This window comes from Mesorhizobium sp. WSM2561, from assembly GCF_000513915.1.
In the GTDB taxonomy this organism is placed as follows: domain Bacteria; phylum Pseudomonadota; class Alphaproteobacteria; order Rhizobiales; family Rhizobiaceae; genus Mesorhizobium; species Mesorhizobium muleiense.
In genome coordinates, this window is record NZ_AZUX01000023.1 from 56636 (window position 1) to 110638 (window position 54003).

56 protein-coding genes (1 of these 56 running past the window's edge) are annotated in these 54003 nt (G+C 62.7%); 27 read left to right on the forward strand and 29 right to left on the reverse strand.

Features of this window, described 5'->3' with window-relative positions:
• The 5 genes from M727_RS0120140 to M727_RS0120160 form a co-directional block, all read left to right on the forward strand.
• A protein-coding gene (locus M727_RS0120140) for an ABC transporter permease (protein ID WP_027154178.1) crosses the window boundary here: on the forward strand, positions 1 to 846 show its 3' portion. The gene continues 90 nt to the left of window position 1, outside the view; only the last 846 of its 936 coding nucleotides appear in the window; the start codon falls outside the window, past its left edge; it ends in the stop codon at positions 844 to 846.
• Between the two features lie 46 nt (positions 847 to 892).
• A complete protein-coding gene (locus M727_RS0120145) occupies positions 893 to 1699 on the forward strand; it encodes a 4-pyridoxolactonase (protein ID WP_027154179.1) in 807 nt (268 codons plus the stop codon).
• Between the two features lie 25 nt (positions 1700 to 1724).
• Positions 1725 to 2903: an alanine--glyoxylate aminotransferase family protein gene (locus M727_RS0120150; RefSeq protein ID WP_027154180.1), complete on the forward strand. Its 1179-nt coding sequence runs from the start codon at positions 1725 to 1727 to the stop codon at positions 2901 to 2903.
• Positions 2904 to 2934: 31 nt separating this feature from the next.
• Positions 2935 to 3681 (forward strand): SDR family NAD(P)-dependent oxidoreductase, encoded by a 747-nt coding sequence (locus tag M727_RS0120155; RefSeq protein WP_027154181.1) that lies wholly within the window; start codon positions 2935 to 2937, stop codon positions 3679 to 3681.
• 102 nt (positions 3682 to 3783) lie between these two features.
• Complete coding sequence (locus M727_RS0120160; protein WP_023798255.1) at positions 3784 to 4185, forward strand: hypothetical protein; 402 nt, start codon at positions 3784 to 3786, stop codon at positions 4183 to 4185.
• A 13-nt stretch (positions 4186 to 4198) separates the two neighbouring features.
• On the opposite strand, the gene M727_RS0120165 is transcribed toward M727_RS0120160, so the two are convergent.
• The 5 genes from M727_RS0120165 to M727_RS0120185 all read right to left on the reverse strand — a co-directional run bounded on the left by M727_RS0120165 (position 4199) and on the right by M727_RS0120185 (position 10173).
• Entirely contained in the window at positions 4199 to 5443 is a 1245-nt protein-coding gene (locus tag M727_RS0120165) for a multidrug effflux MFS transporter (protein ID WP_084646805.1), read from the reverse strand.
• Positions 5444 to 5553: 110 nt separating this feature from the next.
• Positions 5554 to 5889, reverse strand: coding sequence for a Grx4 family monothiol glutaredoxin (grxD, locus tag M727_RS0120170; RefSeq protein WP_023798253.1), 336 nt, complete (start codon positions 5887 to 5889; stop codon positions 5554 to 5556).
• A 175-nt stretch (positions 5890 to 6064) separates the two neighbouring features.
• A complete protein-coding gene (locus M727_RS0120175; protein ID WP_023798252.1) occupies positions 6065 to 6298 on the reverse strand; it encodes a BolA family transcriptional regulator in 234 nt (77 codons plus the stop codon).
• A gap of 80 nt (positions 6299 to 6378) precedes the next feature.
• Positions 6379 to 8619: a phosphoribosylformylglycinamidine synthase subunit PurL gene (gene purL / locus M727_RS0120180; protein WP_027154183.1), complete on the reverse strand. Its 2241-nt coding sequence runs from the start codon at positions 8617 to 8619 to the stop codon at positions 6379 to 6381.
• Positions 8620 to 8760: 141 nt separating this feature from the next.
• On the reverse strand, positions 8761 to 10173 hold the full coding sequence (locus M727_RS0120185) for a PLP-dependent aminotransferase family protein (RefSeq protein WP_027154184.1): 1413 nt from the start codon (positions 10171 to 10173) through the stop codon (positions 8761 to 8763).
• Positions 10174 to 10265: 92 nt separating this feature from the next.
• Between M727_RS0120185 and M727_RS0120190 the strand changes: the two genes are divergently transcribed.
• Positions 10266 to 10511 (forward strand): DUF1127 domain-containing protein, encoded by a 246-nt coding sequence (locus M727_RS0120190; protein ID WP_027154185.1) that lies wholly within the window; start codon positions 10266 to 10268, stop codon positions 10509 to 10511.
• A gap of 39 nt (positions 10512 to 10550) precedes the next feature.
• Here M727_RS0120190 and M727_RS0120195 read toward each other — a convergent pair whose 3' ends face one another.
• The 5 genes from M727_RS0120195 to purC are packed head-to-tail and all read right to left on the reverse strand — an operon-like array spanning position 10551 to position 13029.
• Positions 10551 to 10967 carry a hypothetical protein gene (locus M727_RS0120195; RefSeq protein ID WP_027154186.1) on the reverse strand — a complete coding sequence of 139 codons (417 nt, stop codon included), beginning with the start codon at positions 10965 to 10967 and terminating at the stop codon, positions 10551 to 10553.
• A 44-nt stretch (positions 10968 to 11011) separates the two neighbouring features.
• Positions 11012 to 11680, reverse strand: a complete 669-nt coding sequence (gene purQ / locus M727_RS0120200; protein ID WP_027154187.1) for a phosphoribosylformylglycinamidine synthase subunit PurQ — start codon at positions 11678 to 11680, stop codon at positions 11012 to 11014.
• Positions 11677 to 11931 (reverse strand): hypothetical protein, encoded by a 255-nt coding sequence (locus M727_RS0120205; protein ID WP_027154188.1) that lies wholly within the window; start codon positions 11929 to 11931, stop codon positions 11677 to 11679. Before M727_RS0120205 ends, purQ begins: the two co-directional genes overlap by 4 nt.
• Positions 11932 to 11949: 18 nt before the next feature.
• The gene (purS, locus tag M727_RS0120210; protein ID WP_023798246.1) at positions 11950 to 12192 is read right to left on the reverse strand and encodes a phosphoribosylformylglycinamidine synthase subunit PurS; all 243 of its coding nucleotides are present in this window, start codon (positions 12190 to 12192) and stop codon (positions 11950 to 11952) included.
• Between the two features lie 42 nt (positions 12193 to 12234).
• Positions 12235 to 13029 carry a phosphoribosylaminoimidazolesuccinocarboxamide synthase gene (purC, locus tag M727_RS0120215; protein ID WP_023798245.1) on the reverse strand — a complete coding sequence of 265 codons (795 nt, stop codon included), beginning with the start codon at positions 13027 to 13029 and terminating at the stop codon, positions 12235 to 12237.
• Between the two features lie 277 nt (positions 13030 to 13306).
• Here purC and M727_RS0120220 point away from each other — a divergent pair, with 277 nt between their 5' ends.
• Both M727_RS0120220 and M727_RS0120225 read left to right on the forward strand, forming a co-directional pair.
• Complete coding sequence (locus tag M727_RS0120220; protein WP_027154189.1) at positions 13307 to 13627, forward strand: DUF1476 domain-containing protein; 321 nt, start codon at positions 13307 to 13309, stop codon at positions 13625 to 13627.
• A gap of 207 nt (positions 13628 to 13834) precedes the next feature.
• Complete coding sequence (locus tag M727_RS0120225; RefSeq protein ID WP_027154190.1) at positions 13835 to 14608, forward strand: HpcH/HpaI aldolase/citrate lyase family protein; 774 nt, start codon at positions 13835 to 13837, stop codon at positions 14606 to 14608.
• Here M727_RS0120225 and M727_RS0120230 read toward each other — a convergent pair.
• Positions 14605 to 15153: an alpha/beta hydrolase gene (locus M727_RS0120230; RefSeq protein ID WP_023798242.1), complete on the reverse strand. Its 549-nt coding sequence runs from the start codon at positions 15151 to 15153 to the stop codon at positions 14605 to 14607. The two genes, M727_RS0120225 and M727_RS0120230, sit on opposite strands and share 4 nt — an antisense overlap.
• 306 nt (positions 15154 to 15459) lie before the next feature.
• Between M727_RS0120230 and M727_RS0120235 the strand changes: the two genes are divergently transcribed.
• On the forward strand, positions 15460 to 16272 hold the full coding sequence (locus tag M727_RS0120235) for a VOC family protein (protein ID WP_027154191.1): 813 nt from the start codon (positions 15460 to 15462) through the stop codon (positions 16270 to 16272).
• A gap of 177 nt (positions 16273 to 16449) precedes the next feature.
• On the opposite strand, the gene purB is transcribed toward M727_RS0120235, so the two are convergent.
• Genes purB through M727_RS0120250 form a run of 3 tightly spaced genes read right to left on the reverse strand, consistent with a single transcriptional unit; the run spans position 16450 to position 19054 of the window.
• Positions 16450 to 17757 carry an adenylosuccinate lyase gene (gene purB, locus M727_RS0120240; RefSeq protein ID WP_027154192.1) on the reverse strand — a complete coding sequence of 436 codons (1308 nt, stop codon included), beginning with the start codon at positions 17755 to 17757 and terminating at the stop codon, positions 16450 to 16452.
• Between the two features lie 59 nt (positions 17758 to 17816).
• A complete protein-coding gene (locus M727_RS0120245; protein ID WP_027154193.1) occupies positions 17817 to 18335 on the reverse strand; it encodes a hypothetical protein in 519 nt (172 codons plus the stop codon).
• Complete coding sequence (locus tag M727_RS0120250; RefSeq protein ID WP_027154194.1) at positions 18332 to 19054, reverse strand: DUF2259 domain-containing protein; 723 nt, start codon at positions 19052 to 19054, stop codon at positions 18332 to 18334. Before M727_RS0120250 ends, M727_RS0120245 begins: the two co-directional genes overlap by 4 nt.
• 142 nt (positions 19055 to 19196) lie before the next feature.
• Between M727_RS0120250 and M727_RS0120255 the strand changes: the two genes are divergently transcribed.
• A complete protein-coding gene (locus tag M727_RS0120255; protein WP_027154195.1) occupies positions 19197 to 19451 on the forward strand; it encodes a DUF2171 domain-containing protein in 255 nt (84 codons plus the stop codon).
• 23 nt (positions 19452 to 19474) lie between these two features.
• Here M727_RS0120255 and M727_RS0120260 read toward each other — a convergent pair whose 3' ends face one another.
• Both M727_RS0120260 and M727_RS0120265 read right to left on the reverse strand, forming a co-directional pair.
• Positions 19475 to 20476 (reverse strand): P1 family peptidase, encoded by a 1002-nt coding sequence (locus M727_RS0120260; RefSeq protein ID WP_027154196.1) that lies wholly within the window; start codon positions 20474 to 20476, stop codon positions 19475 to 19477.
• Positions 20476 to 21561: a branched-chain amino acid ABC transporter substrate-binding protein gene (locus M727_RS0120265; RefSeq protein WP_027154197.1), complete on the reverse strand. Its 1086-nt coding sequence runs from the start codon at positions 21559 to 21561 to the stop codon at positions 20476 to 20478. The genes M727_RS0120260 and M727_RS0120265 overlap by 1 nt, the downstream gene beginning before the upstream one ends.
• A gap of 191 nt (positions 21562 to 21752) precedes the next feature.
• On the opposite strand from M727_RS0120265, the gene M727_RS0120270 reads away from it, so the two are divergent.
• From M727_RS0120270 to M727_RS0120300, 7 genes are all read left to right on the forward strand, one after another.
• Positions 21753 to 22247: a flavin reductase gene (locus tag M727_RS0120270; protein ID WP_027154198.1), complete on the forward strand. Its 495-nt coding sequence runs from the start codon at positions 21753 to 21755 to the stop codon at positions 22245 to 22247.
• 33 nt (positions 22248 to 22280) lie between these two features.
• Positions 22281 to 23210 carry a MoxR family ATPase gene (locus M727_RS0120275; protein WP_027154199.1) on the forward strand — a complete coding sequence of 310 codons (930 nt, stop codon included), beginning with the start codon at positions 22281 to 22283 and terminating at the stop codon, positions 23208 to 23210.
• Positions 23211 to 23214: 4 nt separating this feature from the next.
• Positions 23215 to 24465 (forward strand): VWA domain-containing protein, encoded by a 1251-nt coding sequence (locus M727_RS0120280; protein WP_027154200.1) that lies wholly within the window; start codon positions 23215 to 23217, stop codon positions 24463 to 24465.
• A 28-nt stretch (positions 24466 to 24493) separates the two neighbouring features.
• A complete protein-coding gene (locus M727_RS0120285) occupies positions 24494 to 24832 on the forward strand; it encodes an XdhC family protein (RefSeq protein ID WP_027154201.1) in 339 nt (112 codons plus the stop codon).
• Positions 24833 to 25012: 180 nt separating this feature from the next.
• Positions 25013 to 25717 (forward strand): XdhC family protein, encoded by a 705-nt coding sequence (locus tag M727_RS0120290; protein WP_027154202.1) that lies wholly within the window; start codon positions 25013 to 25015, stop codon positions 25715 to 25717.
• Complete coding sequence (locus M727_RS0120295; protein WP_027154203.1) at positions 25714 to 27336, forward strand: molybdopterin-binding/glycosyltransferase family 2 protein; 1623 nt, start codon at positions 25714 to 25716, stop codon at positions 27334 to 27336. Before M727_RS0120290 ends, M727_RS0120295 begins: the two co-directional genes overlap by 4 nt.
• Positions 27337 to 27412: 76 nt before the next feature.
• Positions 27413 to 28258, forward strand: coding sequence for a phospholipase (locus tag M727_RS0120300; RefSeq protein WP_036262815.1), 846 nt, complete (start codon positions 27413 to 27415; stop codon positions 28256 to 28258).
• On the opposite strand, the gene M727_RS0120305 is transcribed toward M727_RS0120300, so the two are convergent.
• A complete protein-coding gene (locus M727_RS0120305; RefSeq protein WP_027154205.1) occupies positions 28255 to 29301 on the reverse strand; it encodes a DUF1176 domain-containing protein in 1047 nt (348 codons plus the stop codon). The two genes, M727_RS0120300 and M727_RS0120305, sit on opposite strands and share 4 nt — an antisense overlap.
• Positions 29302 to 29424: 123 nt before the next feature.
• On the opposite strand from M727_RS0120305, the gene M727_RS0120310 reads away from it, so the two are divergent.
• Positions 29425 to 29931, forward strand: coding sequence for a DUF1993 family protein (locus M727_RS0120310; protein WP_027154206.1), 507 nt, complete (start codon positions 29425 to 29427; stop codon positions 29929 to 29931).
• A 44-nt stretch (positions 29932 to 29975) separates the two neighbouring features.
• Here M727_RS0120310 and M727_RS40190 read toward each other — a convergent pair whose 3' ends face one another.
• On the reverse strand, positions 29976 to 30224 hold the full coding sequence (locus M727_RS40190; RefSeq protein ID WP_198032662.1) for a hypothetical protein: 249 nt from the start codon (positions 30222 to 30224) through the stop codon (positions 29976 to 29978).
• 160 nt (positions 30225 to 30384) lie between these two features.
• Between M727_RS40190 and M727_RS0120320 the strand changes: the two genes are divergently transcribed.
• Together M727_RS0120320 and M727_RS0120325 are read left to right on the forward strand one after the other, a co-directional pair.
• On the forward strand, positions 30385 to 31452 hold the full coding sequence (locus M727_RS0120320) for an aldo/keto reductase (protein ID WP_027154207.1): 1068 nt from the start codon (positions 30385 to 30387) through the stop codon (positions 31450 to 31452).
• 63 nt (positions 31453 to 31515) lie between these two features.
• On the forward strand, positions 31516 to 32781 hold the full coding sequence (locus M727_RS0120325; RefSeq protein WP_027154208.1) for a cysteine desulfurase-like protein: 1266 nt from the start codon (positions 31516 to 31518) through the stop codon (positions 32779 to 32781).
• 11 nt (positions 32782 to 32792) lie between these two features.
• On the opposite strand, the gene M727_RS0120330 is transcribed toward M727_RS0120325, so the two are convergent.
• From M727_RS0120330 to M727_RS0120350, 5 genes are all read right to left on the reverse strand, one after another.
• Positions 32793 to 33824 (reverse strand): histone deacetylase family protein, encoded by a 1032-nt coding sequence (locus tag M727_RS0120330; protein WP_027154209.1) that lies wholly within the window; start codon positions 33822 to 33824, stop codon positions 32793 to 32795.
• 9 nt (positions 33825 to 33833) lie between these two features.
• Positions 33834 to 34337 (reverse strand): GNAT family N-acetyltransferase, encoded by a 504-nt coding sequence (locus M727_RS0120335; RefSeq protein ID WP_027154210.1) that lies wholly within the window; start codon positions 34335 to 34337, stop codon positions 33834 to 33836.
• Positions 34338 to 34551: 214 nt separating this feature from the next.
• Entirely contained in the window at positions 34552 to 35481 is a 930-nt protein-coding gene (locus M727_RS0120340; RefSeq protein WP_027154211.1) for a 3-keto-5-aminohexanoate cleavage protein, read from the reverse strand.
• Positions 35482 to 35490: 9 nt separating this feature from the next.
• Positions 35491 to 36870, reverse strand: a complete 1380-nt coding sequence (locus tag M727_RS0120345; RefSeq protein ID WP_027154212.1) for an aspartate aminotransferase family protein — start codon at positions 36868 to 36870, stop codon at positions 35491 to 35493.
• Position 36871: 1 nt separating this feature from the next.
• A complete protein-coding gene (locus tag M727_RS0120350) occupies positions 36872 to 38512 on the reverse strand; it encodes a N,N-dimethylformamidase beta subunit family domain-containing protein (RefSeq protein WP_027154213.1) in 1641 nt (546 codons plus the stop codon).
• Positions 38513 to 38668: 156 nt separating this feature from the next.
• On the opposite strand from M727_RS0120350, the gene M727_RS0120360 reads away from it, so the two are divergent.
• The 7 genes from M727_RS0120360 (at position 38669) to M727_RS0120390 (ending at position 45052) form a co-directional block, all read left to right on the forward strand.
• A complete protein-coding gene (locus tag M727_RS0120360; RefSeq protein WP_027154214.1) occupies positions 38669 to 38917 on the forward strand; it encodes a ParB N-terminal domain-containing protein in 249 nt (82 codons plus the stop codon).
• Positions 38918 to 39055: 138 nt separating this feature from the next.
• Entirely contained in the window at positions 39056 to 39541 is a 486-nt protein-coding gene (locus tag M727_RS0120365) for an SRPBCC family protein (RefSeq protein ID WP_027154215.1), read from the forward strand.
• Positions 39542 to 39567: 26 nt separating this feature from the next.
• Positions 39568 to 40524 (forward strand): alpha/beta hydrolase, encoded by a 957-nt coding sequence (locus M727_RS0120370; protein WP_027154216.1) that lies wholly within the window; start codon positions 39568 to 39570, stop codon positions 40522 to 40524.
• Positions 40525 to 40707: 183 nt separating this feature from the next.
• Positions 40708 to 41106: a GFA family protein gene (locus M727_RS0120375; RefSeq protein WP_027154217.1), complete on the forward strand. Its 399-nt coding sequence runs from the start codon at positions 40708 to 40710 to the stop codon at positions 41104 to 41106.
• A gap of 121 nt (positions 41107 to 41227) precedes the next feature.
• Positions 41228 to 41476, forward strand: coding sequence for a hypothetical protein (locus M727_RS0120380; protein ID WP_027154218.1), 249 nt, complete (start codon positions 41228 to 41230; stop codon positions 41474 to 41476).
• A gap of 213 nt (positions 41477 to 41689) precedes the next feature.
• A complete protein-coding gene (locus M727_RS0120385; RefSeq protein ID WP_027154219.1) occupies positions 41690 to 42706 on the forward strand; it encodes a GH25 family lysozyme in 1017 nt (338 codons plus the stop codon).
• Between the two features lie 150 nt (positions 42707 to 42856).
• On the forward strand, positions 42857 to 45052 hold the full coding sequence (locus tag M727_RS0120390; protein ID WP_027154220.1) for an esterase-like activity of phytase family protein: 2196 nt from the start codon (positions 42857 to 42859) through the stop codon (positions 45050 to 45052).
• Positions 45053 to 45454: 402 nt separating this feature from the next.
• Here the strand turns inward: M727_RS0120390 and M727_RS41610 are convergent, their stop codons facing one another.
• The 6 genes from M727_RS41610 to M727_RS0120420 all read right to left on the reverse strand — a co-directional run bounded on the left by M727_RS41610 (position 45455) and on the right by M727_RS0120420 (position 53912).
• On the reverse strand, positions 45455 to 46225 hold the full coding sequence (locus tag M727_RS41610) for a hypothetical protein (protein ID WP_156941567.1): 771 nt from the start codon (positions 46223 to 46225) through the stop codon (positions 45455 to 45457).
• A gap of 110 nt (positions 46226 to 46335) precedes the next feature.
• Entirely contained in the window at positions 46336 to 50103 is a 3768-nt protein-coding gene (locus M727_RS0120400) for a vitamin B12-dependent ribonucleotide reductase (RefSeq protein WP_027154222.1), read from the reverse strand.
• Between the two features lie 696 nt (positions 50104 to 50799).
• Positions 50800 to 51288: an NUDIX hydrolase gene (locus M727_RS0120405; protein WP_027154223.1), complete on the reverse strand. Its 489-nt coding sequence runs from the start codon at positions 51286 to 51288 to the stop codon at positions 50800 to 50802.
• A gap of 216 nt (positions 51289 to 51504) precedes the next feature.
• Complete coding sequence (gene gpt, locus M727_RS0120410) at positions 51505 to 52005, reverse strand: xanthine phosphoribosyltransferase (protein WP_023798205.1); 501 nt, start codon at positions 52003 to 52005, stop codon at positions 51505 to 51507.
• Between the two features lie 159 nt (positions 52006 to 52164).
• A complete protein-coding gene (locus M727_RS0120415; protein ID WP_027154224.1) occupies positions 52165 to 52998 on the reverse strand; it encodes a universal stress protein in 834 nt (277 codons plus the stop codon).
• 170 nt (positions 52999 to 53168) lie between these two features.
• The gene (locus M727_RS0120420; RefSeq protein ID WP_027154225.1) at positions 53169 to 53912 is read right to left on the reverse strand and encodes a competence/damage-inducible protein A; all 744 of its coding nucleotides are present in this window, start codon (positions 53910 to 53912) and stop codon (positions 53169 to 53171) included.
• Positions 53913 to 54003 lie beyond the last annotated feature (91 nt).

Below are 54003 nucleotides of genomic sequence, written 5' to 3' on the forward strand. Positions count from 1 at the left end.
GAACAGATGTCCGAAAAGGCCGGCGTGCTCAACATCGGCATCGAAGGCATGATGCTGGCCGGCGCCTATCTCGGCTTCGTCGGCGCCTTCTATTCCGGATCGCTGTGGCTGGGCTTTCTCACAGGCGCTGGCGGCGGTATCGCGGTGGCGCTGGTCATGGCGCTGCTTTGCGTGCGCATCGGGTTGAACCAGATCGTCATCGGCATAGCGCTGACCCTGGGACTTGAAGGCCTGACGGCGCTGCTCCACCATTTCCAGTTTTCGCGCAGCTATCCCCGCCTGCCAGCGGTGGATGTGACCGTCATCCCGTTGCTGTCGGACATTCCGGTGATCGGGCCGGCGCTGTTCAGGCAGCATCTGATCGTCTACCTGGCGGTCGCGCTGGTTTTTGCCATGGGCTACATCTATCGGCGCACGCAACTCGGCCTGAACCTGCAGGCGGCGGGCGACAAGCCGGCCGCCCTTGACGTCGCCGGCATCGACGTCGCACGAACCCGCGCCATCGCCGTGCTGACGACTGGAGCGCTGGCAGGGCTTGGCGGCGGCTTTCTCGCCAATGTCGGCGCCGGTCTGTTCATTCCTTTCATCACCAATGGCGCGGGCTTTCTCGGCATCGTGCTGGCCATGCTGGCGCGTGGTCGCCCGGTCTGGGTGCTGTTCGGTGCCTTGTTGTTCGGCGTGTGCCTGTCGCTGACGACAGCCATGCAGGTGGCCGGCATCAACATACCAACCGACGTCATCCAGATGCTGCCGTTCCTGGCGGTGATGATCATGCTGGTTCTGTTCGGCCGGCGGGCCAGCCTGCCGGCCGCGCTCGGCATTCCATACGAGCGCGGCGTGCGCTGATCAGGTTCAAGCGCGGACGGGACCCGCGCCAACAGAGGAGAACAAAATGTCGGATACCAAGGTCTACCTGCTCGATGGTGGCTCGCTCGTTCTCGACGGCTATCACGTGTTCTGGAATCGCGGCCCCGGCGGCGAAGTGCGCTTTCCCGTCTATTCGATCCTGATCGAGCATGCCGAGGGCCGCTTTCTCATCGACACCGGCTACGACTACGATCACGTCATGAAGGTGCTGCCTTTCGAAAAGCCGATCCAGGAAAAGCACCAGACCATTCCCGGCGCCCTGGCGCTGCTCGGCCTCGAGCCGAAGGATATCGACGTCGTCGTCAATTCGCATTTCCACTTCGACCATTGCGGCGGCAACAAGTATTTTCCGCATGCCAAGAAGATCTGTCATCGCACCGAGGTGCCGCAGGCCTGCAATCCTCAGCCTTTCGAGCACCTCGGCTATTCGGATCTGAGCTTTTCGGCGGAGGCTGCCGAAGCGCGTGACGCGACCGCGCAATTGCTGGAGGGCACGACGCGGGCCAACTCGACCTTCGAGGGCATCGACGGCGATGTCGAGCTTGCAAGGGGGGTCAAATTGATCTCGACGCCCGGTCATTCGATCGGCCATTACAGCTTGCTGGTCGAATTTCCCAAGCGCAAGCCGATCATGTTCACCATAGATGCGGCCTACACGCAGAAGAGCCTTGAAACGCTGTGCCAGGCGGCCTTCCACATCGACCCGGTGGCGGGTGTCAACTCGATGCGCAAGGTGAAGAAGCTCGCCGAGGATTATGGGGCCGAGCTGATGTATTCGCACGACATGGAAAACTTCAAGACCTATCGGACCGGCACGCAATTCTACGGCTGACCGCCGCCAACGCGGAGAAAAGACCATGCGCTATCTCGAACACGCCGAACCGGTCATCACACTTACTGCCGGGCCGGTGAACGCCTATCCCGACGTGCTGCGCGGCCTCGGCCGCACCGTGCTCTACGATTACGACCCGGCGTTCCAGCTTTTATACGAGCGTGTGGTTGACAAGGCGCAGAAGGCGATGCGGCTGTCCAACAAGCCGATCATTCTGCATGGCGAGCCGGTTCTTGGCCTGGAGGCCGCGGCAGCCTCCCTGATCACGCCCGACGACGTCGTGCTCAACCTTGCCTCGGGAGTCTACGGCAAGGGGTTTGGTTATTGGGCGAAGCGCTATTCGCCGCATCTGCTCGAAATCGAGGTGCCCTATAACGAGGCGATCGACCCACAGGCGGTTGCGGCAATGCTGGAAGCGCATCCGGAAATCAGCATCGTTTCCGTCTGCCACCACGACACGCCGTCGGGCACCATCAACCCGATCGACGCCATCGGCGCGCTGGTTTCGGCGCATGGTGCCTATCTGATCGTCGACGCCGTTTCGTCCTTCGGCGGCATGAAAACGCATCCGGAGGACTGCAGAGCCGACATTTATGTCACCGGCCCGAACAAATGCCTCGGCGCGCCTCCCGGGCTGACGATGATGGGCGTCAGCGAGCGGGCCTGGGCGAAAATGAAGGCCAATCCACTGGCGCCGCGCGCGTCGATGCTCAGCATCGTCGATTGGGAGCATGCGTGGTCGAAGGACAAGCCGTTTCCGTTCACGCCGTCTGTCGCGGAAGTGAACGGGCTCGACGTCGCGCTCGACCTCTACCTCAATGAGGGACCGGCGGCGGTGTGGGCGCGCCACGCGCTCACCGCCAAGGCCATGCGCGCCGGCGTCGCCGCGATGGGTCTGTCGATCTGGGCGGCCAGCGACATCATCGCATCGCCGACCGCGACTGCCGTCCGGACGCCCGAAGGCATCGACGAGGAGGCGCTTCGCCAGGCTGCGCGCGCCCGTTACGGCGTGGTGTTTTCGTCGGGCCGGGGCGAGACATTGGGCAAGTTGACGCGCATCGGCCATATGGGCCCGACCGCCCAGCCGATCTATGCGATCGCGGCGCTGACGGCACTTGGCGGCGCGATGAATGCTTTGGGCGAAAAGCTCGCGGTCGGCAAAGGCATCGACGCGGCGCTCGCCGTTATCGACGCCGACGCCTGAGATGAAGTCACAGATCACATGGAGCACGGAAATGACTGAACGGCTTGCGGGAAAGACCGCCCTGGTTACCGGGGCCGCACAAGGCATCGGCAAGGCGATCGCCGCGCGCTTGGCCGTCGATGGCGCGACCGTCATCGTCAGCGACATCAATGCGGAAGGCGCCGAAGCGGCGGCGGCGGCGATCGGCGCAAAAGCGAAGGCGATCGCCGCCGACATTTCCGATCCGGCATCCGTCAAGGCGCTGTTCGCCGAGATCCAGGCACTGACCGGTGGCATCGATATCCTGATCAACAACGCCAGCATCGTGCCCTTCGTCGCCTGGGACGATGTCGACCTCGACCATTGGCGCAAGATCATCGACGTCAATCTGACCGGAACCTTCATCGTCAGCCGCGCGGCAACGGACCAGATGCGTGCCGCCGGCAAGGCCGGCCGGGTGATCAGCATCGCCTCCAACAGCTTCTTTGCCGGCACGCCGAACATGGCGGCCTATGTCGCGGCCAAGGGCGGCGTCATCGGCTTCACCAGGGCGCTCGCCACAGAACTCGGCAAATACAACATCACCGCCAACGCGGTGACGCCGGGCCTGATCGAGAGCGATGGGGTCAAGGCGAGCCCGCACAACGAGGCGTTCGGCTTTGTCGAGATGCTGCAGGCTATGAAAGGCAAAGGGCAGCCGGAACATATCGCCGATGTGGTGTCGTTCCTGGCCTCGGATGACGCACGCTGGATCACCGGCCAGACGCTGAATGTCGACGCCGGCATGGTGCGCCACTAAAGCGCCGACGTCTGAAAGGATCCATCCGCAGCGCTGATAGTCGATGGAAGCTTTAGTCGAAAAATTCGATTACATTTATCCGCGCGAAACCGGAGACCCGAGATGAAACCTCGGTCCGCAATTGTCGCCCTTACCCTTGCCCTGGTTGCCGGGCCTAACGCGGCAACATCGCAGGAGCGCGGCTGTCGCAGTCCCGAACCCGTCGACACCATAAACGAGATGTTCTCCGCGATCGTCGCCTGTTGGGAGCCGCCGCCCGGAACCGCGGGCATGACCCTGACGCTGCAGTTCTCAATTCGCCGAAACGGCACACTTATCGGCAAGCCTCGCGCCACCTACTCCCGTCTGGGGGATGATGGCAGCCTCAACCGGGCTTTCGTCGCCTCCGTCCTCGAGGCGCTCGACAAGGCTCTGCCACTGCCGGTTTCGGACAGGATGGGTGGGGCGATCGCAGGGCGTTTGCTGTTCCCTCGCTTCACCGCAGCGAGCGGGGATGAATCCTGAAACGCGTGCGGCCTTAAACCGGCGGGTTCTGCGGCTGGAAGAATTTGCCGCGCTCGGCGATCAGCACCATCACCAATGCGCCAAGCGAAACGCTGCAGAATCCGGCGGCCAAGGGCGTCACCGTGCCGTTGAAGGCTTGGCCGATCAGCGTGCCGAGCACGCCGCCGAGGAAGGTCTGCATGAAGCCCAGAATGGACGACGCCGTCCCGGCCAACTGGCCGAGCGGCTCCATGGCGAGCGCGTTGAAATTCGCGCCGAGTGCGCCGAACGGGACCATCGTGCAGGCAAAGAAGGTGATGAAAAGCCAGAGCGGCATCTTCATCTGGATGGAAACGACCAGCCAGGCGAGGCTGATGGCCAGAAACAAGAGCAGCGCGCTTTGCGACAGGCGGCGCATGCCGATGCGTCCGACGAGGCGCGAATTCAGATAGCTCGAAAAGGAGAGCACGCCGGCGATCCCTGCGAAAATCAGAGGGAACATCTCGCCGACGCCGAAGACGCCGACATAGATCTGCTGCGCCGAGTTGATGAAGCCGAACATCGCGCCGAAGGCAAAAGTGCTGGCGAAGGCATAGCATAGCGCGATGCGATTGGTCAGCACGATGCGGAAGCCGCCGATGATGGATTCGGCCGTCAGCGGCCGGCGATATTCGGGACGCAGCGTTTCGGGCAGGCGCAGCAGCGCCCACGCCGACACGATCAGGGCCCCGGCCGCCATGGTGATGAAGATCCAGTGCCAGGAGGCAAACAGCATGATGACCTGGCCGATGCCTGGCGCCACCACCGGAATGGCCATGAAGACCATGAAGATCAGCGACATGACTTCGGCCATGCGCCGACCGTCGAACGTATCGCGCACGATCGAGACGGCGATGACGCGTGTGGCCGCGGCACCGATGCCTTGCACCACCCGGCACAGGATAAGCGTGGCGAATGTCGGGGCGATTGCCGCCGCACTCGCCGCTGCGACGTAGATAACCAGTCCGACGACGAGCGGAGCGCGGCGTCCGAAGCGGTCAGAGATCGGCCCGAAGAAAAGCTGTCCGCCGCCAAAGCCGAGAATGTACGCGGCAATCACATATTGGCGATGGTTTTCATTTTCCACGCCCAGCGAGGCGCCGATCTGCTGCAGCGCCGGCAGCATGATGTCGATGGCCAGCGAGTTGAGCGCCATCAACGCCGCGCACAGCGCGATGAATTCCCAGCGCGGAATAGGCAAGGTGCTTGCCTTTTGCTGCGCTTCTGCATGCTGATCCACGGCAAAGTCCGATCTTCAAACGAAAGAGCGCCGGCGCACCGGCGCATTCATTCGTCTTGTGCCCCGATACCGGGGAGATAATCAGCTTGGCGAAGTGCCCTACGTGTTCGTCAGGCGGCGCCTTTGACGCTGACGCCCTTTTCGACGAGGAACGTCTGCAGTTCGCCAGCCTGGAACATCTCACGGACGATGTCGCAACCGCCGACGAACTCACCCTTGACGTAGAGCTGAGGGATTGTCGGCCAGTTGGAGTATTCCTTGATACCTTGCCGCAGCTCGGCCGAGGTCAGCACGTCGACGCCCTTGTAGTCGGCCCCGATATAGTCGAGGATCTGCACGACCTGACCGGAAAATCCGCATTGCGGAAAACCGGGCGTGCCCTTCATGAAGAGAACGACGTCGTTGGCCTTCACTTCGCTGTCGATGTAGTCGTTGATACCGCTCATAGAAAATCCTTTCATGCCCGCGGGAGTCGGGCTCGAAACATTCCCTTTCAAATAAACCCATAGGTTGCCTGAAACAAGACGTTTGCCGCCCTCGTCACGCAAATGGCGCAAAGGATGGCCTGGGCCAAGAGCATCGGACGGCTATTTTCCCAAGCCAGCAAAGCCCCAAAAAAGCTTACTCCGGCACGCTGGTCTGCAGAGCGAGCGCGTGCAGCACGCCGCCCATATTGCCCTTCAGCGCGTCGTAGACCATCTGATGCTGCTGGACGCGGCTTTTTCCGCGAAAGCTTTCGGCCACCACTTCGGCCGCATAATGGTCGCCGTCGCCGGCCAGGTCGCGAATCGTCACCTTGGCGTCCGGAATGCCTTCCTTGATCAGCCGTTCGATGTCGTGCGCGTCCATTGCCATGCGAGGATTCCTTGTTCAGATCTCATAGATATGATCGAAATGGCGGATGAACCACACCGAAACGGGCCCGCTCGATCAAATCACGGGTCCACGACCTCATTTGCCATGAAGCGAGGAAACCAGGATTCGTGGGCAGCGGTCAATTCGCCGACAGCGATCGCCCGTGCCTCGCCAAGTTTCAACTCACGGCCGCCGGTCGAGCCGATCCACGGCGCGAAGATGCCGAGCCTGCTCTGCAGTTCGCGAATGGCGTCCCATTCCTTGCTTTGCGGATCGATCGACAGCGTCAAGAGGTAGCGGCCCTGATCCTCGCCGAACCAGACCGGGATCGGGTCGGTCCCGACCAGGCCGGGGACGGTCGCGCCGATGCCGGACGCCATCGCCATCTCGGCCAGCGCGACGGCAATGCCGCCGTCGGAAACGTCATGCGCTGATGTGACGACGCCAGAGGCGATCAGGGCGCGTACATGGTCGCCGACGCGTTTTTCGTGGTCGAGGTCGACCGGCGGCGGCGGGCCATCGGTGCGGCCATGGATGTCGCGCATATAGGCCGACTGGGCGAGATGCGTTCCCCACATCGATGGCGCGCCGACCAGCAGGATCATCTGGCCCTCGGCGGCAAAGCCGATCCGCGCCATCTGGGACCAGTCGGCGATCAGTCCGACGCCGCCGATGGTCGGCGTCGGCAAGATGCCTTGCCCGTTGGTTTCGTTGTAGAGCGAGACATTGCCGGAGACGATCGGAAAGCCGAGCGCGCGACAGGCGTCGCCGATGCCTTTCACGGCGCCGACCAACTGGCCCATGATCTCGGGTCGTTCCGGATTACCGAAATTGAGGTTGTCGGTGGCGGCGAGCGGCAGGGCGCCGGTGGCGGTAAGGTTGCGCCAGCATTCCGCCACCGCCTGCTTGCCGCCCTCGTAAGGGTCGGCCTCGCAATAGCGCGGCGTGACGTCGGAGGAGAAGGCGAGCGCCTTGGTCGGATGGCCCTCGACGCGCACCACGCCAGCATCGCCGCCCGGAAGCTGCAGCGAATTGCCCTGAATCAACGTGTCGTACTGTTCCCATACCCAGCGGCGCGATGACAGGTCGGGTCCGCCAAGCAGTTTCAGCAGCGCTTCGGCGACATCCGCTTGTGGTGCATCGCCGGCCGCCAGGGGCGCCGGCTTCTTCGGCTCGGTCCAGGGACGGTCATATTCCGGCGCCTGGTCGCCAAGGTCCTTGATCGGCAGATTGGCGACTTCGTCGCCCTGGTGCAGCACGCGAAAGCGCAGATCGTCGGTTGTCTTGCCAACGATGGCGAAGTCGAGGCCCCATTTGTGGAAGATCGCCTCGGCTTGCTTTTCCTTTTCGGGGCGCAGCACCATCAGCATGCGCTCCTGGCTCTCCGACAGCATCATCTCATAGGCGCTCATGCGCTCCTCGCGCACCGGCACCTTGTCGAGGTCGAGCTCGATGCCGAGGTCGCCCTTGGCGCCCATCTCGACCGCCGAGCAGGTGAGGCCGGCAGCACCCATGTCCTGGATGGCGATGACGGCGCCGGACGCCATCAGTTCGAGGCAGGCTTCGAGCAGGCATTTTTCGGTGAACGGGTCGCCGACCTGGACGGTGGGCCGCTTCTCGTCGATCCTGTCGTCGAATTCGGCCGAGGCCATGGTGGCGCCGCCGACACCGTCGCGGCCGGTCTTGGCGCCGAGATAGACGACCGGCAGGCCGACGCCTTTGGCTTCCGACAGGAAGATCGCATCGGTCTTGGCCAGCCCCGCCGCAAAGGCGTTGACCAGGATGTTGCCATTGTAGCGCGCGTCGAAATTGACTTCGCCGCCGACCGTCGGCACGCCAAACGAATTGCCGTAGCCGCCGACGCCGGCAACGACGCCGGCAACCAGATGCCTGGTCTTGGGGTGGTACGGCGCACCGAAGCGCAGCGCGTTCATTGCCGCGATCGGCCGGGCGCCCATGGTGAAGACATCGCGCAGGATGCCGCCGACGCCGGTCGCCGCACCCTGATAGGGCTCGATGAAAGAGGGGTGGTTATGGCTCTCCATCTTGAAGACGACACAGTCGCCGTCGCCGATATCGACCACGCCGGCATTCTCGCCCGGCCCCTGGATGACTTGTGGCCCGGTGGTCGGCAGCGTGCGCAGCCACTTTTTCGAGGATTTATACGAGCAGTGCTCGTTCCACATCGCCGAAAAGATGCCGAGCTCGGTAAAGCTCGGCTCGCGCCCGACCAGGTCGAGGATGCGCTGATATTCGTCGGGCTTCAGCCCGTGCGCAGCAATGAGTTCCGGAGTGATCGGCACGGAATTGGAAATGGTCATGGGCGGCAATTTATGTCCTTGGGATCGAGTCCCGTCTTATCGCAAGCTTTGCAGCCGATACACCCATCAAGCGACAAAAACGATGAAAGGGTGCAGCAAGCAGCGAAAGATCGCCACTCAGCCCGCCGGTTTCAAGCCGGTTCAGGAGAAACTGTCGTAGCCGGCGCGGCCCTCGTCTAGCAGCCGCCGGATCACGCCGACACCGCCCGCGATGTCTTTTCGTCGCTCCGGCTGTGAAACGCCAAACCGCACGCCGTGAAAAACCTGCTCGGAACGGCCGGCCTTGAACTCGTCCTCGTCGTCGATGAGCACGCCATGTTCGAGACAGGCGTTCTTGAAGGTGCCGGAAAGCCATGGATCGGGCAGGGTGAGCCAGACGAAGGGCACATTGTCCACTGCCTTGAAGTCGAATCCGGCCAGCGTCTCGCGCACGATCGCCACGCGCGCGTTGATTTCGACGATGCTGCGCTTGCGCATCTCGCTGGCCTGGCCGGACAGAACCAGCCGGCTACACACTTCCGCCAGCAGGAAGGGGAGGCCACCCGTCAGCATCTTGTGAGCGACCCGGATCCGGTGGCGATAGGCCGGCGGACAGGCGAGCCAGCCGCCGCGAACGCCCGCCGCAACGGATTTCGACAGGCCGCCGGCAACGATGGTCCGTTCGGGGGCATATTCGGCCAGGAGCGGCGTCGGGTCGTCGGTCAGGTCGCCATAGAGATCGTCCTCGATCAGGATGACATTGTATTCGCGCGCGACGCGCGCGATGGCCTCGCGGCGCGTTGCCGACAGTGTCACCAGTGTGGGGTTCTGGGCCGTCGGCATCAGGAACATCATTTTCGGGTGTTTTTGCGCGCAGACGCGCTCGAAATCCTCTGGATCGAGCCCTTCCGCGTCAGAAGTGACCAGCGCGGTGCGGCGGCCGATCAGGCCGGCGCTGCGAGAAATCTGCGAATAGGTGAGGTGCTCGAAGACGATATAGTCGCCGGGCGTGGTCAGCGCGGCAATCGCCGCCATAACCGCGGCATGGGTGCCGAGCGTCGGAACGATGCCATCGGGGCGAGGGCGAAACGAATTTCGCGACAGCCAGCTACAGCCGGCCTCGAACCAGCGGTCGGGAAAATCCCGCGTATAGCTTGAAATCTCGTACGGATGCTCCTGCGCCGTGCGCGAAAGCACATCGGCGACAATGGCGCCCTGGCCGGTATCAGGCGCAGCCGTGCTGTCGAAGCGCAGTTTGCCGCGAGGCGCATCGATATAGCGCGTGCCTTCCACGTGCGGGTCGGGCGCCAGCAGATCGGTCTTGGTGTCATGCCGGCCAAGCACATAGGTTCCGCGTCCGACTTCGCCGCTCACCAGGCCCCGCTCGCGCAACAATTGGTAGGCCCTGCCGACCGTGCCGACGGTCGTGCCGATGTCGTATGCAAGATCGCGCTGCGGCGGCAGTTTTGCCCCGGCGGCGATCACGCCACGGTCGATGTCCGTTTCGATGGAATCTGCCAGCCGCTGATAGAGCGGCCCGGAGCCGGCGGAAAGGTCGGGAAGCCAATTTGTCATGGTAACAATTTTCTATATTGCACCGTTTGAGAGTCAATACATATGTGATCGCGCAACAAATAGGTACAATCTCGAATTTTGGTAGCAAAAAAATGGCTGCAATCGATATAATCCGTTACATGAGAGCTGAATTGCCCGGAGCCCGCCCGTCAGGCCGACAAGGCTATGTCCGCCGCCTGGTGCGAATGGTCAACTCACTCGCAAACCGGATCGGCCGCTTGCTGGATCGCCGGCGCAGCCGACTGGTCTTGCTGGAAATGACCGACGATCAGCTCAAGGATATCGGCATCTCGCGTGCCGACGCCCATCGTGAGGGTCTGAGGCCGTTCTGGGACTGAGAATACGCCGGCTTCGACTGCAGGCAGCGGCTCACTGCCCTATGCAGCCGCACCGCAGGCCTGATTGCCAGCCTGCCAGCGGGCAATATCCGAGCCGATGCGTGCGCCGAGCGGTTCGGCCATCAGCGGACCGTACACGTCGACCCGGCGTGAATTGCCTTGTGCCTGCACGACCAGCAACGGCTTTCCGCCATAATGCTTGACCGGGACCAGCAGGAAGCGCGGCGTGCCGGTGAACGAATTCAGCTCGTTGGCCATCTGATAGGGCTTGAAAGCGGGATCCTTGCTGGCGATCCAGCATTTGTGGGCGGCGATCGCCACCTGTTCCATGGCAAGCAGCGCCGCACTCTTGCCCGAAGGCGCCGGCGCGTTCTTCGGCTTCGACTGGCAGGAGGCGAGCACAAGGCCGGCGGCGGCGACGAGAGCGAGGCGGGCGATCGTCTGTCTCGGGCTCATGCGGCGCCTATGTCGAGTTCGGGAAGGGGATGAACGCTGAAGAATCAAGCGGCGATGCCAAGCGCACTTTCGAAGAGTGCCCGGCCGTCGCTGCCGCCATGCGCTGTTTCGATCAGGTTCTCGGGATGCGGCATCAGGCCGAGCACATTGCCCTGGCCGTTGATGATGCCGGCAATGTCGTTGATCGAGCCGTTGGGATTGGTGCCTTCGGCATAGCGGAACACGACCTGGCCTTCGCCTTCCAGCCTGCGCAACGTCTCGGCGTCGGCAAAATAATTGCCGTCATGATGCGCCACCGGCGAGCGGATGATCTGGCCCGGCTGATAGCGGCGGGTGAACATCGTGTTGGCGTTGGCGATCTGCAGCTTGACCTGCCGGCAGACGAATTTCAGCGACGTGTTGCGCATCAAGGCGCCTGGCAGCAGGCCGGCCTCGACCAGGATCTGGAAGCCGTTGCAGACGCCGATGACCATCACGCCCTTGGCCGCCTTTTCGGCGACCGCCCGCATCACCGGCATGCGCGCGGCAATGGCGCCGCAGCGCAGATAATCGCCGAAGGAGAAGCCGCCCGGAATGGCGATCAGGTCGACGTCGGGAATTTCGGTGTCGGTCTGCCAGACCGTGACCGGCGGCGTTCCCGAAATCTTGGTCAGCGCCGCGATCATATCGCGGTCACGGTTGAGGCCCGGCAGAAGAACGACGGCTGATTTCATTTCGGTTCGTAAGGCCCCTGGGCTTCGGCAAGTTCGCGCAATTCGAGACTGCGCTCTATGCGTTCGAGACGATCGTCTTGACGGCCAAGAATGCCGTAGATGTTATGGATGTCGCTTTGCGTTGCGACCATGTGACCCCGAACTACGTTCAACTCCCGCTTCACTTCGGAAACGTCTTGTCGAAGTTCAGCAACTTCGTGGTGCACACGCTTCAGGAGCTCGTACATCAACTCGTTGGTGGCTTCAGTCATATACCCTCCGGCACAACCTCAGGTAATGGCCACACTATAGTTCTCAATCACCGTATTCGCCAGAAGCTTGTCGCACATGGCTTTGAGATCGGCCTCGGCCTTGGCCTTGTCGCTCTCGGCAAGCTCGACGTCGAAAACCTTGCCCTGCCGCACCTGGCCGACGCCGTCAAAGCCCATCCCGGACAATGCGTGTTCGATCGCCTTGCCTTGCGGGTCGAGCACGCCGTTCTTGAGAGTGACGGTAATGCGGGCCTTGATCACGCTGGACATGCTCCTGTTCGACGTGTTGAGCGGCAAGAAATCTCAGTGCGGCTTGCCTTTGAGGCCATCGGTCGAGGCGACGAGCACCGGCCCGGCGGGACGCGGCGGCTCGTTCTCGTTCATGATGCCGAGGCGGCGGGCGACTTCCTGATAGGCTTCGACCAGACCGCCCATGTCGCGGCGGAAACGATCCTTGTCGAGCTTGTCCTGGGTCGCCACGTCCCACAGACGGCACGAGTCCGGCGAGATCTCGTCGGCAACGACGATGCGCATCATGTCGCCTTCGAACAGCCGGCCGCATTCGATCTTGAAGTCGACAAGCTGGATCCCGACTCCCATGAACAAGCCGGAGAGGAAGTCGTTGACGCGGATGGCCAGCGCCATGACGTCGTCGATCTCCTGCGGGCTTGCCCAGCCGAAAGCGGTGATGTGCTCTTCAGACACCATCGGGTCGTCGAGCGCATCGGCCTTGTAATAGAATTCGATGATCGAGCGCGGCAGCACGGTGCCTTCCTCGATGCCGAGACGCTTGGCCAGCGAGCCGGCGGCGACATTGCGCACGACCACCTCGAGCGGGATGATCTCGACTTCCTTGATCAACTGCTCGCGCATGTTGAGCCGGCGGATGAAATGGGTCGGAATGCCCATCCGGTTGAGATGGTTGAAGATGTGCTCGGAAATGCGGTTGTTGAGCACGCCCTTGCCATCGACGATTTCGTGCTTCTTCTTGTTGAAAGCGGTCGCGTCGTCCTTGAAGAACTGGATCAGTGTTCCCGGCTCAGGGCCCTCATAGAGGATCTTGGCCTTGCCTTCATAAATGCGGCGGCGATTTTTCATCTGATCTTTTCTCTGGATTTCCGGGCAGGCGGCAAGCGACCAGTTCCTGTCCGTACGCCTAAATTAGTGCGGCAACGGTAGGGGTTCAATGCCGGTGTCTATCCCAATCGCAGTGTTTGCTCAATCGGCAAATCCTTTCAATCACCGCTTTCCGGAATGAAATGCCGCAGCGCAGCAAGTGATGTAGCATATTGACCGGCCCGCGGCCTTTTGGTTTGTGCTGGGCAGCACACATATTTCGACTGCCAACCAAATCGGATTTGACCGGAGGGATGCCATGAGCAGCATGAAAGATCGCGAGGAGGGCTTCGAGCGCAAGTTCGTAATCGACGAGGAACTCCGGTTCAAGGCTGCGGCGCGCCGCAACAAGGCGCTCGGCCTGTGGGCCGCCGAAAAGCTCGGCAAGGCCGGGGCCGACGCCGAAGCCTATGCCAGCCAGGTCGTCCTCGCCGATATCGAGGAAGCCGGCGACCACGACGTTTTCCGCAAGATCCGCAAGGATTTCGACGAAGCTGGAGTCGCCCAGTCGGATCATCAGATTCGCCGCACCATGGACGATCTGATGGCGCAGGCAATCGAGCAGATCAAGAACACCTGACCCTTGCTCTGAGCCAATCGACACGCTGGACCAATCGACCGCCTCGCCCCTCCGGGCGGTTTTTCTTTGCCTTTGCAGCTGTTTCCGGCTGAACTGCATTAGAGCGACGTGCATCCATTCGGAAAGTACGAGGTACGCTCAACTTTGACTCCTCGCATCGGGCTTGCCGATTTTGGGCCGATGCGAGTTCGAATAAGGAAGGCGCCCATGTCCCTCAAGTCACGCCTTGCGGCCGATGAAACCTTGTGCACCGCATGGTCTGGCGTGCCTGATGCCCTGACGGTCGAGATTCTTGCCAGACAGGGGTTCGATGCCGTCACGCTCGACATGCAGCATGGCGGACATCATGAGGACAGCGTGCTGCGCGGCCTTGGGCCGGTGCTGGCCGCCAACAAACCGGCGCTGGTGCGCATTCCGGTTGGCCGCTTCGACATGGCCAGCCGCGCGCTCGATTTCGGCGCCGAGGCGGTGATTGCGCCGATGGTGAATTCGGTGGCGGATGCCAGGCTGTTCGCTGCCGCCATGAAGTATCCGCCGCTCGGCGAGCGCTCCTGGGGCCCGACTTATGCCTTTCCGCGTCATGGCAAGGGCGACTATGCCGACTGGCTGCGCGACAGCAACGCGCGCACCATGGCCTTCGCCATGGTCGAAACGCGCGCCGCGCTCGATGCACTCGACGGCATCCTCGACACGCCGGGTATCGACGGCATCTTCCTCGGGCCATCGGATTTTTCGATTGCCTGGTCGAACGGCGCCGCCGTCAACTCGACGCTCGAAAGCATGATGGAAACAGTCGCCTCGATCGCCGAGCTGACGCGCAAGGCCGGCAAGCATGCCGCGATCTACGTCATCGAGCCGGCCATCGCCGGCCGCGTGGTGTCGATGGGCTACCGGCTGCTGGCGATGGGCTCCGAGCACGCGTTGATCGGGCTGGGGGCAAAAACCCTGCTGAAGAGCGTGAGGGACTCGATCAGCGCCTAAAGGTCGGTCAGGAATTTCGCAAAAGTCATCGAGCCTTCCGGCCACGGGCCGAAGCCGGCATCGGCGTTGAGATGTCCGGCCTCGCCGGCGTCGATGAACAGCGAACCCCAGGCGCCGGCAATGTCCTCGGCCACCTCGAAGGTGCAGAACGGGTCGTTGCGGCTGGCGATCACCACCGAGGGAAATGCCAGCGGCTCGCGCGGGTAAGGTCCGAAGGTCATCAGGTGCCTGGGCTTTATCTCTGGGTTGGCGACGTCGGGCGGCGCCACGAAGAAGGCTCCGGCGACCGGACGCTGGAACTGCGGCATTGCCTGGATCACGGCGGCGACGCCGAGTGAGTGCGCGACGATGACGACCGGTCGCTCGGCCTCGTTGACCGCCTTCGCCACGCTCGCCGTCCAGTCTTCGCGCACTGGCTTCGACCATTCCGCCTGCTCGACACGCCGCGCCGTCGACAATTTCGATTGCCAGCGGCTCTGCCAATGGTCGGGACCGGAATTGGTGTAGCCCGGCACGATGAGAATGTCTGCATCCCTGACTTTCATGGCGCGCATGTAGCGAGGGACACGGTTTCGTGCAACCGCGCATGATCCCAAAAAGCGTGAAGCGGTTTTTGGATAAGATCACGCGCAACCGGATCTGATCATTTGCGATTGCTCACAAATAGTGAACACCATGTTCGCTTCTTGCCGTCTTGTGTGAACGATCGCGAAGGACGATCTGTCATCGGGAAAAGAAACAGCCGTGTACATGAGACCCAGGATTTGGAACTGACACGACGTACGATGGTAGGTGGCGCCGGGCTCCTGGGTTTGGGGATCTCGTCGAAGGCCGGCCAAACGGAGACTTTGATGAGCGAACTGCCTTTTGCCGCCACGACCCCGGTCAGCGTTGCCCGCGTCGGGCTGCGGGCGCGAGATGCCGAAAGCTTGGCCGCTTACTATCGCGATGTCATCGGGCTGCAGGAACTGAGCCGCACCGGTGGCACGATCACGCTGGGCGCCGCCAATCGTCCCTTGCTCGACATCGAAGCGGATGCAGCGGCGAAGCCCGACGATCCGCGCAGTGCCGGCCTGTTTCACACTGCCTTCCTGCTGCCAAGCCGGGCCGACCTCGGGCGCTGGATCAACCACGCCATCGGCAACAATATCGGCATCGACGGCGCTTCCGACCATCTGGTCAGCGAGGCGCTCTACCTGACCGATCCCGAAGGCAACGGCATCGAGATCTATGCCGACCGCCGCCATGAGGACTGGAAGTGGAATGGTGACAAGATAGCGATGGCGACCGAACGGCTCAACATTTCGTCGGTCGTCGCCGACGTGCCCGCCGGCAATGCCGCATGGCAGGGCATGCCGGACAACAGCATCATCGGCCATGTCCATCTGCGCGTCGGACGGCCGGAAGACGCCGAGGCCTGGTGGCACCAGGAATTCGGCTTCGATACCATGGCGAATTATGGTGGCGCGGCGGTGTTCCTGTCATCAGGCGGCTACCACCACCACATCGGCGCCAATTCGTGGCAGAGCGCCGGCGCCGGCCGTCGCGATCCTTCCCGGTCCGGCCTCGCCTGGGTTGAAATGCGTTCGAACAATGTGACTGATGAAACGACCCGCGAGGACCCATGGGGAACGGTGATCAGGACCGTTCCCGGCAAGGCTTGATTATTCGAACCTGACGGTGCGACGAGGTCGATGCCGTCTTACCTTCTCCCCTTGTTGTGGGAGAAGGTGGCCGCCCACGGGTCTTGCCTTCGGCAAGCCCGAGCACAGGCTCCGCGGTCGGATGAGGGGTGCTCCAGCTTGGAACCGCCGGCTCGGACCGGTCAAAACCGCGTGGCCTCACGCTTCTCCGAACACCCGCTTGAAGATCGTGTCGACATGCTTGGTATGATAGCCAAGGTCGAATTTTTCACGAATTTCGGCCTCGGGCAAGGCTGCGGTGACCTCCTTGTCGGCCAAAAGTTCCTCAAGGAAATCAGCGCCTTGCTCCCATACTTTCATGGCGTTTCGCTGCACCAGCCGGTAGGCGTCCTCACGGCTGACGCCGGCCTGGGTCAGCGCCAGCAGCACACGCTGCGAATGCACGAGGCCGCGGAACTTGTTCATGTTCTTTAGCATGTTGTCGGGATAGACGAGCAATCTGTCGATGACACTGGTCAGCCGCGATAGCGCGAAATCGAGCGTAACAGTGGCATCCGGGCCGATCATGCGCTCGACCGACGAATGCGAAATGTCGCGCTCGTGCCACAGCGCCACGTTCTCCATCGCCGGCAGCGCGAACGAACGCACCATGCGGGCAAGCCCGGTGAGGTTTTCGGTCAGCACCGGGTTACGCTTGTGCGGCATCGCTGACGAGCCCTTTTGCCCGGGCGAAAAATACTCTTCGGCCTCCAGCACCTCGGTGCGCTGCAGATGGCGGATTTCCGTCGCCAGCCGTTCGATCGACGAGGCGATGACAGCGAGCGTCGCAAAGAACATCGCATGGCGGTCGCGCGGGATCACCTGTGTCGACACCGGCTCCGGCTTCAATCCGAGTTTCTTCGCCACATGCTCTTCGACATAGGGATCGATATTGGCGAAGGTGCCGACTGCACCTGATATGGCGCATGTCGCAATATCCTCGCGCGCGTGCACCAGCCGCTCGCGGCAGCGCGAGAATTCGGCATAAGCCTGCGCCAGCTTGACGCCGAAGGTGGTCGGCTCGGCATGGATGCCGTGGCTGCGTCCGATGGTGACGGTGTCCTTGTGTTCGAAGGCGCGGCGCTTGAGCGCCGCAAGCAGGCCGTCGATGTCGGCCAGAAGGATGTCGCTGGCGCGGGTGAGCTGCACGGCAAAGCAGGTGTCGAGAACGTCCGAGGAGGTCATGCCCTGATGAATGAAGCGGGCGTCCGGACCGACGAATTCGCTGAGGTGGGTGAGGAAGGCGATGACGTCGTGCTTGGTGACGCGCTCGATCTCGTCGATCGCCTCGACGTCGAACTTGGCGGCCCCGCCTTTTTCCCAGATGGTTTTGGCGGCTTCCTTCGGGATCACGCCGAGCTCGGCCAGTGCGTCGCAAGCGTGGGCCTCGATCTCGAACCAGATGCGGAACCGGGTTTCGGGCGACCAGATGGCCACCATTTCCGGCCGGGAGTAGCGAGGGATCATCGGTCAGTCCTGACTTGCGAGGGCGTTCGCCCGCGTCGTAACAGAGGCAGACAAAATGCTCAACGCTGCTGCCGCGCAAACCAGATGCTGGCGAGAGCAAGCGCGATGAAACCGAGCGGAAAATAAAGCCGGATGCCCAGCACGATGAATTGATAGAACGCCGTTGCCATGGTGTGCACGAACTGGATGGACCAGCCAATGGTCAGTGCAGGTTCATGCCACTGGGCATAGTAGGAACGGTATTGCAGCGCAAAGAGCCCACCGGTGAAGCCGATCGTGGTGGCAAGAAGGCAGACAAACGCGGCCGCCAAGGCTACTTGCCAATGCCGCCCGAGCGAGACGAGCCGCGCCAGGAACAGGCCAACCGGAAAGGCGAGCGCACCGCCCGCCGCATAGAGCAACGAGACGAAGCGGATATTTGCCGGGGTCACCCAGTCGTCCAGCAGCAGATTGACAAGTGCGCTGGCGCCCATCGCGGCGGCCCACAGCAGGGCGCCGCAAACTGCGGCGGACGGCGACGGCAAGGCCTTGCCGATGCGATCCAGGACGCCGTTGCGTATGGCGGGGAGCGACGTCACAGCCGGCCGGTCACCGCGATCCAGCGATAGTCAGGCCCTTCGAAGCCGTACTGGCGCACCGCGATCAGCACGGCATAGGCGCTGAGGCCCTGCATGGAAAATGTCTGCACCGCGCCGATTCGATAGCCGTTCGGGCAGCCTCTGCTTTTGGGGATCGACTTGTCTTCGTGCAGGAGTTCAGTCTTGCCGCCGCCTTTCGCCTCGATGCGCAACAGGCGAAAGCCGTTGATCTCGCCAAGGTTTTGGCAGGTTTCGGTATTCATGCCGATCTCGTCGAGCCGGAACTCGAGCGGATCATCGACCGGCGAAAAGATCGGCCGCGGGTTGACGGCCATGCGGAACGGATCGGCCGAAAGCTCGGTCACCGGGTTGGAGCCGGCGGTGATGCCGCGATTCGCCGTCAATTCCGCCTGTTTGATGATAGCTTCGCCTTTCTGCCGGACTGCAAGACGCGCCGCGTCGAGCGTTGCGTTCTCGTCGTCAAGCCGCACCCTGATCGGTGTGCCCTTGAGAAAGCTGTCGTCGGCGGTGTTGATGTAATAGCGATTGGCATAGGGAAACCCCGACCCGTCCTGGACGCCATACTCCTCGAAGGCGAAGGCGCCGCCATCCCCTGTGAAGCCGAGGATCTCAAGCTCGGCAACATCGCCGGCATGCGCGGCGAGCGAAGTCGTAAACTGGGCAAGGAGGGACACAGCAAACAGGACGAGAATTCGCATCGGATTTCCGTTTGAGCAGCCAGCGTTGTTTCGATCACTATCACGACATCGTCAAAACGTCGTGCCCTCTGAGACGCAAACCCGATGCATCCAATCGTGCCCTCATTTGTTTATGTTGGCAGCTCGAAATGGAGAACCCACAATGACCGATGCAGCCAGCATTCGCGAACATATGGAAGTGATCGGCGCCGACGGCGTCCATGTCGGCACTGTCGACAAAGTTGAGGGACAACGAATCAAGCTGACCAAGCGCGACAGCGGCGAGGGCGCTCACATGGGGCATCACCACTTCATTCCGCTCAGCCTCGTAGCCGAAGTCGAGGGCCAGAAAGTGCGGCTGTCGGCAAATTCGGATGTCGCGGTCACGTTCGAGGAAGAAAAATCCGACCACACCTGATGACGGGCCACGGCAGCCCGCATTCAGCGCGACGACCAGACCGGAAACAGGTCGCCATCGGCGGGCGTCGCGGCAAAGACGCCGCGGCTGATGGCGCGCGCCATGGTGGCGCCGGCCGCGGCGTAAAGCTCGATGGCGTCGTTGGGGGCGAGCTCGATGCCGCTCTTGCCGGTCGCCAGCGCGAAAACCAGATCCCCGTCGGCCGGCGTATGTGTCGGCCAAATGGCGCGCACGAAGCCGTCATGCGCTGATATCGCCAGGCGTTTTGCGGCGGCCTTGGTGAGAAGGGCGTCTGTGGCGATGATGGCGATGGTCGTGTTGCCTCCCACTTGCTTATCGCGAAATTTCAGCAGGATCCTTTTCGCGTCCTTCGGCATCGGCGTGGGATAGCCGAGCCCGCCGAACTCGTCGCCGATCTCGAAGGGCGCTGCCCAGAAGTGCCTGCTTCGGGCGATCGTCACCGAGCCGGTCGGATTGACGGCGACTAGTGCGCCGATGGTGACGCCGCTGTCGAGCACCGTCGAGGCCGATCCGAGGCCGCCCTTGAGGCCGGAACTCAGGGCACCGGTGCCCGCGCCGACCGTGCCGAGCGCAAAATCGATGCCGACTGCCTGTGCCGCCTCATAGCCGAGATCGCGGTAGGGCGGATAGCGACCCCAGTCCTTGTCGCCGCCATTGCGCAGGTCGAACAGGATCGCCGCCGGCACGATCGGCACGCGAAAGCCGCCGACCTCTACGCCGATGCCATTTTCGCGCAGTGCCGCCTGTACGCCGGAGGCGGCATCGAGGCCGTAAGCCGAGCCACCCGAAAGCACCACGGCATGGATCGCCTCGATCGAATTGTGCGGCTCGAGCAGGTCGGTCTCGCGGGTGCCCGGCGCGCCGCCCAGGATCTGCACACCGGCCACTGCCGGCTCGTCGCAGACGATGGTGGTCACCCCGGACTTCAGCCTCACATCGGAAGCGTTGCCGACACGCAGGCCGGCGACATCGGTGATGAGATTGCGCGGCCCGGTGCGAAACATCATTTGGCCTCCGCCGGCACGAAATTTGCGCCGTTGAAACGGAAGACCCGATAAAGGTTTTCGGTCAAGTCGCCCTTGCCGTCAAAGCGGATCGGTCCGATCGCGGTGCTGAAGTCATGCGCGGCGAGCGCATCGGCCAGCAGCTTGCCGGAGGGTTCCGCCAGCGCCGTCGCCGCCTTGGCGATCTCGACCGCCGCATAGACCGGCAGCGTGTAGCCCTCCGGCACGATCTTTTGTGCGGCAAAGCTTTCGAGCACCTTGGGGTCGGCGACATCGGCCCATTCGGGCGGCGCAAACATCAGCGTGCCCGTGGCATAAGGCACGTCGCCGGGCGCTGTGCGCAGCGCTTCGCCGCCGGCAAAAATGATGCCGGCGTCGAGCTGGCCGGCGTCGCGGCCCATGATGGCGATGTCTTCGCCGTCGCCGCCGGCAAAGACATGCGTTGCGCCGGCCTTCCTTAGCCGCCCGATCAGCCCGATCTGGTTGTCGAGCTGCGGCCTGAATGTGTCGACGAACACCGGTTTCAGCGCCGCCTGCTCGGCTGCCGCCCGAAGCGTCTCGGCGATTTCGCGGCCGTAAATCGTGCCGTCGTCGATGATGGCGAACAGCTCGTTCTGCCATTGGCGGGTGAGATTGAAGGCGACGGCGTTCCGCTCGTCATCGCCGCGCGGCCCGAGCCGAAAGATCGGCCAGCCGGTCTTGGCGCGCCGGTCGGTCAGGCTTTCGGTGCGCACGCCGACGGTGATGACCGGTATGTTGGCGTCCTTCAGGATCGGCAGTGCCGCCTCGATCGCCTCGGTGCAGAGGAAGCCGACGACCACGCCGACCTTCGCCGCAACGAATTCCCTCGCCGCGGCAGCCCCGCCATCGGCCGTGCAGGCGTCGTCGACAACCTTGAGTTGAGTACCGTTCGCCGCTGCTGCCAGGCCGGCGCCCGCCTCGATCTGCTTGCCGAGGGTCGCCGACGGCCCGGACAGTGGTGCCGCGACACCGACCAGCAGCGTCTCAGCGTTCGCATCACCGGCGAGAGACAGCCAGGCCAGCACCGCTATTGTCGTTGTCGTGCCTATTGTCCGGGGTCGCATGCGAGCGAAGAATTCCTCCGCGCCGGTCGCGTGTTTGCCGGCGCCACTTCCTGCCAAGACCTAAAGGCTGGTCAGCTTTCACGCAACACGCGAAATTCAGGATGCGTGTCAACCACTTCGCTTGTGGCATGCAATATGCCGCCATATATAACGGTTGGGTTCATCTCGCTTCAAACCAATGGAAATCGCCGGTGCTGAAGAAGAACGACATAGGGCCGCAGGCCTATCGCGACGCGATGGCCCATTTTGCCGGCCACGTCCATGTGGTCACCACCGATGGTTCCGCCGGCAGGCGCGGTGCGACTGTCATTGCAGCCTGTTCGGTGTCGGACACGCCGCCGACCATCCTGGTCTGCCTCGATCGCGAAAATCCCAAGAACGAGCCGTTCGTGAAGAATGGCAGGTTCGCCTTGAACGCGCTGGCTTCGGACCAGGAGGCGCTGTCGGTGGGCTTTTCCGGCCTCACCGGCCTGCCCGTCGAGGAACGCTTCGCGCTCGCCGAGTGGGATATGATCTCGACCGGCGCGCCGACACTGAAGGGCGCGCTTGCCGTGTTCGACTGCGAACTGATCGATACCAAGGATCTGGCCACCCACCGTGTGCTTTTTGGCAAGGTGACAGGCCTGCGTATCGGCGATAATTTGCGGCCGCTAATCTATCACGACCGCGGCTATCACGCTCTGTAGAGGCTCTGGATGGGCCGCACGCACGGAGAGAGAATGACCGGGTTGAAACCACGCCCTACGCCGCGGACGATCGATGAGACGCTCGATCTCCTGACCGGCGCGGACTATGTGGCGGACCGGTCGCTGGCGACCGTGCTGTTCTTGTCTCTGCGCATGAATCGGCCGCTGTTCCTTGAGGGCGAGGCCGGCGTCGGCAAGACCGAGATCGCCAAGGTGCTGGCGCAAGCGCTCGGCCGCCGGCTGATCCGCCTGCAATGCTATGAAGGCCTTGATGTCTCTTCGGCCGTCTACGAGTGGAATTACGCCGCGCAGATGATCGAGATCCGCATGGAGGAGGCGGCCGGCAAGGTTGACCGCTCCGACATGGAGCGCAACGTCTTTTCCGAAAAATACCTGATCCGCCGCCCGGTGCTCGACGCGCTGACCGGCAAGGCGGGCGCCGCCCCGGTCTTCCTGATTGACGAGCTCGACCGCACCGATGAGGCCTTCGAGGCGTTCCTGCTCGAAATCCTCTCCGACTTCCAGGTCACGGTGCCCGAGCTCGGCACGATCAAGGCGGAGGAGCCGCCGATCGTCATCATTACCACCAACCGCACCCGCGAGATCCACGACGCGCTGAAGCGGCGCTGCCTCTATCACTGGGTCGATTACCCGAATGCCGAGCGCGAGCTGGAAATCGTGCGCCGGAAAGTGCCGCAGGCCAACAGCCGGCTGTCGGCCGAGGTGGTTTCGTTCATCCAGAAGCTGCGCCAGATCGAGCTGTTCAAGGTGCCGGGTGTTGCCGAGACCATCGACTGGGCCGGCGCGCTGACCGAACTCGACAAGGTGGCGCTCGATCCGGAAACCGTTTCCGACACGATCGGCGTGCTGCTGAAATACCAGGACGACATTGCCCGTATCGAGCAGGGCGAAAGCCGGCGCATCCTCAACGAGGTCAAGGCCGAGCTTTCGGCGGCGGAGTAGGGCGATGGCAACGCTGCGTCCCGAACCGAAAGAGGCCACGCCGGACGGGCGGATCGCCGATAACATCGTCTATTTCGCCCGCACCTTGCGCAAAGCCGGCATGCGGGTCGGCCCGGCCTCGGTCAAGGATGCCATCGAGGCGGTGCTGGCCGCCGGCATCGGTTCCCGCGACGATTTCTACTGGACGCTGCATGCCGTGCTGGTATCGCGGCACGAGGATCACCCCACCTTCGACGAAACCTTCCGGCTGTTCTGGAAATCGCACGAACTGATCGAAAAGATGCTGGCGATGTTTTCGCCGGTGGCGCCTGATATCAGAGAGAAGCAAAAGCCGCGGGCTGCGGAAAACCGCGTCAGCCAGGCGATGTTCGAGGGCCACCAGAAGAACCAGCCGGCGCAGGAAATCCCCGAGATCGAGGTCGACGCTCGCTTCACATTTTCCGGCAACGAGGTGCTGAGGGGCAAGGATTTTGCCCAGATGAACGCCGCCGAGATGATCGACGCCAAGAAGGCGATCGCCGAGTTGCGGCTGCCCTTCGACATGGTCAGGACACGCCGCTTCAAGTCTAATGCGCATGGTCGCCGTATTGATCCGCGCGCCATGATGCGTTCCGCTGCGCGCACCGGCGGCGAATTGATCCTGCCGAAATTCCGTTCAGCCCGCGAGGTTCACCCGCCGCTGGTCGTGCTTGCCGATATTTCCGGTTCGATGAGCCAGTACACGCGCATCTTCCTGCATTTTCTGCATGCGCTGACCGAAAAGCGCCGGCGCGTGCACGCCTTCGTTTTCGGCACCAGGCTGACAAATCTGACGCGGCAGATGCGCCATCGCGATCCAGACGCAGCACTCGCCGACTGTTCGGCGGCGGTGATGGACTGGTCGGGCGGCACCCGCATCGGCGATACGATGGGCGAATTCAACCGGCTGTGGTCGCGGCGTGTGCTGGGGCAGGGTGCGGTGGTTCTCCTGATCACCGACGGGCTGGAGCGCGACGACGTTGCCGGCCTGTCGGAGGAAATGGAGCGCCTGCGCAAATCCTGCCGGCGGCTGATCTGGCTGAACCCGCTGCTGCGCTTCGACGGCTTCGAGGCGCGCGCCCGCGGCGTCAAGGCGATGCTGCCGCATGTCGACGAATTTCGCTCGGTGCACAATCTCGATGCGCTCGCCGACCTGTGCGCGTCGCTGGACAAGACTTCGGCGCGCTCCGTCGACCCACGCAGATGGATTGAGGGTGGCGCGAGAGACGCAGCATAGTCATATGTTTTCTCCGGGAGAAACGGTGATGGAAAACAGCATTTATCTCGATGAGGCCCGCGATCCGCTGATCATCGCGGAAGGCTGGATGAAAGACGGCAAGGATGTCGCCATTGCCACCGTGGTCGAGACCTGGGGCTCGGCGCCGCGCCCGGTCGGCAGCCACCTTGTCATCGACGCGGACGGCAATTTCCACGGCTCCGTCTCTGGTGGCTGCGTCGAAGGCGCGGTGGTCACCGAGGCGGTCGACGTCATCGACAGCGGCAAGGCCAAGATGCTGGAATTCGGCGTCGCCGACGAGACCGCCTGGCAGGTCGGCCTGTCTTGCGGTGGCCGCATCAAGGTCTATGTCGAGCGGTTGGGTTAGAAGCATGATCCCGCAAAGCGGGAACCGGTTTGCGGACAAGAATCATGCTTAAACAAGAAAGCATGATCCCGCAAAGTGGGAACCGGTTTGCGGACAATCATGCTTAAACAAGAGAGCATGATCCCGCAAAGTGGGAACCGGTTTGCCGACAAGAACCATGCTTAAACAAGAGAAATTTCGATGGATCCCTACGCGCTGAAGACGCTGAACGCCGAACGCCGCGCCCGCCGCGCGGTGATCCTGGTCACCGATCTCGGCGATGGCCGCGATCGCATCGTGAGGGAGGGCGATCAGGTCGCCGGCGAATTGGGCGCTGCGATCGCCAAGGCGTTTCGATCAGGCAATTCCGGGTCGGTCGAGGCGGAAGGGCAAACCTTCTTCCTCAACGCCTACCTGCCGCAGCCGCGCCTGGTGGTGATCGGCGCAGTCCATATCAGCCAGGCATTGGCGCCGATGGCCAGGATCGCCGGCTACCCCGTGGAGATCGTCGATCCGCGCACGGCCTTTGCCACCGCAGACCGCTTTCCCGATGTCGCGCTGCATGCCGAATGGCCGGAGGATATCCTGAAGCGCCAGCCGCTCGACAGCTATACGGCGCTGGCCGCCGTCACCCATGATCCGAAGATCGACGATTTCGCGCTGAAGGCGGCGCTCGACGCCAACTGCTTCTATGTCGGTGCGCTCGGCAGCCGCAAGACCCATGCGAAGCGGGTTGAGCGCCTGCTGGCATTGGGCGCGACCGCCGACCAGATCGCCCGCATCCACGCGCCGATCGGTCTCGACATCGGTGCGGCGAGCCCGGCCGAAATAGCTGTGGCGGTGTTGGCGCAAGCGATCCAGGCGTTTCGTTCGCGCGGCCACGAATCCAAGGACGCGGTGGCGTGAAGTTTGGGCCAATCCCCGTAGATACGGCCGAAGGCGCAGTGCTGGCGCATGCCACCACGGCCGGAGAACGGCGCTTGCGCAAGGCACGCAGGCTGAGCGCCGAGGATGTGACTTTGCTCAAGTCAGCAGGGATTTCGCAGGTCGTCGCGGCCGTTCTTGCTCCCGATGATTTGAGCGAGGACGCTGCCGCCGAAAAGATCGCCGAAAGCATGATCCATCGCAATGTCGAGGCGAAGCCCGCCGCGACCGGCCGGGTTAATCTGCACGCCCGGGCGGCCGGTATCTTCACGGTCGATGCCGCGATGATCAACGCCATCAACGCCGTCGATCCGACCATCACCATCGCCACGCTGGCGCAGCACGCACCGGTCGAAAATGGCCAGATGGTCGCAACCGTGAAGATCATTCCCTTCGCCGTTGCTTCCGCCCTGGTCGATGCGGTGGCAAGGATCTGCGCCAGCGGCGAGATCTTTGCCGTCAATGCCTATCAGCCGGTGCGTGTCGGCGTCATCCAGACGGTTCTGCCCGGCATCAAGCCGAGTGTGCTCGACAAGACATTGCGGGTCACCGAAGCCCGTCTTGCGCGCTCAGGTGGCCGGCTGACGGCCGAGCGCCGCACGCCGCACGAAATTGGCGCCGTTGCGGAGGCTGCGGGCTCGCTGGCGCGTGACAACGATATTGTGGTGATCTTCGGCGCCTCGGCGATGAGCGATTTTGGCGACGTCGTCCCGGCAGCGATCGAGAAGGCCGGCGGCACCGTCATCCGCGCCGGCATGCCGGTCGATCCCGGAAATCTCCTGGTGCTCGGCGCGCTTGCCGGCAAGCGCGTCATCGGCGCGCCGGGCTGCGCCCGCAGCCCCAAGGAGAACGGCTTCGACTGGGTTCTCGACAGGTTGATCGCCGGTCTCGACGTGACGGCCAAGGATATTGCCGGCATGGGTGTCGGCGGTCTGTTGATGGAAATCCCGACCCGGCCACAGCCGCGCGAGCCGCTGCCGGCGCCAAAGTCTGAGAGTGCCGAGTTGAAGGTCGATATCGTGCTGCTGGCCGCCGGCCGCTCCAGCCGCATGGGCGGCCCGAACAAGCTGCTGGCGCTGTTCGACGGCCAGCCGCTGGTGCGCCGCAGCGCCGAGCGCGCGCTCGGCTCCAAAGCTTCGGGCACCGTCATCGTCACCGGCCATCAGCGTGAGCGTGTGCGCACCGCGTTGTCGGGACTGGATGTGACTTTCGCCGATAATCCGGATTTCGCCGAGGGCCTGTCTTCATCGCTGAAGGCCGGCATCGCGCGGGTCAGAGCCGATGCTGCCGGCGCCATGATCGTGCTTGGCGACATGCCTGGCATCGCGTCAGCCGACCTCGACAGGCTGATCGATGCATTCCGCAAATCCGAGGGCCGATCGGTGGTGCGGGCCTCGCATGAGGGAAAGCGAGGCAATCCTGTGTTGCTGCCGCGTTCGCTGTTTGCGGCGATCGCTCATCTGGAAGGCGATACCGGCGCGCGCCATCTGGTCGAGGCCGAAGGGCTCGATGTCATCGATGTCGAGATCGGCAAGGCAGCGTCCATCGATGTCGACACCCCCGAGGCGCTGGCAGGCGCCGGCGGCGTGCTGCAGGATTGACAAACCGAGGCCGAAAAACGATGCCTGTGGGATGGCTGTTCGTACCGTCCTATCCCCCTGCGCCCTTCTGACTTCAATATTTTTCTTGTTTTCTTGCGCCGCTTACGCCGACGTCCTCACGCTAAAGCCCTTCAAAGACGATCTGTTCGCCTATCCGGCCATCCTCTCGTCCGAGGGCGCCTATACAGTCGTCGACTATCGCGAGCTGCGCGATATCAACGCCCGCGACCAAGTGCCGGAGCGCCGCGCGCAGGCGCAGTATGTCGACACCGGTGTGCGCAAGGTGCAGCAGGATCTGCTGCTGAAGACCGACGCCGGCAATATCCGCCACGTCGCCGTCGGTCGCACGCAAGGCGCCGGCATCATCGTGCTCTATCTCCACGGGCAGGGCGGCAGCCGTAAGCAGGGCGTCGACGATTTCACCTTCGGCGGCAATTTCAACCGCATCAAGAACCTGATGGCCGGCAATGGCGGCCTCTATCTGTCACCGGACTTTTCCGATTTCGGCGACACAGGTGCTGCCCAGATCGCCGCGCTGATCGGCCACTATGCCGAACGGTCGCCGGACGCGAAGATCTTTGTTGCCTGCGGCTCGATGGGCGGCGCACTGTGCTGGAAGCTGGCCGCCCGCAAGAATACTGGCGGCCGCATCGGCGGGCTGCTGCTGCTCGGTTCGCTGTGGGATGAAAGTTTCCTCTCGAGCCCGGCCTTCAGCCGCCACGTTCCGGTCTTCTTTGGCCAGGGCAGCAAGGACCCGGTGTTTCCAGTCGAGAAACAGGAAGCCTTCTTCCGTTCGATCCTGGCCAAATCGAAAACCTATCCGACCCGCTTTGTCCGCTTCGAGACCGGCACGCACGGTACGCCGATCCGCATGACCGACTGGCGCGGCACGCTCAACTGGATGCTGTCGAAGGCGCCTTAAGGCGGTGTGTTGTAGTCCACCACTGTCTGCGGATTGATCTCGCCGTCATAGGAGGCGTCGACATCGTACTGCACCAGCGAAAAATTTCCGTTGCGAAACAGATACGTGCCGGCCGACGCGGCATCGCCGACACCGCGCCACTTGTTGAGCGAAGAGATCGTCTTGGTGGCGTCGTCATACTCGGAATTGACCAACTGGTCGTCGGTCTGGAAGCCGGTGACGTTGATCGCCTCGACCTTGCCTTCGCTATCGTTGTTCTCATAGTGGATATCGAGTTCCGGCGAGGCGAACTGCAGCTGCCGGACGCCTGACACATCGTCGTGGACATAGTAGACGGCACTCTCATTGTAGGCAGCCATCGAGCAGAAGAAGCGAAACAGCCGCGTCTCGCGTTCGGGCTGATCGGCCTCGGCGCCGGCATCCTTGTAGCGCAGGGAGTAGGCGTCAGGCTCTGCCAAGGGCTCGCCGCTAGGCATTTCCTTGTCGCACTGGTCGCCATAAGTGGCTGCAAACGCCTTCTTGGCCTGCTCCAGCGCCGCATCCTTCTTCGGCGGCGGTGCGTCGCCGCAGCTTGCCGGCACGGCGTCCTCGAATTCGGCCTTGGACGGTTTCAGCGCGCCCTTGTCGATGAAGATCGGGCGGAATGGCGGTTCCTGGATCGAGGCGTTGACCTGGCGCAGGGTGTAGCAGCCGGCAAAGACATTTTCGCTGCCGTCCTTGGCTGTCGCCCGGATCGCGACCGGAACATTGTAATAGATGCTGCCGGCCGCACCGTCTTCGGACACGCCACCGGTTTTGACCTCGACCCTTTCGGTGCCGTCATAGCCCTTGACGAAGGCGTCGAGATCCTGGACCGGCTTGGTTTCGCCGAAATAGTCCCAGGCGCGCGCGAATTCTTGCCGGTTGATGGCGCTGTAGAACGAGCGGATGACCGCTTCGGCGTCCGACCTGTCGTCGACATAAGGCGCTTCGGCGGCGAGCACCGGTTGGCCTGTCACGGCAAGGGAGAAAAAAGCGGTCGCTGCAAAAAGGGCGCTTCTCATCGGGAATCTCCACCGGATGGGAAATCCTATCATAGCGATTGCGGCGACGCGGTGACGCTTGAAGAATCGCTGGCGGAGGCGCTAGCTGCCGCCGTCGGCGTTCCGCCGGGATAGGAGATTCACGTGACCATATCGATGTACGAAGCGTCCGTGCCGGTGTTTTCGGCCAGGTTGAAGGCGCTATCCAACGTGCTGAACATCGCCGAGCAGAATGCGCTCGACCGCAAGATCGATCCGCAGGTGTTTTTGACGTCGAGGCTGGCGCCGGACATGTATGCGTTGACCAGACAGGTGCAGATCGCCACCGACCACGCCAAGGGCGCGCCGTCGCGGCTTGCCGGTCGCGAGGTGCCGAAATATGAAGACAATGAGGCGAGCTTTGCCGATCTCCAGGCGCGCATCGCCAAGACCGTCGACCTTCTGGCGACATTCTCGGCTGCCGATATGGACGGCTCCGATGACAGAATGATCGAGCTGAAGCTTGGCCAGCGCGAATTCTCGATGGCCGGCATGCAGTATCTGCTGCATCTCGCCATGCCCAATTTCTATTTCCACTTGACCACCGCCTACGACATCCTGCGCCACAATGGCGTGCCGCTGAGCAAGGCGATTTTCATGGGATCGCGTTGAAGAATGGCGAGGGAGATATCCCGGTCGAGCCGGGATATCCGTGACTAACGTGAGGACATTTCGCGGGCGACGCGCGGAAAATCGGCTGGTTTGATGCCGATGTCGGCACGGTCGGCATTGCTCATCGAATGAAGCAGCGCCAGAGCCGCCCGGTAGCGCAGATGTTCCTGCGGACGCGGACGGGCGAACATTTCAGTGAGGAAACCCATATTCAAGCCCCTGGTTGGTCCTCCCAAGCCCCAATATAGGCAAACAATGACAATTGTGCATTGCAGCATCAGCATGGCAGCCATGCCGCACTGATTTTTTTGACTTCGCCGAGCGCGCCGCTTCGGCCTCTCGGAAAAGTCGCTGGCCACTGGCCGGAGGGTTGGAGGCAGCCCGCGCATTCCTGTATGCTGCGGCTTCCTTCCCGCGCAGCCGCGCAAAAGAGTTCCCGCCGGAGAAAATTCCATGCAAAAACGCCGCCTTGGTCGGACCGACCTTCTTGTTTCCCAGATCTGCCTGGGGTCGATGACCTGGGGCCAGCAGAACACCCAAGCGGATGGCCACGCCCAGATGGATCTGGCATTTTCGCGCGGCGTCAACTTCATCGACACCGCCGAGCTCTACCCGATCCCGCCCAAGGCGGAGACACAAGGCTGGACCGAGAAGATCATCGGCAGCTGGATGAGGGCAAAGGGCAACCGCGATCAGGTGATCCTCGCCTCAAAAGTGGTTGGCCGCACCGCCAACACATGGTTTCGCGGCGATCGCCCGTCGAAGCTGGTGCGCGCCGACATCTTCGATGCCGTCGAAAAATCGCTGACCAGGCTCAACACCGATTATTTCGATCTCTATCAGATCCATTGGCCGGAACGGGACGTGCCCTGGGGCGCCAATCCGAACCGCGTCGGCGCCGCGCCGCTGCGCGCCGATTCCGCCGGTGCACCGGGCGGCGAGACGCCGATTTCCGAGACGCTCGCCGTCTTCGACGAATTGGTCAAGGCCGGAAAAATCCGCCATTTCGGCCTGTCGAACGAGAGTTCGTGGGGCGTCATGCGGTTCGTCGGCGAAGCCGACAAAGGCGTCGGCCCGCGCCTGGCGTCGCTGCAGAACGCCTATAATTTCGTCAACCGCGGCTTCGAGGTGAACCTTGCCGAGGTCTGCGAGCGCGAACAGGTTTCCCTGCTCGCCTATTCGCCGCTGGCGCAAGGTTACCTGACCGGCAAATACGATCATGGAGCGCGGCCGCAAGGCTCGCGTTCTCAGCTTTTCAACCGCGGCCAGCGCTACGAGACGCCCAATGCCGCGGAGGCGCAGCTCGAGTATAACGGACTGGCGCGCACTTTCGGCATGGAGCCGGCACTGTTTGCCAACGCCTATGTCACGAGCCGGCCGTTCGTCACTTCGAGCATCATCGGCGCGACGACCCTTCCGCAGCTCGAAATGGCACTGTCGTCCGCCGATGTCGTCTGGACCGAGGATATGCAGAAGGCGGTCGATGCAATCCACCAGCGTGTCGGCAACCCGTGTCCGTGAGCTGCTTTCCGGCGCCGCTGTAAGGTGTGATTGCCAAACGATTACAGTAGGGAGGGAGAAAAAGTGAGTTTTCCGATTGAGGTCGTGCGCGAGAAATTTCCGGCACTGTCGCTGACCGACAAGGGCCGTCGCCGCATCTATCTCGACAACCCTGCCGGCACGCAGGTGCCGCAGGCGGTCGCAGACGCGGTGTCACGTTGCCTGCTGACAACAAACGCCAATCTCGGCGGCTTCTTCGAAACCACGATCGCGGCGCAACAGATCGTCGATGACGCCCATGCGGCGATGGCCGATTTCCTCGGTGCTGCAAGCCCGCAGGAAATCATCATCGGCGCCAATATGACGACGCTGACTTACCACATGTCGCGCACCCTCGGCCGCACGATGAAACCCGGTGACGAGATCATCCTCACCCGTATGGACCACGAGGGCAACCTTTCGCCGTGGCTGCAGCTCGCCGAAGATCTTGGCCTTGTCGTGCGCTGGCTGGCTTTCGATGAGCAGAGCTGGCAGATCGAGGAGGCGGCGCTTGCTGCGCTGCTCACCGACAGGACGCGGCTTGTCGCCTTGAACTACGCCAGCAATCTGACCGGCTCGATCAACCGGGTGAAGGCGCTGACCCGCATCGCCAGGCAGGCCGGCGCGCTGGTCTATGTCGACGCCGTGCAGTTCGCGCCGCACGGCCTGATCGACGTGCAGGACATTGGCTGCGATTTCCTGGCCTGCTCGGCCTATAAATTCTTCGGGCCGCACATGGGCATAGTGTGGGGCCGGCTGGATGTCATCGACGCGCTGAAACCCTACAAATGCCGCTGTTCGTCCAATGCTCTGCCGGAGCGGTTCGAACTCGGCACGCCGCAGATCGAGCTGATGGCCGGATTGACGGCCGCGGTCGATTATTTTGCGGAGCTGGGCGCCGCTGCCGGTGATGATGGTTCGCGACGTACCAGGATGGTCAAGGCGTTTGAAATTTCAATTGCTTACGAGAACAGGCTGACGCAAAAGCTGATCGACGGCCTGTTGGCCATTTCAGGCCTGACCATCCACGGCATTACCGATACGGCGCGTGTCGGTGAGCGCGTGCCGACGGTTTCGTTCACCGTCGACGGCATCGTGCCGGAGACGATCGTAAGGCAGATGAATGCGGAAAACATCTTCCTGTGGTCCGGCCACAACTATGCCTGGGAGATCGTCCACCAGATTGGCATTCCGGCCGAGCAGGGTGTCGTGCGCATCGGCATCGCCCATTACAATACGGCGGCCGAGATCGATGAGACGCTGGAGAGCGTGCACCGGGTTATCGCGATGCTGCGACAGGAGCGATCCTGACGCCGCTGATATCACTGCTTCTTGCCGCCGCCGAACCCGGTGAGGAAGGCAGTAAGATTGTCGCCGAGTTCGTCGCAGAGATAGCCGCCTTCCTGGACGATGACCGTCGGCAGGCCGTGACCGGCGATAGCCTCGCCGATGCGCGAGAAGCCTGGCGTCGTCACCGATAGTCCGCCGAACGGATCGGCTTCGAAGGCGTCGAGGCCGAGCGCCACGACAAGTGCTTCCGGCGCAAAGGCGCGGATGCGCTGGAACGCCACGTCGAGTGCTTCCAGGAACGCGGCATCGCCGGATTTGCGCGCCAGCGGCAGGTTAAGATTGTAGCCGAGACCAGGCCCTTCGCCGCGCTCGTCGGCATGACCCCAGAAGAACGGATAGAAGCGAACGGGATCGGCATGCAGCGAGACGGTGAGCACGTCCGGCCGCGCATAGAAAATGCCTTGCGTGCCGTTGCCGTGATGCAGGTCGACGTCGAGGATCGCCACCCGCGCAGCTTGCCTGCGCAGCACCTGTGCCGCGACCGCCGAATTGTTGATGAAGCAGAAGCCGCCGGCGACGTCGGCAAAGGCGTGGTGGCCGGGCGGACGGCAGAGCGCATAGGCAGCCGGCGCGCCTGACATCACGCCCTCGGCGGCTTCAACCGCGCTCCAGGCGCTCCATAGCGCGCTCCGCCAGGTCTCGCCGGAGATCGGGCAAGCGGTGTCGGCCATGTGGTAGCCGGCCTGGCCGACCGCCGAGGCCGGATAGGAGCCGCCCCGCGCGATCGGATGGATGTTGGGGATCACTTCGGCCGAAGCGCCTTCGATGCGCTGCCAGCGCACGAAGATGTGCTCGAGAAAATCGAGATATTCGGGCGTATGCACCGCGGCAACCGGACCAAGCCCGTGATCTCTCGGCCGTTCGATCGTGCAGCCGGCAGCCCTAGCGCCGGCGAGCAGCCGTTCGGCGCGCTCCGGCTTTTCCGGATTGGGCTTTTGGGCGCCGCTGGAGAGGAACGCCTTGGGATCGTGGCGCTGCTGTTCTTCGGCATAGAAGGCTTTCATCTTGGCTCCTCATTCCTCTGGTGCATCGGCGAAGGCAAAGAACGCGTCGCCGACGATCTTCTGCACCTGCTCGTAGCTCGACCTAGCAATGCCCAGCCTTTCGTAGAAGGCCTTGGCGGTTTCATTGTCGCTGTCGACGGACAGTCGGAGATAGGCGCCGCCGTCCTTCCGGCACTCTCGGGCGACACGCCGCAGCAGGCGTTCGCCGATCCTGCGGCCGCGAAACCGATCTTCGACATAGAGATCCTGCACATAGACGCCGGGCCGCCCCATCCAGGTCGAGAAGATCGGGAAATGCAGGCACAGGCTGGCAAACTCGCCGTCGACTTCGGCGATCAGAGTCGAGAAGGTAGGTTTTTCGCCAAAGCCATAGGTGCGAAGGTCTTCGGGCGTTGAGGTGATTTCCTGATGCGCGCCGGTATGGGCGCCAAGCCGCAGGATCGCGGCATGGATGGTTTCGACGTCCTCGATGCGGCCGGGGCGGATGATGACGTTTGTTGATGGCGTAGTCACGACAGGCAGGGCGCCCAGGCACCCCCCTCTGGCCTGCCGGCCATCTCCCCCTCAAGGGGGGAGATTGGCAGCTTCGGTCTTGTCGCCAATTCTGCAACGTCGGCAATTGGCGAAAGCCGCCGCAGTGATATCCAATCTCCCCCCTTGCGGGGGAGATGGCCGGTAGGCCAGAGGGGGGTGGGACGGAACGCAAGCATCTCAGGCCAAAACCATCTCAGAACGCCACCCGATCGCCGCCCTTGAGCGCCAGCATCTCGCGCGCCTCAGTGGGCGTGGCGACGTCCAGCGACAGCCCGTCGAGCACGCTGCGGATGCGGCGCACCTGGTCGGCATTGGACTTTGCCAACTGGCGGCCGTCGTAAAGGCTGTCCTCCAGCCCGACGCGGACATTGCCGCCCATCGCCGCCGCAATCGAGATCATAGGCATCTGGTGGCGCCCGGCGGCCAGCACCGAAAACTGGTAGCTGTCGCCGAACAGTTTGTCGGCGATGCGCTTCATATGGACCAGATTGTCGGGATCGGCGCCGATACCGCCGAGAATGCCGAACACGAACTGGATGAACAGAGGTCCCGACACCAGACCTCGATCGCGAAAATGTGCCAGTGAGTAGAGGTGGCCGACATCGTAGCATTCAAATTCGAAGCGTGTGCCGCAGCCCTTTCCAAGTCTTTCGAGCACGGTCTCCATATCGGCGAAGGTGTTTTTGAAGATCGTGTCGCGTGTCGCTTCCAGCAGCTTCGGCTCCCAGTCGTGCTGCCACTCCCTTGGCCGGTCGAGCATCGGGAACAGCGCGAAATTCATCGAGCCCATGTTGAGCGAGCACATTTCGGGCTCGGCCCTGAGCGGTGCGGCCAGCCGCTGGTCGAGCGTCATCAGCGATGAGCCGCCGGTGGTGATGTTGATCACCGCTGATGTCGCCTGCTTGATGCGCGGCAGGAACTGCATGAACACATCAGGATCGGCGATCGGCCGCCCATCCCCGGGGTCGCGGGCGTGAAGATGCAGGATCGAGGCGCCGGCTTCGGCGGCGGCGATCGCGTCTGCGGCGATCTGATCCGGCGTTACCGGCAGGTGCGAAGACATCGACGGCGTGTGCACCGACCCGGTGACGGCACAGGTGATGATGACTTTTCGCGGCGCCATGGCTGGCTCTCAGCCTTCGATCGGCAGGTCGAGTTCGCCGGCCAGCACCTGCAGCGAGTCACCGATGATGGCGACGATCTCACCGACCTGTTCCTTGGTGACGATCATCGGCGGCGCCACCATGAAATTGTCGCCGTCGACGCCGCCCTTGACCTTTCGCCCATAGATGATCAGGCCGCGCTCATAGGCGAGGTCGAGCAGGCGCTGGGTGGCCTTCTTCGCCGGTGCGATCGGCCGCAGCGTATCAGGGTCGGCGACCATCTCGGCACCGAGCAGCAGGCCCTTGCCGCGCACGTCGGCGATAAACGGAAACCGCTTGGCCAAGCCCTTCAACTCAGCCATCAAAAGATCGCCCATGCCAGCCGCGTTGGCGATCAGGTCGAGACGATCCATTTCGCCAAGCACGGCGAGCCCGGCGGCGCAGGCGAGCGGATTGCCGGCATAGGTATGGCCATGCTGGAAGCCGCCGGAGGCGAGCAGCGGCTGCACCAGCCGCATGGATGCGGCCAGCGCGCCGAGCGGCGCATAGCCCGAGCCCAGCCCCTTCGACATCGCGACGATGTCGGGCTTGCAGTCAAAATGGTCGCCGCCGAGGAATTTGCCGGTGCGGCCCGCCCCGCTCATCACTTCGTCATGGATGAGCAGGATGCCGTAGCGGTCGCAGATTTCGCGGATGCGCGGATAATAGCTGTCCGGCGCCACCAGCGCCGCGGTGGCGGCGCCGCCGACCGGCTCCATGATGAAGGCGAGCACGCTTTGCGGCCCCTCGGCGAGGATCTTCTCCTCCAGCATATCGGCGTAGCGGATGCCGCGCTGTTCCATCGAGAGATTGTCGCGGTCGCGCCAGGCTGCCGGCGCCGGCACGATCGGCATGACCTGCATCATCGGCGCAAAGGTTTCGGCCAGCGCATCGTCGCCGGTGACGGCGAGCGCCCCGAGCGTGCCGCCATGATAGGAGGGAAAGCGCGTGATCACCTTCCAGCGGCTGGCCTGTCCGGTGGCGACAGCCCATTGCCGCGCCAGCTTGACGCAGGATTCCGTCGCTTCCGAGCCGCCCGAGACGAAAAAGATGCGGTCCAAGCCTTCGGGCAGCTTTCCGGCCAGTTCCCGTGCCAGGTCCTCGGCCGGCTCGTTCTCGAAATGCAGCCGGTAGGCGAAGGTGGCGCGATCCATCTGCCGCTTCATCGCATCGAGTACGTTGCGGTTGGAATGACCGATATTGGCGACCATCGGTCCGCTCGACCCGTCGATGAAGCGGCGGCCGTCCTGCGTCCAGATGTAGATGCCTTCGGCGCGGTCGACCAGCGGCCGGCGCAGGCTGGACAGATAGAACAGATGCGACGGCAGGCGCGTCTCGGTATCCGGGGCAGGGGTCTGGGACTTCAGCATGTCAGGACTTTCCGAGATAGCGGTCGAGTACATTCCTGGTGACGCGCTCGACCATCGCGTCCTGCCTTAGCAGGCCGGCGACCCATTCGCAGCTTCCGGCGTGGAACACCTCGCCCTTGCCGCGCCGGAAATTGACGATCATGCCGTTGCCGCGCTTGACCTTGTCGAGATTGGCGTCGCTCGCCTCGCCGAACAGCGTTTCGGCGGTGAAGCGTCCATCCTCGTCGCCGAGAAACTGGTGTTCGAACGGGATGTCGGCGCTCTCCTCGACTTGCGCAGCCATGCCGACCGCAAGGATTTCCAGCCCATCCGGCGCGCCGCTGTCGGGCGTCGGGTAGGGCAGGCCGCCGTGGATCTCGTGGTCGAGCCCGTCGACCTCATAGCCATAGACATGGCTGTCGGCGCCGAGCAGGTCGCCGTAATAGATGCCTGTGCCGGCGAACGCCCAATGCTCAGGCCGGTAGACAGGAAAGCCGCGCACGCCGCGCGGTGCGCAACCGCCCCAGCCGGCGTAGATGCCCCTGGTCGCATTGAGCCCGAAGGTCGTCGCACCCGGCCGGCCGATTTCCGGTGCTTCCCAGGAGTTGGTGGCGCGGGTCACGTCGCCGCCGCGATAGACCGGATCCTCGGCACGGGCGCGGTATTTGTAGCAGACCTGGCGGCGGCCCTCGTCCTCCAGTCTGGTCTGCCACATGAAATTGCCGGCGAAGCGTGCCGCGCGACCGCCGCGCTCGACATAGGCGTCGACAGCGTCGCGCATCTCCCAGGTCCAGTATTCGTCATGGCCGACGAAGACGACGCAGTCATAGCCGTCGAGGATTTCGGGCGAGAAATGCAATTCGTGCTGGCTGGCAAGGTCGACCGCATAGCCGGCACGCTCGGCAAAACGAAAGAAGTGGCTGTCATAGCTTGCCCAGCCGGACGAGGCATATTTCTTCGAATGGCCGGTGGCGAAGGCCCATTCCATATGCGGATAGCGCGGCACGGTTTTGGGCGCCACGGCGACCTCGAGCGGCACGCGCGGCGCCTCCTTCGGCAGGACAACAAAGCCGCGGCACCATGGCCGCTGCGTCGACACCATTGGGGCATACTGGTCGCGGTTAGGGCCGGTGATTCCTTCGTAATGATTGGAGCCGCCCCAGGTGTTGTAGGCAAGCCAGGTGCCGGTGGCTGCGACCTGCAGCACACCACCCCGTTTCTTGCCGGGCTGCGGGATAACGATGAAAAGATGATGGCAGCGGACCGGCTTGCCATCGCGGCCATCCGCCGTCAGCGTGACGCGGTAGGCGCCGGACGGCCAGTCGTCGCCGACGCGGAAGTCAAACGACGCGTCCCAGCCGCAGCCTGCGACCGAACATTGGTCGGGTGTGTCCTGCCAGCGTGCCGCGATGCCGGCCTTCTCGAACATTTTCGTCTCGATGCCGCCGTCGCGGACGATCGCCATGCTGAAGCTGGAGGCCGTCGAGCTGACATGCAGCGTCACCGTCTCGCCCCGACGGTATGAGAAACGGTCGCTGTAGCACCAGATCTCGCCATGTTCGCCGTCCATGCCCGGCCATTCCCAGTAGTGGCCGCGCACCGCTTGCCGGCGCTGGTGGAGCGTCAGCCCGAAATCGGGGAATTCGGTCGGCAAGTCAGTCATGGATACCGGCATGATCGAAGATCGCCATTTCGGCCATCTGCTCGGCAAGCGTCAATCGGAAACGATCGGGCCAGCGATAGCTGACAGCCGGCCTTGGCCTCGCCTGTCAAACCGACTATCTCTCAAAGGGCGGCCTTTTCCGCCGCGGGAGCCGACATGCTGAGAGTGCAAAAGGTCAGGGTGGACGACATCTACGTGCCGACCGCGCGCAGGAAGACGCTGCATCCCGAGACCGTTCGGCATCTGGCCGAGGACATTCTGGAAAACGGCATGAAGACGCCGATCCAGGTGCGCCACGACGGCAAGCGCCATATCCTGGTTGAAGGCCTGCACCGGCTGGAAGCGGCGAAGTGGCTCGGCGAGACCGATATCGACGCCTATCTGGTGCAAGCCAAGCGCCACTAAGCTCTCATTCGGCGTCCGCCGGAATCGGCCTGGCGAAGTTTTTCGCGAGACCTTGTCGGGCTGCGCGTTGCCCGCTCGTCCTTGAGACGGAAACCGGCATTCAAGCCAACTCTTTAGCAAGCAAGTGAGGAGACCATCATGACGACCAAGCTCGACATCGCCCCCAGCTCCGACCGTGAACTGGTTCTCGCCCGCATCATCGATGCGCCGCGCGAGAACGTCTATCGCTGCTGGACCGAGCCGAAGCTCGTGACGCAATGGTTCGCGCCAAAGCCGTGGACGACGCCGCGCGCCGAAATGGACGTGCGCACCGGCGGCTCCAGCCTGGTCGTCATGGCCGGACCCGACGGCAACGAATTCCCGAACCCCGGCGTCTTCCTCGAAGTCGTGCCGGGCAAAAAGATCGTTCTCACCGACGCCTACACAAAGGCCTGGGAGCCTTCCGAAAAGCCGTTCATGACGGTCGTGCTGACCTTTGAGGATGAGGGCGAGGGCAAGACCCGCTACATCGCCCGGGTTGCGTATTGGTCGGTCACTGACCGCGAAGAGCACGAGAAGATGGGCTTTCACGAGGGCTGGGGCCAGTGCGCCGACCAACTCGAAGAAGTCGCCAAGCGGCTTTGATATCGGCGGGACGCAAGGAGATCGAGATGTCCAGATCGATGTTTTTCGCCATTTTCGCCTCGGCTGCGGCGCTCTTCGCCGCGCCGGGCGCCACCAAAGCCGAGGACGCAAAGCCGTCCATGACCAGCGAAACGAAAGCCATGCCGAAGCCGGCGAAATCCGGCCTGCTGCCGATCAACGGCCTGAATTACTATTACGCCGTCTATGGCCGGGGCGAGCCGCTGCTTCTGCTGCATGGTGGGCTCGGCACCACCGACATGTTCGCGCCGATCCTGCCGAAGCTTGCGGAGAACCGCACCGTCATCGGCGTCGACCTGCATGGTCACGGCCGCACCGCGCTCGGCGACCGGGCGTTGAGCCTGGAGGCGATGGGTGACGACATGGCGGCGATCGTCAAGGCGCTCGGCTACGACAAAGTCGACGTCATGGGTTACTCGCTGGGCGGCGGCGTCGCCTTCCGCATGGCCGTCCAGCATCCCGAGACAGTGCGCCGGCTGGTGCTGGTCTCGACCGGCTATGCCTCGGACGGCTTCTATGCCGACATGCGTACTCAGCAGGCGCAGGTCGGCGCGGCGATGGCCGACATGATGAAGGACACGCCGATGTACAAATCCTACGTGGCGCTCGCGCCGCACCCGCAGGATTTTCCAAAACTGCTCGACCAGCTGGGCACCCATATGCGCAAGGACTACGACTACTCCGCCGAAGTGGCGAAGCTGAAGATGCCGGTCATGCTGGTGTTCGGCGACAGCGACATGTATCGTCCCGAGCACGAGATCAAGTTCTACCAGATGCTCGGCGGCGGGTTGAAGGACGCCGGCTGGATGCGCGAGAACCTGTCGCAGAACCGCCTGGCCATCCTGCCGAACCGCACCCACTACGACGTGTTTTTCGCACCGGAACTGGTGACCGCCGCACTGCCCTTCCTCAATGGCGAGACCAAGGTCAAGACCTGGGACGAGATCGTCAGAGAAACGCACTGACCGCCTGACAACGCCTGCCGGCCGTCCTCCCGCGAGATGGCCGGCGACGCTCTGGCATCGCGCCTGATCGCGCGTTCGGCCTGCCGCATCACGCCAACAGATGGCGCCATCAAAGCTTTTCAATTGACGCTCCTATCCCGGCAGCTACCTTCCTGACAATCCTCAGAAAGACGGGCTAAGGCAATGGCGAAATATCACGGTGGCTGCCTGTGCGGGGCAGTGCGCTACCGCACTGAGGCCGCGCCCATCAACGAGCGCGTCTGCCATTGCCGGCTTTGCCAGAAGGCGCTGGGCGCGGCCTTCAACGCCCGCGTGCTGTTCCGTATCGACGATGTGACCATCGACGGGCCGGTGGCGACGGTGAATTCCTCGCCCGATCTCAAGCGCGGCTTCTGCCCGGGCTGCGGCACGACGATGTTTTCCCGGCGCGACTCCGCCGGCATCATCGGCATCACCTCCGGCTCGCTCGACGATCCTTCCATGTTCAAGCCGCAGATGCATATCTGGACCGCCTCGAAGCAGCCTTGGGTACAGCTCGATGACGGACTGCCGCAATATGAAGGCGCCCCGCCGCCCAACTGAGGCGCAGGGCGTGCCCAAAATTTTTTCGTCCGGAACACGAGATAGCCGGCAAAGCGTCATTGGCGAGCCATCATTGCCGCCTATCTATTGCCTGCGGGTCGGCAGTCGAAGGAGGCGACGGATGAACGACAGAATTAACACCCTGGATGAGCTTTTGAGCGATCCGATGGTCAAGCTGGTGATGGAGCGTGACCACGTGCAGCCGGCCGAGCTTCGCTCGCTGCTCGAAGAAAAGGTTCGCCGGGATGATGATGCGTCGGTCAATCCTGTCACCGATCGCCCAAACTCCGATCGCCTTGGCACCGACCGCTCGGTCCCGCCCGCTCATATGGTAGCCGAGAGCTGCCACAAGCTATGGTTGTGCGGCTAGGCAGCGGCATGCAGGCGTCGGCGATCCTTCGCGCCCTTTCTGTCCTGCGGCGTTTCCAGGCTCTCACCGCTACGGTGATAGAGCGAGCGCCTTGCCCAGCGCCCTAACAATTTGATTCAAACTTTGTTGGTAATTTCTCGTTAGTAATCCGGACTGGTTTGTCCGGCGGCGTCGTCTTGCCCTCGGTCTGTTGTGTTCTGCGTACAGGTCCAGATGCGGTTATCAGGCGTCGTCATCTTCTCGATCGCGTCACTTTGCCTTGCCGGCTGCACGTCCACGTCCGGCGTCGACGCGCTGCAAGTGCCGTCCAGCGAGACGACCAGTTCGGTTGTGCGGCCGCCCGCGCCGGTGGCGTCGGTCGGCGCTGCCGATGTCGAACCCGACTTCGCGCCGGAGGAGGCGACGGAGCAGACTGTGGCAATGGCCACTCCGGAGCCTATGGAAAGCATCGAACCGCCCGCCGAGCCGATTGCCCTGGTGGCGCCGACGCGGCTGACACGGGCAGCACCGATGCTCGCCGAGCCGGTCCAGCGCTATCGTTTTCGCGACGCCAAGCCGATCAATTTCGGCAGGGCCTCGCCCAGACACCTCGCCGTTCACGGCGTCGACGTGTCGCGCTGGCAAGGCAACGTGAACTGGGCGAAGCTGCGCGCGCAGGGCGCGAACTTCGCCTACATCAAGGCGACCGACGGCGGCGATCACCTCGACCCAATGTTCAGGAAGAACTGGCGCAATGCCGACGCCGCCGGCCTCAAGCGCGGCGCCTATCACTTCTTCTACTGGTGCCGCACCGCTAGTGAGCAGGCCGACTGGTTCATCCGCAACGTGCCGAGGGTCGAGGGCGCCTTGCCGCCGGTGATCGATGTCGAATGGAACGGCGAATCCAGCTGCAAGCGGCGGCCGTCGCGGCAGAAGGTGCTGGAGAAGATGCAGGTCTTCATGGACAAGCTCGAGCGCCACTACGGCCAGCGGCCCATCATCTACACCGCGCCTGATTTCTACCGCGACAATCTCAGAGGCGCATTTCTGGACCATCCGTTCTGGCTGCGCGCAGTGGCACAGCACCCGTCAAAGGTCTATCCCGGCCGCAAATGGGTGTTCTGGCAGTATTCCGGCTCCGGCCTGTCGCATGGGGTGAGGGGCCGCATCGACCTCAACGTTTTCCACGGCGACGAGAGAGCCTGGCGGAACTGGGTTGGCGGGCGGCAGATGGTGGCCGAGGCGGAGTAGGCGGCCGAAGAAGCGCCCATTTGCAGGCCAGCATGAGGTGAATATCGACGGACCTGACCGCCCGTCGCGGAAGTGTCATCGAACCGTCATCGCATTGAAATGTCGTTCCCGCAAAGCAGGTGGCTTCCATTCGAACAGGAGACGCCGCCCGTGCCCCGCCATTCCGCGCTTTTCGTCCTGACGGCAGCGCTTGCTGCCTCGGTTTCGCTGCCGGCCCATGCCGACATGATGTTCAACCGGGTCGCGAGCTTCGCAGTCGCCGGTAACCTGCCGGCAGACTTCGAGAAGACCACGCCGACTTCGTCCGAGATCATCACGGCGAGCGAAGACGGCATGACGCTGGTTTATTCCGATAGCCCGCTCGGTGCGGTCGGCTTCATCGACATCGCCGATCCCAAGGCGCCCAAGGCCGGCGGCATCGTCAAGATAGCAGGCGAGCCGACCTCGGTTGTGGTCATCGGCGGCAAGGTGCTGGCCGGCGTCAACACGTCGGAAAGCAAAGCCAGGCCTTCGGGCAACCTCAGCGTTATCGACCTTGCCTCCAAGGCGATCGAAAGCACTTGCGACCTCGGCGGCCAACCGGACTCGCTGGCGTTCAGCAAGGACGGCAAGTTTTTGGCCATCGCCATCGAGAACGAGCGCGACGAGGATCTGAACGACGGAGAAATTCCGCAGATGCCGGCGGGCGACCTTAGGATTTTCACGCTTGCCGAAAGCCAGCCTGATTGCGCGACGATGAAGACAGTCAACCTGGCGGGCATTGCCGAAGTCGCTGGGGAAGATCCCGAGCCGGAATTCGTCGCCTTCAACGAGGCCGGCGAGATCGCGGTCACGCTGCAGGAAAATAACCACATCGCCATCGTCAACGCCGAAACCGGCGCGATCGTCACGCACTTCTCCGCAGGCTCGGCCACTCTGGACAAGATCGACACCAGGAAGAACGGCGCCTTGTCCTTCGATGGCAAGATCGAAAATGTCGCGCGCGAGCCCGACGCCGTGAAATGGCTCGACAATGACCGCCTCGCCGTCGCCAACGAAGGCGACTACAAGGGCGGCTCGCGCGGTTTCACGATCTTCAGCAAGAAGGGCGAGGTGCTCTACGAATCCGGTTCGTCCTTCGAGTACCAGGTCGCCAATGCCGGCCATTATCCCGACGACCGCAACAAGAAGGGCGTCGAGCCGGAAGGTCTTGAGACCGGCACGTTCGGCGAGGACAGGCTGCTGTTCGTCGCTTCCGAGCGTGGCTCCGTTGTCGGCGTCTACAAGGACACGGGTGCGGAGCCAGGGTTTGTCCAGATCCTGCCGTCCGGCATCGGCCCGGAAGGCCTGGTCGCGATCCCGTCGCGCAATCTCCTGGTCACCGCCAACGAGGCCGACCTGGTCGAGGACGGGCTCGCCCGCTCGCACGTGATGATCTACGAGCGCTCCGAAGGCCCCGCCACTTACCCGATGATCACGGCAAACCTTACGGCAGACGGCACGCCGCTCGGCTGGGGCGCGCTTTCGGCGCTCGCGGCCGGCGACACTGCCGGCAAGCTGTTCGCTGCCTCGGACTCGTTCTACGCCAACGCGCCCTCTATCTTCGAGATCGATGCCACCCAGACGCCGGCGCTGATCACCGGCAAGACCATCGTCACGCGTGATGGCCATCCTGCACAGAAGGTCGACATCGAGGGTCTTGTCGCCGACGAAGGCGGCTTCTGGCTGGCCAATGAAGGCGATCCGGCAAAGCTCGTCCCGCACGCCATCCTGCGCGTCGACGACAAGGGCGAGATCAAGCTGGAAATCGGCTTCCCGACGGAATTGCTCGCGCACCAGAGCCGCTTCGGTCTGGAAGGCATCACCGCGATCGGCGAAGGCGACGACCTGACGCTGGTGATGGCCGTGCAACGCGAATGGGCCGACGACCCCAAGGGCCAAGTCAAGCTCTTGGCCTACAAGCCCAAGGCCAAGGAATGGTCGGCGGTACGCTACCCGCTCGAAGCTACCGAAGCTGGCTGGATGGGCCTGTCGGAGATCACTACGCATGACGGCAAGCTCTACATCCTCGAACGCGACAACCAGATCGGCGACCTGGCCAAGGTGAAGCGCATCTATTCGGTGGCGCTCGACGCCTTCAAACCTGCCAAGCTTGGTGGCGACCTGCCGTTGGTCGAAAAGACGCTGGTGCGCGACATTGTCGGCGACCTGAAATCAGCCACCAACGGCTATGTCATCGACAAGGTCGAAGGGTTCACCATCGACAGGAACGGCGATATCTTCGTCGCCACCGACAATGACGGCGTCGATGATTCTTCCGGCGAAACCCTGTTTTTACGCCTGGGCAACATCAGCGCCGTGAACTGAGGGTGTTTCCCTCCCCCTTGAGGCCCCCTTGAGGGGAGGGGTGGGGCCGCTTCGGCCGCGCGCGACTTCCTCCCGGACGGACAATCCGACCAACAGCCGCAGTGTTCTCGCCGCGGCTGTTTTCGTTGGCGAGATCGCGACGATTTCCGCGAAACCCAAGCCAGCACATCGGTTGCGATGGCTTTGCACCGTATCGATGAAGATCACGTCGGCCATGGCGACGAGAAGGCCTGGCGGACCGGCGGCGGAAGTAGAGTGCGGAAGTCGCGTCACTTGCGATTAGCTGCCGGCTCCTTGCCTTCGTCATCGCAGAGCGGAGCGAACGCGAAGCGGAACACAGACTCGAGGATCCGCGCCATGACGTGGAAACGAAACGTGCGGTGGGTGGCCCAACTCGCGGTTCTAACCAACCTGTATGCCGACACCACAGCCAGCCATACGACTACCTTCGAGTGTCATACCGCCAAATTTGATGTTGCGTTCGTTGAACTTGACGGGCACTGGTGCAGGCATTTTGCCTGTAAAGAAGCAGAAGACGACGTTTTCTTCAGTAGGAATTCCAAATTCGGCAGAGATAGCCTGCTCATCTGGGTTCAACATTCTTCGATCTTTAAATTCGATTCTGATGTCAACCTGATGAATGGCCGATTTGAACACGAGTGTTCGTGCTGATGGCGGTGCCTCGATATCATCTACATTTATTCTTGCCATCCAATCGTTCATTCGCATAGCAAAAATTCTATTCATGCAAATGTCATATATGTTTAATGATAATGTATCACATTCTGAATCGTCTTTTTCAAAATAAACAACATCTATTCCTCCTACGCGAAGCATACTCCCGCATCGATAGGCATAATTCCCACCGCAAGCCAATACGGTGTGTTTCCTTCGCCATTGAAAGCTACTTTGTACAGAAGCATGGTTGGCCTGCTTCAGACTCAAAAGTTGGTCGTTTGTGAATGCACCTGAGTCAGCGGCAGCGTGATGCACAGCACACAATGCGATCATGCCCTGTTGATCGTGGTGTTTTTGCTCAGCCCAAGTAGGGTTGAAATGGTGATATTCCAAGTGCGGAGAGCCGCACATCGGACATCCAAAGCCGACTTCCGCTCTAAGCCGCCGCCGAACTTCAGCCGGCGGTGTTCTTGAGATCGATTTGACTTCTGACATTTGACGTCTCTGGCTGGCTATGGGTACTGTACCTCTTTGCTCTTGCTACCATTTCGGCCCGATCTTGCGACCGGGCCGATGAGGTTACGCTCTAGCGCTGCAGATTTTCCTCAGCTACATCCGCTCGTCGAGCCACAGGTGTCGCACTTCTCGCACGTGCCGTTCCGCACCATCGTAAAATTGTGGCATTCGGAACATTCGTTGCCGGTGTAGCCCTGCATTAGGGATTGCTGGCGCCTTGTAGCCGCAAGCGCCTTGGCCTCGGCCGCTTCTTTCGCGGCCTCGTCGGTGAACAGCCCAGTCGGGTCGGTTGCTTCCTCGTAGACGATGTCCTCGACCAGTTCCTTCGCCCGCTCCTCGTAGTCTCGCTTATAGGCGATCGCTTCGTCGCTGGCCGGCTTCAGCGCCAGCACGTTGGAGCCTGAGAACGCCGTCGGCGCCGAGCGAGTGGGAGCGGGAGAGGGACTTGAACCCCCGAACCCCTTGGGGTCGGCACCCATGCCCGACACCAGCTTGACCGGCGAGACGCCGCGCGTCAGTCCCTTCGAGAACGGCGTTGCCTTGCCTTCGTTGATGCCGCGGCCGAGCGCGGTCTTGTCGAAATCCGACTGGTCGACATGGGCGAGGTCGTGGCGGGCAAGATAGGACACGGCAAGCTCGCGGAACACGTAGTCGAGGATCGACGTGGCGTTCTTGATCGCGTCGTTGCCCTGCACCATGCCGGCCGGCTCGAATTTGGTGAAGGTGAAGGCTTCGACATATTCCTCGAGCGGCACGCCATATTGCAGGCCGAGCGAGATGGCGATGGCGAAGTTGTTCATCATCGCCCGGAAGGCCGCACCCTCCTTGTGCATGTCGATGAAGATCTCGCCAAGGCGACCGTCGTCGAATTCGCCGGTGCGCAGATAGACCTTGTGGCCGCCGACGACCGCTTTCTGGGTATAGCCCTTGCGGCGGTTCGGCAGCTTTTCGCGGTCGCGATAAAGGCGTTCGACGACGCGTTCGACGATCTTTTCGGTCACCTGAACGGCGCGCTGTGAAGCAGGTGCTGCGATCAGCTGCTCGACGGCATCGTCCTCGTCGTCTTCGACGTCGGCAAGCAGCGAGGCGTTGAGCGGCTGCGAGAGTTTCGAGCCGTCGCGATAGAGCGCGTTGGCCTTCAGCGCCAGCTTCCACGACAGCATGTAGGCGCCCTTGGCGTCTTCCACCGTCGCGTCGTTCGGCATGTTGATGGTCTTGGAAATGGCGCCGGAGATGAAGGGCTGCGCCGCCGCCATCATCTGGATGTGGCTGTTGATCGACAGTGAACGCTTGCCGATCTTGCCGCACGGGCTGGCGCAGTCGAACACCGGCAGATGCTGGTCTTTCAGAAATGGTGCTCCCTCGAGGGTCATCGCACCGCAGACATGGATGTTGGCGGCCTCGATGTCCTTCTTCGAGAAGCCGAGCGCCGGCAGCATCTCGAACGAGAAATCGTTGAGCTGCTCGTCGGTGAAGCCAAACGTCTCCTTCACCCAGTCGGCACCCAGCGTCCACTGGTTGAAGACGAACTTGATGTCGAAGGCCGACTTCAACGCTGCATTGAGCGCTGCGATCTTGTCGTCGGTAAAGCCCTTTGCCCTGAGCGAGCCGGGGTTGATGGCAGGCGCCTGGTTCAGATTGCCGTGGCCGACCGCATAGGCCTCGATCTCGGCGATCTGGCTTTCCGAATAGCCGAGCGTGCGCAGCGCTTCAGGGACAGCGCGGTTGATGATCTTGAAATAGCCGCCGCCGGCCAGCTTCTTGAATTTCACCAGCGCGAAGTCGGGCTCGATGCCGGTGGTGTCGCAATCCATGACTAGGCCGATCGTGCCGGTCGGCGCGATCACGGTCGCCTGCGCATTGCGGTAGCCATGCTCCTCGCCGAGCTCGATGGCGCGGTCCCAGGCAGCCTTGGCATGGGCGGCAAGCTCCGGCTGCTTCAGGCCGGAGGCGACCAGCGGCACCGGGTTGACGGCGAGTTTCTCGTAGCCGTCCCTGTCGCCATAGGCGGCACGGCGATGGTTGCGCATGACACGCAGCATGTTCTGGGCATTGCGGTCGTAATCGGGGAAGGCGCCGAGCTCGGCGGCCATTTCGGCCGAGGTGGCATAGGCGGTGCCGGTCATGATGGCGGTGAGTGCTGCGCAGATGGCGCGGCCCTCGTCGGAATCATAGGGAATGCCCGAGGTCATCAGCAGGCCGCCAATATTGGCGTAGCCGAGGCCGAGCGTGCGGTATTCGTAGGAGAGCTTGGCGATCTCCTTCGACGGGAACTGCGCCATCATGACGGAAATTTCCAGCACCATGGTCCACAGCCGAACCGTGTGCTCGTAGGCAGCGATGTCGATGGTGCCGTCGGCGTTGCGATAGGGCAGCAGGTTGATCGAGGCCAGGTTGCAGGCGGTGTCGTCGAGGAACATGTATTCCGAGCACGGGTTGGACGCCCGGATCGCACCGGCCGCGGCGCAGGTGTGCCAGTCGTTCATCGTCGTGTTGAAGTGCAGGCCCGGGTCGGCCGACGCCCAGGCGGCATAGCCGATCTTCTCCCACAGATCCCTGGCCTTCAGCGTCTTCATCACCTTGCCGTCCTTGCGGGCGGTGAGATGCCAGTCGCCGTCCTGCTCTACGGCGCGCAGGAAATCGTCCTTCAGCGAGACCGAATTGTTGGAGTTCTGGCCCGAAACCGTGAGGTAGGCGTCCGAATCCCAGTCGGTGTCGTAGGTCTTGAACGACATCGAGGTGTAGCCCTGCCTGGCGAACTGGATGACGCGGTAGATGTAGTTCTCCGGCACCCCGTCCTTCTTGGCCAGCTTGATCTCACGCTTCAGCGCGGTGTTGATGGCCGGGTCGAAGCAATCGTGGTCCTGGCCTTCGCAGTTGATGCAGGCCTTCATGATCGCTTCAAGGTGCTTCTTGACGATCTTCGAGCCGGTGACCAGCGAAGCGACCTTCTGCTCCTCATTGACCTTCCAGTCGATGAACTCCTCGATATCGGGATGGTCGGCGTCGACGATGACCATCTTTGCAGCGCGGCGCGTCGTGCCGCCCGACTTGATGGCGCCCGCCGCGCGGTCGCCGATCTTGAGGAAGCTCATCAGGCCGGACGAGCGGCCGCCGCCGGACAGTTTTTCGCCTTCGCCGCGCAGGAACGAGAAGTTGGAGCCGGTGCCGGAGCCGTATTTGAACAGCCGCGCTTCACGCACCCACAAATCCATGATGCCGCCTTCGTTGACGAGATCGTCCTGCACGCCCTGGATGAAGCAGGCATGCGGCTGCGGATGCTCGTAGGAAGACTTCGACTTGGTCAGCTTGCCGGTGAACGGGTCGACATAGAAGTGGCCCTGGCTCGGGCCGTCGATGCCGTAGGCCCAGTGCAGGCCGGTGTTGAACCATTGCGGCGAATTCGGCGCAACGCGCTGGGTGGCCAGCATATAGGCGATCTCGTCGCGGAAGGCGCGCGCGTCTTCCTCCGACTTGAAGTAGCCGCCCTTCCACCCCCAATAGGTCCAGGTGCCGGCGAGGCGGTCGAAGACCTGGCGGGCGTCGATCTCGGAGCCGTAGCGCTCGGCCTCCGGCAGCTTTGCCAACTCGACCTCGTCGGCGACGGAGCGCCACAGGAAGGAGGGAACGTCGTTCTCCTCGACCTTCTTCAGCCGTGCCGGCACGCCGGCCTTGCGGAAATACTTCTGCGCCAGGATGTCGGCGGCAACCTGGCTGAACTGCGCCGGCACATCGATATTGTCCAAGCGGAACACCACCGAGCCATCCGGATTCTTGATCTCCGAAAGCGCCTTGCGGAATTCGATCTCCGAATAAGCAGACTGCCCTTGCTTGGTGAAACGACGCTCGATGCGCATTGGTCCTATCCCTTTGTGTCTAGATATAGCGCCTTTCCCAGGGGATTTCTGCCCCCATTGCGAAACGCGCATGTCCGCCGTCTGCCGGCGTTCCAAAACGGCCGGCTCCTTTTCACGAGGCTCCGCCCGCCCTGCTGGTCGAACTCCTTGCGAAGTAGTCGTCCAACGCGCCGACGGACCCTGCGGGTCCCTCAAGACTGAAACTTTTTTGCGACTCCCTCAATCGAGGGAACTTCACACTATCTAGCGTCGAACTTACCTGCAAACACTAAATATAGTATTAACAGACAATTTATTCCAGTCCGACATTTTTCCCTTTTCGTCCCCCAAAGACCCCACAATCCCGACGCCTCCGCCGGCCCCTAGCCAGGCGGAAATGCGGCCAAACGCACATAATCCGGGAAAAAGACCGGGCTCAAAACTTTCCGGTCGCACTCTCAACAGGAGCGCATGGCCTATAAAAGGCGACTCGTTTTGCGCCGTCAAGGATTCGTTTGCGTAGCTTTTGTGACCCCAACATCTTGTGTGTCACATATGTGGATAGCGGGGATAGAAGTGGCCCGCAGGATTTTCGATTTTACCCACGTGCAGGCCATCAGCCGGACAACGCATGCCAAAGCTGGAGTGGCCAAATCGATTCCCTTTGCCAAAGAACATCGCCGGTGATGCGGCTTTGGCCGGTGAGTCTATGCTTGCTCAGGAGAACTGGTGCGGGTCGGCACAGAAATAGGCGATGATCTGGCCAAGGTCCGGCTCGTTGACCATGCGCGCGGCCTCGGCTGGGCTGACCCATTTGCGGATGCGCGACCGCTTTTCCTTCCACCGGTCGGCGATCTTGTCGACCCGCAGCGGAAACACCAGGACTTCGCAAGGCACTTCCTCGCCGGAAGCCAAAGCCTTGGCATAGAAGTAGCGGCCGGCTTCGTGGTGGGAGACCATGCCGCGCAGCCCGGCTTCCTCGCCGGCCTCGCGCGCCGCCGCTTCGCAAAGCAGTTCCTTGGCCTCAGGCCAGCCCTTGGGAAGCACCCAGCGGCCGGTATCGCGGCTGGTGATCAGCATGATCTCGACGCCATGCCCGGTATCGCGCCAGGGCAATGCTGCAACCTGCAAACGGCACGGCGCTGTGCCGAAGAGCCGCTGGACCCTTTCGGCCAAATGGTTGTGCGTTACTGGCCTCGTCAACATCGGAGAAGCTTGCCCCAGCCTCCAGAATCACTTGCCGTCTCGTGAATCTTACGGCTAATCATAAGCAATAAAAGTAAAAAACCTCATACGCACGAATTAACCACACACGAGACGTCGATTCAGGAATATCGTGCGCCGCTGCACTCTTTCAAGAAGTGCGCCGGCAAGAAGGCCGCGCCGGTATGTTCCGGGAGGAGAAAAAGCAGCTGCCGCGAATCAGCCGGCGTGGTCGTCGGCGATCGGCTTCTGGTAGGTGAAGCCCATGTCCCACGGAAAATAGATCCAGGTGTCCTGGCTGACCTCGGTGACGAAGGTGTCGACCAGCGGCCTGCCTTTCGGCTTGGCGTAGACGGTGGCGAAATGCGCCTTGGGCATCATGGCGCGGACGATGCCCGCGGTCTTGCCGGTGTCGGTGAGGTCGTCGATGATCAATACGCCGGCGCCGTCATCGGCGAGCAGTGCCGGCGTGACCTCCTTCAGCACCTGCAACTGCCCCTGGCTGGCATAGTCGTGATAGGAGGCGACGCAAACCGTCTCGATGACCCGGATGCCGAGTTCACGCGAGATGATGGCGGCCGGTACCAGGCCGCCGCGCGTGATGCAGACGATCGCCTTCCATTGGCCTTTGTTGGCGCCGGCAAGCCGCCAGGCGAGCGCACGCGCGTCGCGGTGGAACTGATCCCACGAGACGGGAAAGGCCTTTTCGGGAAGGGACATTTTTCGCGCACTCCGCAGCGCGCGAAAACGCGCGCAGACACTTGAAGGAACGCGCGGAATTAACTGGAAAGCCTTGGCCCTGGCAAGGGGCGATGCAAGACGGGGCGGCGGCAGGCGATCCCTGTGGACTTGCCGCCTTTGGACTTGCCGCTTGTCGATTTACCGCGACAGGAAAGCTGCCACCGGCACTGTGCGCAGCACCGTGCGCGTGACCCCGCCGAACAGCAACTGGCGCAGCCAGGAATGGCTGTAGGCGCCGAGCACGAGCAGGTCGGCTCCGGTTTCGGCAACCCTGGTCTGGATCACCTCGTCGACCGAGTGGCCGGCCGATTGCAGCACCGAGACGCTGACCGTGGCGCCATGCCTGGACAGGGCGGCGGCGATTTCGGCGCCGGCCGCCTCCGGGGCCTCGTCGAGCGTATCCGGCGGGTCGATGACGACAATATCGGTTTTTTCGGCCTCGATGATGAAGGGCAGGGCGTCGAAGGCGGCGCGCGCCGCTTCCTTGCTGCCGTTCCAGGCGAGCAGCACATGCTTGAAGCTGGTGACGAGCGGGCCTGAGTGCGGCACGACCAGCACCGGCCGGCCGGCGTCGTAGACCAGCGTGTCGACGTCGGCGCTCGGATCGCCGCCCGTCTCGCGCTGCGCGGCGATGATCAGGTCCGCGGTGCGAACGGTTGGGATGCCGGTCAGCGCGCTGTCTCCGGAAAAGCTCTCAAGGCTGCGCCACTCGAAGGACAGGCCGGACTCCTCGACATGCCGGAGGAAAACCGCCCGCAATTTTTCAGCGCGCTCCTTGTTCATGTCGGCCGAAACCTGCAGGAACTCGGTGTCGGGAAAGCCTGTGGTCGAGGTGTAGGGGACGGGAAGCGCTTCCGCATGAATCCCGATGAGATGGCTCTCGAACTTGTCGGCAAGCGGAATGGCGCATTCGAGCACGCGCTCCGCGTCCTGTTCGTTCTGCAGTATGGCGACGATGGTCTTGAATCGCATGGTAACCCCTCAATTTGCGGGCGAGCGAAACTCGCCCGCATGAAACGTTACAGCACCATGCTTGGTTCCGGCTGATGCATGTCGCCCAAAAGCAAACCCTTGGGCACGAGGCTGCGCAGCGGCTTTGAAAGCGCGTCGCATGAATCCTCTCGGACGCGAGGCGCTTTAGATCAGCTGGCCGCGCTGGTGAGGCCTGCGACCATCGCTTCGACATCGGCGCGGGCGGCGTCCAGCGCTTGCTGGCTGCGGGCACGGACGACCAGCTCGGTCCAGAACTTGCCGTCGCCATATTTCGGGTAGGAGCCGATGATCGTGTCCGGATGCGCCTTCTGGATGTCGCCCAGCGGTCCGCCGACCAGGCCTTCGCCGAACGGACAGTGCACCGTGGCCGACAGCATTTTGGTGCCGGCCTTCAGCGTCGGCACCACATTGTCGAGCATCGCCTGGAAAATCGCCGGCACCCCGGCCATGACATGGACGTTGCCGATGCGAAAGCCCGGCGCGATCGACACCGGATTGTCGATATGGTCGGCGCCGCGCGGCATCCGCGCCATGCGCTTGCGCGCCTCGGTGTATTCGATGCCGCGCGCCGCGTAGCTCGCTTCCAGCATGGCATAGGCTTTGGCGTCGTAGTCGCAGGGCACGCCGAACGCCCTGGCAATGGCATCCGCGGTGATGTCGTCATGCGTCGGACCGATGCCGCCGGTGGTGAAGACATAGGTGTAGCGAGCACGCAGGGCGTTCACTGCGGCGACGATCTCGTCTTCCTCGTCGGCAACGATGCGCACCTCCTTCAGGTCGATGCCGATCGCCGTCATGATGTCGGCGAGGTGGCCGATATTCTTGTCCTTGGTGCGGCCGGACAGAATCTCGTCGCCGATGACGAGCATGGCGGCGGTGACGATTTCGGGCATTGGCAGGCTCCGGCATAAGGTCAGTTGAGGCAGACAAGGTCGCCCGAGGCAGACAAGGTCGCCTGGGCAGACATGGTCGCCTGAGATAACG

Bases quoted from the DNA above. Each gene is read 5' to 3' on its own strand.
- M727_RS0120145 (WP_027154179.1), top strand. From the start codon at position 893: ATGTCGGATACCAAGGTCTACCTGCTCGATGGTGGCTCGCTCGTTCTC.
- M727_RS0120150 (WP_027154180.1), top strand. From the start codon at position 1,725: ATGCGCTATCTCGAACACGCCGAACCGGTCATCACACTTACTGCCGGG.
- M727_RS0120155 (WP_027154181.1), top strand. From the start codon at position 2,935: ATGACTGAACGGCTTGCGGGAAAGACCGCCCTGGTTACCGGGGCCGCA.
- M727_RS0120160 (WP_023798255.1), top strand. From the start codon at position 3,784: ATGAAACCTCGGTCCGCAATTGTCGCCCTTACCCTTGCCCTGGTTGCC.
- grxD (WP_023798253.1), bottom strand. From the start codon at position 5,889: ATGAGCGGTATCAACGACTACATCGACAGCGAAGTGAAGGCCAACGAC.
- M727_RS0120175 (WP_023798252.1), bottom strand. From the start codon at position 6,298: ATGGCAATGGACGCGCACGACATCGAACGGCTGATCAAGGAAGGCATT.
- purL (WP_027154183.1), bottom strand. From the start codon at position 8,619: ATGACCATTTCCAATTCCGTGCCGATCACTCCGGAACTCATTGCTGCG.
- M727_RS0120185 (WP_027154184.1), bottom strand. From the start codon at position 10,173: ATGACAAATTGGCTTCCCGACCTTTCCGCCGGCTCCGGGCCGCTCTAT.
- M727_RS0120190 (WP_027154185.1), top strand. From the start codon at position 10,266: ATGGCTGCAATCGATATAATCCGTTACATGAGAGCTGAATTGCCCGGA.
- M727_RS0120195 (WP_027154186.1), bottom strand. From the start codon at position 10,967: ATGAGCCCGAGACAGACGATCGCCCGCCTCGCTCTCGTCGCCGCCGCC.
- purQ (WP_027154187.1), bottom strand. From the start codon at position 11,680: ATGAAATCAGCCGTCGTTCTTCTGCCGGGCCTCAACCGTGACCGCGAT.
- M727_RS0120205 (WP_027154188.1), bottom strand. From the start codon at position 11,931: ATGACTGAAGCCACCAACGAGTTGATGTACGAGCTCCTGAAGCGTGTG.
- purC (WP_023798245.1), bottom strand. From the start codon at position 13,029: ATGAAAAATCGCCGCCGCATTTATGAAGGCAAGGCCAAGATCCTCTAT.
- M727_RS0120220 (WP_027154189.1), top strand. From the start codon at position 13,307: ATGAGCAGCATGAAAGATCGCGAGGAGGGCTTCGAGCGCAAGTTCGTA.
- M727_RS0120225 (WP_027154190.1), top strand. From the start codon at position 13,835: ATGTCCCTCAAGTCACGCCTTGCGGCCGATGAAACCTTGTGCACCGCA.
- M727_RS0120230 (WP_023798242.1), bottom strand. From the start codon at position 15,153: ATGAAAGTCAGGGATGCAGACATTCTCATCGTGCCGGGCTACACCAAT.
- M727_RS0120235 (WP_027154191.1), top strand. From the start codon at position 15,460: ATGAGCGAACTGCCTTTTGCCGCCACGACCCCGGTCAGCGTTGCCCGC.
- purB (WP_027154192.1), bottom strand. From the start codon at position 17,757: ATGATCCCTCGCTACTCCCGGCCGGAAATGGTGGCCATCTGGTCGCCC.
- M727_RS0120250 (WP_027154194.1), bottom strand. From the start codon at position 19,054: ATGCGAATTCTCGTCCTGTTTGCTGTGTCCCTCCTTGCCCAGTTTACG.
- M727_RS0120255 (WP_027154195.1), top strand. From the start codon at position 19,197: ATGACCGATGCAGCCAGCATTCGCGAACATATGGAAGTGATCGGCGCC.
- M727_RS0120260 (WP_027154196.1), bottom strand. From the start codon at position 20,476: ATGTTTCGCACCGGGCCGCGCAATCTCATCACCGATGTCGCCGGCCTG.
- M727_RS0120265 (WP_027154197.1), bottom strand. From the start codon at position 21,561: ATGCGACCCCGGACAATAGGCACGACAACGACAATAGCGGTGCTGGCC.
- M727_RS0120275 (WP_027154199.1), top strand. From the start codon at position 22,281: ATGACCGGGTTGAAACCACGCCCTACGCCGCGGACGATCGATGAGACG.
- M727_RS0120280 (WP_027154200.1), top strand. From the start codon at position 23,215: ATGGCAACGCTGCGTCCCGAACCGAAAGAGGCCACGCCGGACGGGCGG.
- M727_RS0120285 (WP_027154201.1), top strand. From the start codon at position 24,494: ATGGAAAACAGCATTTATCTCGATGAGGCCCGCGATCCGCTGATCATC.
- M727_RS0120290 (WP_027154202.1), top strand. From the start codon at position 25,013: ATGGATCCCTACGCGCTGAAGACGCTGAACGCCGAACGCCGCGCCCGC.
- M727_RS0120305 (WP_027154205.1), bottom strand. From the start codon at position 29,301: ATGAGAAGCGCCCTTTTTGCAGCGACCGCTTTTTTCTCCCTTGCCGTG.
- M727_RS40190 (WP_198032662.1), bottom strand. From the start codon at position 30,224: ATGGCTGCCATGCTGATGCTGCAATGCACAATTGTCATTGTTTGCCTA.
- M727_RS0120320 (WP_027154207.1), top strand. From the start codon at position 30,385: ATGCAAAAACGCCGCCTTGGTCGGACCGACCTTCTTGTTTCCCAGATC.
- M727_RS0120330 (WP_027154209.1), bottom strand. From the start codon at position 33,824: ATGAAAGCCTTCTATGCCGAAGAACAGCAGCGCCACGATCCCAAGGCG.
- M727_RS0120340 (WP_027154211.1), bottom strand. From the start codon at position 35,481: ATGGCGCCGCGAAAAGTCATCATCACCTGTGCCGTCACCGGGTCGGTG.
- M727_RS0120345 (WP_027154212.1), bottom strand. From the start codon at position 36,870: ATGCTGAAGTCCCAGACCCCTGCCCCGGATACCGAGACGCGCCTGCCG.
- M727_RS0120350 (WP_027154213.1), bottom strand. From the start codon at position 38,512: ATGACTGACTTGCCGACCGAATTCCCCGATTTCGGGCTGACGCTCCAC.
- M727_RS0120360 (WP_027154214.1), top strand. From the start codon at position 38,669: ATGCTGAGAGTGCAAAAGGTCAGGGTGGACGACATCTACGTGCCGACC.
- M727_RS0120365 (WP_027154215.1), top strand. From the start codon at position 39,056: ATGACGACCAAGCTCGACATCGCCCCCAGCTCCGACCGTGAACTGGTT.
- M727_RS0120370 (WP_027154216.1), top strand. From the start codon at position 39,568: ATGTCCAGATCGATGTTTTTCGCCATTTTCGCCTCGGCTGCGGCGCTC.
- M727_RS0120375 (WP_027154217.1), top strand. From the start codon at position 40,708: ATGGCGAAATATCACGGTGGCTGCCTGTGCGGGGCAGTGCGCTACCGC.
- M727_RS0120380 (WP_027154218.1), top strand. From the start codon at position 41,228: ATGAACGACAGAATTAACACCCTGGATGAGCTTTTGAGCGATCCGATG.
- M727_RS0120385 (WP_027154219.1), top strand. From the start codon at position 41,690: ATGCGGTTATCAGGCGTCGTCATCTTCTCGATCGCGTCACTTTGCCTT.
- M727_RS41610 (WP_156941567.1), bottom strand. From the start codon at position 46,225: ATGTCAGAAGTCAAATCGATCTCAAGAACACCGCCGGCTGAAGTTCGG.
- M727_RS0120400 (WP_027154222.1), bottom strand. From the start codon at position 50,103: ATGCGCATCGAGCGTCGTTTCACCAAGCAAGGGCAGTCTGCTTATTCG.
- M727_RS0120405 (WP_027154223.1), bottom strand. From the start codon at position 51,288: ATGTTGACGAGGCCAGTAACGCACAACCATTTGGCCGAAAGGGTCCAG.
- gpt (WP_023798205.1), bottom strand. From the start codon at position 52,005: ATGTCCCTTCCCGAAAAGGCCTTTCCCGTCTCGTGGGATCAGTTCCAC.
- M727_RS0120415 (WP_027154224.1), bottom strand. From the start codon at position 52,998: ATGCGATTCAAGACCATCGTCGCCATACTGCAGAACGAACAGGACGCG.
- M727_RS0120420 (WP_027154225.1), bottom strand. From the start codon at position 53,912: ATGCCCGAAATCGTCACCGCCGCCATGCTCGTCATCGGCGACGAGATT.